The following is a 57,671-nucleotide window of genomic DNA, read 5'->3' on the forward strand; positions in this document are numbered from 1 at the left end:
TTTAGTCAATTATATTGTATTTAACATAAAACTCTAGTATAATCTTTCGTATCATCATGAAATTCTGGTAATCGCTGCGGCGCTAGACGTCGTAGAGGAAAGTCCATGCTCGCACGGTTCTGAGATGACCGTAGTGTTCGTGCTTACTGAAAAAATAAGGTAAGGCAGCTATTAAGGCTGACGGCGGAAGGAAAACCTAAGTCCTCTGGATATGGTTGACACTTCCTGAAAGTGCCACAGTGACGAAGCTTGCTTGGAAACTTGCAAGGTGGAACGAGGTAAACCCCACGAGTGAGAAACCCAAATTATGGTAGGGGCACTCTCTAGAAGGAATTGAACGGATAGAGGGACAGAGTTTGCTCTGTAGATAGATGATTACCACCTGATCGTACGAGGCGCAAGCTGTTTGAGTACTCGGGAACAAAACATGGCTTATGGAATTTTTTGATGCTTATCTACGAAATAACAAGCGCTCTCCAATTCGGTGGAGAGCTTTTATTTTGAATTCATGAGGAAAAAGTAACCTTGTTAATCAAGTCTTGGTATGCGCTATACGTTTGAGAAGTATCGCTACCGCTTCTAAGTCACAACATCTGAAAACGGTTATAGCATCAATGTGATGTATTGATCTTGACTGCTCACATACTTGTATTGTAAGCAAACGCCAGGTATAACAACCACCTCTATAAATGGTTTATCAGTTTAGGTGTATGGTTACCTGTTTATCAAGAGAATGCCTTCGGCGATTGTCATAGATTTACTTGAGGCGCTTTTCGAGCAAATTCGAAAAATCTGGACGCATTCATTGCACGAAAGAGAAGCGTCAGTGACAATTACACCGAGCGTAATAGATTACATAGTGGTTGGCCTGACGTAAATGCCCTTCTGAGAGGGAGTATAGAGAGATAGGATGGAGCGGAAACATGAACGGAGTAAACAATTGGGAAAGTACGGATAAACTGAAACTGATATCTAAATATCCGACTTCCTTAATACTTAAAATCTTCGAAAATGTATCTGAAGGTATCATGATTACTGATGAATACAAAAAAATAGTAATGGTTAATCCTGCCTTTGAATTTGTGACAGGCTATACATGTGATGATGTGGTTGGAAAAACGCCAGCCGTTTTACAATCTGGTGTACATGAATTGCCGTTCTATTTAGAGATGTGGGAGCAGATACGACAAGAAGGCATTTGGCAAGGTGAGATATGGAATCGTCGTAAAACTGGAGACGTATATCCTGAATGGTTAACAATTGTTTGTGTAACCAACGATGAGGGTGAGGTTACAAATTACTGTGGTATTTTCACAGATTTGTCTGAAAGAAAAATAGTAGAAAATGAATTAGAAAAGCGTTTGCTCACGGATTCATTAACAGATGTATCCAATCGTTTTGCCTATATCGAAAGAATGGATAATCTCTTGGAATCGACTTCTGCTATTTCTCATTCAGTGCAGCATGCGATCTATTTCTTAGATTTGGATCGATTTAAGCAAATTAATGATACATTAGGCCATGCTGTTGGAGATTCAATTTTAATAGAAGTAGCAAATCGACTAAAAAAATTACTGAAAAATAAAGATATTATTGCAAGATATGGCGGAGATGAATTCGTCATTACATTAACCAATGTGAAAAATGTGAAAGAGGCTGCAAAATTTGCTGAACAAATTATTAGTAGTATTGAACAGCCAATGATGATAAATGATCAGGAAGTTTTTATTTCTACAAGTATTGGTATTAGCGTTTATCCAGTTGATAGTAAAAACACAGAAGAACTGATCAATTGTGCAGATAGAGCGATGACTTATTCAAAAAAGAATGAATTAAACGGCTATTCCTTCTATTTTGATGAACTGCAAACCGACGCACAACGAGTGCTATTGCTAGATTCTGAGTTAAGAAGAGCAATAGAAAACCGTGAATTTGAGCTACATTTTCAGCCAAAGATTTCTATGGAAAATGAGCAGATTCAAGGTTTAGAAGCACTAGTCCGCTGGAATAGCGAGAGGCTAGGCTTTGTTTCGCCTGCTGAGTTTATCACTTATGCGGAGGATACAGGTCTAATCATTCCATTAAGTGAGCTTATTATCGAAAAAGCATGTGAGGCAGTCATTCAAATGCAACAATATGGTTGGAAAACACCTGTCGCCATTAATATCTCGAGCATTCACTTTAAACAGCAGAATTTTTTGGAGTCGATACAAACAATATTAGAGCGCTATAATATGCCAGCTAACAATTTTGAAATAGAAGTGACAGAGCGAACGGTGATGAACAGTGCCAATGAGACAGTTAGTAAATTGGTTCGTTTAAAACAATTAGGCTTTAAAATCTCAATCGATGATTTTGGGACTGGCTATTCATCCTTAAGCTATTTGGTTCGCTTCCCATTAGATTGTTTAAAAATTGATCGTAGCTTTATCCAGCATATTGGATCACTCGATGAAAAACAGGCAGTTGTAGATGCGATTATTCAAATGTCCCATCGCTTAAAAATGAAAGTTGTTGCTGAAGGTGTAGAACAAGCACAACAAGTGGATATACTACGTAAAATGAACTGTGATATTATCCAAGGCTATTATTACAGCAAACCACTCCCGTTAAACGAATTGATGGAGTTTATGGAGTATTGGGAAATTGAGCATCAAGGAAGGAAATAATCTATGGCAAACTATCAATTAGTAGCTACGTCAGCAATGGGCTTAGAAGCTATTGTGGCACAAGAAGTAAAAGCACTTGGCTATGAAACAACCGTTGACAATGGCAAAGTATATTTTGAAGGCGATGAAACGGCGATTGCGCGTACCAATCTATGGCTACGTGTAGCGGATCGTGTAAAGATTGTCGTTGGGCAATTCCCAGCAAAATCGTTCGAACAATTATTTGAAAGTGTAAAGGCACTCCCTTGGGAGAAGTATTTACCAGTGGACGCTGCTTTTCCTGTTTCAGGAAAGTCCGTAAAATCGAAATTATTTAGTGTACCTGATTGTCAAGCCATTACCAAAAAAGCAATCGTTGAGCGAATGAAACAGCATTATAAGCGACTTGGCTTTTTAGATGAATCTGGAGCGACTTACAAAATTGAGGTTTCAATTTTAAAAGATGTGGCGACACTAACGATTGATACATCTGGTGCTGGCCTACATAAGCGTGGCTATCGTCAGGCTCAAGGTGAGGCACCATTAAAAGAAACATTAGCAGCTGCACTTGTACAAATTTCAAAATGGAATCCAAATCGCCCGTTTGTTGACCCATTCTGTGGCTCTGGTACTATTGCATTGGAAGCGGCGATGTTTGGACAAAATATAGCTCCAGGCTATAACCGAGAATTTATTTCTGAGGAATGGCCATGGATGAAAGCTGCAATCTGGGATACGGTTCGTGATGAAGCAGATAGTTTAGCGAACTATGATCAGCCTTTAGAAATTATTGGTTCCGATATTGATCACCGTATGGTCAGCATTGCGCAAGAAAACGCAATGGAAGCAGGCTTTGGAGAGTTAATCACGTTTAAGCAAATGCAAGCACGTGATTTTACAACACAGTTAACGGATGGTGTCATGATTGGGAACCCGCCGTACGGAGAGCGTATTGGTGATGTGGAAGTCGTGGAACAGGTGATTCGCGATGTTGGGAAGGTCATGAAAAACTATCCAACTTGGTCTGTATATATGCTATCCTCCATGAAAAATTTTGAAGAATTATATGGACGCCAAGCGACGAAAAAACGTAAATTATTTAATGGTTTTATTGAAACAAATTATTATCAGTTCTGGGGTCAAAAGTCTAAAAGAGATTAACGAATAGTAACGGAAGATAAGATTTTTTCTTATCTTCCGTTTCGTCGCGTATAATAGCACCAGATAGTTAGAGGGGGAACATTAATTGCGTAAATCTTTACCATTTGCATTATCAAAGGACCGTTCATTTTTTGATTCATTAGGTGACTGGATGGGCGATGTTCTTTATGATGAATTACCAGAAAAGGGCTTTGAATGCCGTGATGAGCAAATCTTTATGGCTTATCAAATAGAACAAGCACTAAAAGAAAAAAATGTTCTCTTTGCAGAGGCAGGAGTGGGAACTGGCAAAACGATCGCTTATTTGCTTCCAGCTATTTCCTACGCACGTTACACAGGGAAACCTGCGTTGATTGCTTGTGCAGATGAAACATTAATCGACCAACTTGTAAAAGAGGGGGGCGATATTTATAAACTCCAAAAAACGTTAGGACTTGATATTGATGTTCGACTAGCAAAATCGAGAGATCAGTATTTATGCTTAAAACGCTTTGAGGAAGCAGAGAAAGTGGAGTCGGATGAATGGATTGATGATATTTCCTTTTCTATCCCTGATGGTGTTTATGCACAAGGTTCGATGATTGCTGTTCATCCATATGGGGAACGCAGTGATTATCCAACAGTCAGTGATGAGGATTGGCAAAAAGTTAATTACAATTCGATTATGCAATGTTCGGTTTGTGACCTTCGTAATCGCTGTGGGCAAACATTGCATCGCTCTCATTATCGAAAATCAACCGATCTTGTTATTTGTTCACAAGATTTTCTAATGGAGCATTTAGCTACAAAGGAATCTCGTGAGCGTGAAGGTCAGTTAGCATTACTGCCTGAGGTATCAATGATGGTGCTGGATGAAGGACATTTATTGGAGTATGCTGCGCAAAAAGCGATGACCTATAAAGTACAGGCGACGACTATCGTGCAATTATTGGAGCGCTTGATGGTAGATGGTGTACGCGAGCGCACACTGTATGCAATGGAGAAATTACAGGATGATCATGAACTATTTTTTGATCAGCTTCGTGATGATATCGTTGCTTCTAATGAAGATCGCAAACGCATAAACAAATCAAAAACATTGCTTGCTTATGGGAAGCAATTAATAGATGATGTAGAAACATTGATGGAAGAATTCGTTTTTGAATCAGAAATGTACATGATTCCTGAATATGAGCTAAATATGGCGGAAGAATATTTAGAACAATATGAGGCTTCGTTGCGTATTTTCATCGCACAGGGAGATGCAGTAGATTGGTTAGAGGAAACAGATGGTGAAGAAACGCTCGTCATTATGCCTCGTTTAATCACAGAAGTTTTAGCAGAAAAATTATTCTCTAAAAAGCTTCCAATCGTCTTTTCTTCTGCCACTCTATCGGTCAATAAAGACTTTTCTTATATTGCCTATAGTTTAGGAATTCGAGATTACCAATCATTTTCTGTACCATCCCCATTCGACTATGAAGAGGTTATGAAAATCTATTTACATGAGCTTACACAACGAGACAAAACAGCGCGTGTTCAGCAGTTGCTGCGTGATGGTGAGCAAACGTTGATTTTGTTTAAATCGAAGCAAGCCATGCTAAACTTCAAGGCAGAATTACCGCTAATGGAACGTATGTATGTAGCATTTGAGGGAGATCGAGAGCTTTCAGCCATTGTTCGAGACTTCCAGCAAGGAACAGTTAAAACATTATGTTCATATCATTTATGGGAAGGGTTAGATTTGCCTGAGGAAGCATTAACTCGTGTGATTATTTATGATTTACCGTTTCCTCCACAGGACCCATTATTTGATGCGAAACGTACATTTGCCGAAAACCCATTTGAGGAAGTGGAATTACCTTTCATGCAATTACGCTTGCAGCAAGGGATGGGGCGCTTAATTCGTACATCGAATGACCATGGTGATATTCACATTTTATTAAATGAAGATGAACAAAAGCAGCGCGCAGCCTTTGAAAATATAGTAGCAGTTGTACCAGAAATAAAATAGAAAGAAGCGAGTTTACCCAAACGGTAAGCTCGTTTTTTGTTATATCGAAATAACATTATGTGTGTAGTTAAATTATGGATCTTTAAAAAACTGTTGAATATTTCTCTTTTAAGCTATATAGTTCTTTGTAATGCAACGAAATCTTGTGAAAGAATATATTTTTTATATTGAAAATAATTTCACAAAAGGTTTATAATAATGACAAAGATTTTTAAGAATAGTCAAATTGCTTGCTGACTATTCCTTGATAGGGGGCTTAAACCTGTCGAACATTCAATCATTGTGTAGAAAATATACAAATCTATCGGCAACGGATATTGACAAGTTAATAGAAATAGAGGCTACGCTAACGTATTATGCTGAGTTGACTGATTGTTACATGTTCATAGATTGCCTGTTGGAGAATTTACCGCATGCAATTGTTGTGGCAGAGGCATTCCCGAAGAAAGAGATTGGTTTATACGAAAAATCAGTTATCGGAAAATTCGTATTTGAAAGTTTTGAACCAGCCGTATTTGCTGCGTTTAAACATAAAGAAAAATCATCCATTTCCAGAGCAATTACGCAGGAAGGCATAACGGTGGAGCAAAATGTCATTCCCATTTTTAATGAGCAGCAGCAAGTAATTGCTGTGTTGATTCAGGAAAAAATGGTGAAGATGCAAACGACACCGAAGGATGATTTTCAAAATATGCCGTTTGCATTAATTGAGCATATTGTCGAACCTAATTCTCAACCAATTCCAGTTGTTTCTGATTTACTCGTAGAGTCGATTATTCTCACAAATCACGAAAATAAAGTGATTTATAGTAATCCAGCAGGCTATCATTTTATTTCGGAGCTATCTGGATTAGAAAATTTTGACAATATAGCGTTGGATAAAATCTTACCTTTTTTACAGGAGGTCTATGATAAAGGCGACGATGTCTTTTTCCTAGAAATTACGATTGATCGTAAGTCCTTTATTGTGAAGAAGATTCCTATTCGCAGTCATAACGAGAAAGTCACGCTACTCATTATTCATGATCTAACAGAGCTTAAGCTGAAAGAAAATGAGCTAATGATGAAAACATTTGCGATACGAGAAATTCACCACCGCGTGAAAAACAATCTTCAGACAGTGACAAGTCTATTACGTTTACAAATGCGAAATGATCTGTCTGCTTCAAATGCAAGTGCGTTTCAAGAGGCATTAAATCGAATCTATAGTATTTCATCGGTGTATGAGCTGATTTTAGAAAATGAAGATAACGCTGAAGAAAGAGTAGACGTTATCGCATTAGCTAAAAAAATTGGTCATAAAATGATTGGTACGTCTAATACAGCAACTATTCAACTAGCCTTTCATCATGAAAATTTGCAGCTGTTCTGTCATTCAAAAAAGGCAGTCTCTTTAGCACTCATTATTTGTGAGCTACTGCAAAATGCATTAAAGTATGCGTTTATCGGACGTGATGAAGGAGTTATCGATATTCAATTCATTCAGGAAGATTCTACAATTTCGCTTCATATTTCTGACAACGGCGTTGGAATGCAAGAGGTGAAGGCATCTTTTGGTATGGAGATTATCACAAGGCTTGTAGAATATGATTTAGCTGGCTCATTTTCAATTATCCCTAGTAATGAAGGTACACATACTCAAATTCAGTTCCCTGTAAGTGAGGAGGTATTTATCGTAAATGACTAGGAAAGTTATGATTGTCGAAGATGAATCACTGATTGCGATTGATTTGAAGTTTATGTTAGAAGATAACGGCTACGAAGTTGTAGCACAAGCGAACAATGGGGAAACAGCCATTGAATTAGCCTTTTTACACAAACCTCAGTTAATCTTAATGGACATTAAAATGCCTAAACTTGACGGTTTAAAGGCAAGTAAAATTATTGAACAACAGCTTGGTATACCCGTTCTTTTCATCTCGGCCTATAGTGAAAAAGAATTGTTGCTATACATGAAGCAGGATAATATATTAGGATATGTAATGAAACCGTTTTCTGAAAAAAATGTGTTGCCTGTGCTTGAGGTTGCTTTTCATCAAATTGATAAGTTCAACCGTCTCAATGGGGAGATCTTACATAAGCAAACACAATTAGATAAGCGAAAAGTCATTGAACGAGCGAAGGGCTTGCTGATGCAGGCTGAAAATATAAGCGAGGACGAGGCTTACCGTAAGATTCGCAATGAAAGCATGCAAACACAACAGGAAATGGTGCATATTGCACAGCAAATTATTAACAACTTACAAGTCAATAGTTGAAGCAAAGGCGCTTTAAAGAGATTTCTTCTTTAAAGTGCCTTTTTTTATATAAATTTATAAATAAAAAAGGGGTGATGAGTAAGATGGCAATGATAGGAACGGTTATCGTTTATATTATTATGATTTGTGCTGTTTTAGGGGCAATCGGAGCTATCCGAGATGCTGAGTATGGAATTGGGAAAGAATTTATGAATGGGATCCATACGGTTGGTCATATTTTTGTCCCAGCAGCAGGGATCATGGCAGCTATACCTTACTTAACATGGTTTATTAGTCATTTTATTAGTCCGATTTTTGAGTTAATTGGTGCAGATCCTGCGATTGCAGCGACTACGATTTTAGCCTCGGACATGGGTGGTTATCAATTAGCCAATGCATTAAAGGAGTCTTATGAGGGATGGGTAATGGCTCTTGTTGTTGGTTTTATGTCAGGTGCTACTATCGTATTCTCAATTCCAATGGGCCTTGCGATGTTGGATAAGCGTGATCATAAATACATGGCGCTAGGAATTATGGCTGGCGTTTTAACAATTCCGATTGGTGCATTTATTTCTTCTATCATGATTGTGCTATTCAACACAGAAGTACGTGAAGTCATTAGTACAACAGAGGCTCCTACATATGTATTTGCCATTTCTGTTTTACAAATATTAATTAACTTACTACCTTTATTCATTTTCGTTATCTTAATCGCACTAGGCTTAAAGCTTATTCCAAACGGCATGATTACTGGCTTCATGGTATTCGGTCGTGTAATGGATGCGGGAATTAAATTGGTGTTAGTGTTCTCTATTGTTGAGATTTTTACAGGTATTTTTACAAAGATTTTTGGCGCGTGGGGCTTCGATCCAATCATGGCTGATGAAATCGATCAGTTCCGAGCATTAGAAACAGCCGGTTATATCGGGATTATGCTAGCGGGTGCCTTCCCAATGGTGTATCTAATTCGAAAGTATGCTTCCAAGCCACTTGAAGCAGCTGGTAAAAAATTAGGCTTATCCTCTGTAGGAAGTGCTGGGATTTTAGCAACGATTGCGAATATTTTAGCGATGTTTACACTAATTCGCCATATGCCACCAAAAGACAAAGTAATTAACATTGCATTTGGTGTATGTTCCGCCTTTTTATTAGGTGATCACTTATCATTCACGGCGAACTTCCAGCCAACCATTATTTTACCTGTTATTGCAGGGAAGTTTTTAGCGGGTGTTATTGCGATTATTTTAGCCTATAAGCTTTCAGTACCAACTGCATTAAGGTTGGAAATTGAAGATCGCAAGGCTGGCATTATCAAAGAAGGCGAGTATTTAACAGATCAAAAATCTTAATTGATTAAAAAGTGAGGTGATGACGTGTGAGTGAAGAGAAAAAACGATTTATTCAGGAGTTTGTGCCGGGTAAACAGCTAACATTGAGTCACCTTATTGCCAATCCTGATCCAGAAATGTTTCAAAAGCTAGGTATTCAAGAAGCAGGTGCCCTTGGCATTATGACTTGTACGCCAAGTGAAACGGTAATTATTGCAGGAGACTTAGCAACAAAGGCTGCCAATGTCAAACTAGGATTTTTAGATCGTTTTACAGGTAGTCTCGTTATTGTTGGTAGTGTGTCAGAGGTAGAAATGGCGATGTTAGAAATCAATCGTTTTTTATCCGAGGTATTAGGTTATACACCATCAAAAATAACAAAATCATAGGATGTGTCATATGAAAAATCGAGTAATGATAATAGGCGGTGTGCAAGCAGGAAAGTCAACATTGATGAATACATTGTTGGGCAAAGAAAGCAGTGCCAACAAAACACAAGCACTCGTTTATGATGACTGGATTGTTGATACACCAGGTGAATATGTTGAAAATCCAATGTATTACAGAAATATTATGGCAACATCTTTGGAAGTAACCCATGTGATTTACTTGCAGGATGCCACATCAGCAAGGAGTGTATTCCCTCCGCAATTCAGCTTAGGGATTCCCAAAATACAAATAGGGGTTATTACCAAGATTGATGCCCCTGATGCAGATGTAGAAAGGGCTACCGCCTTATTAAAAAATGTTATGACGCAGGGCCCTATCGTGAAAACCTCTTCATGGCAAAAGCTTGGCATTGAATTGATTGAACCATTGATTCAACTCAAGACAAATGAAGAAATTCAACAATTTGTTAAGGAAAGCGATAGTCCGTATCTCATGTATTGCTCACAGTAGCGAGAGGGAGGTGTAGGGTGAAAACTGAAAAAATATTTAGTGCAGGCATTGATATTGGGACAAGTACCACAAAAATGGTTGTCAGTAGTTTTCTGTTAAAGAATGTGGCTGGCGTAACACATGTGCCAAGGATTGAAATTATTGAGAAAACGGTGTTGCATCAAAGTCCAATTATTAGAACCCCTTTTATCAATAAAGACATCATTGATATGAAAAAGATAGAGGAATTTATTTCTCAACAGTATCAATTGGCACAAATTGCTCCATCTGATATTGCAACAGGGGCCATCATCATTACTGGTGAATCAGCCACGAAGGAAAATGCAAGTGAGGTTGTCCATACCATTGCAGATGGCGCAGGTCATTTTTTAGTTGCTACCGCAGGTCCTGATTTAGAGGGCATCATTGCTGCCAAAGGGGCAGGTACTTTACAGCAATCAAAGAATTCATCCAAAGTCATCGCCAATATCGATATTGGTGGAGGGACAGCGAATATTGCTGTTATGCAGTTTGGAGAGGTCATTGGTACATGTACCTTACATGTTGGTGGTAGATTGATTGAGTTTAAGGATGGCAAGATTCAATCAATTTCTCCGCCACTCATGCGATTGATGGAACGATGGGCTAATCCGTTAGCGGTCGGTGATGCGGCCGAAGATATTCGAGTGACACATTGTCTTGAAGAAATGGTGCAAACACTTGCCATGATTCTTCATGGGCAATGCAGAGATGAAAAGCATCCATTATTACTAGGGCATTTACCAAACTGGCATAAACCTGTGGATGCCATCGTTTTTACGGGTGGTGTGGCCTCTTGTATTTATGAAAATGAATGTACCCAGCGTCAATATGATGATATTGGTGAAAAATTAGCGAAAATGCTAATTCAGCATGAACAGCTACAATCATTTTTATGGTTACGACCAGAGGAAACAGCACGTGCAACAGTGACTGGTGCTGGTACACAAACCACTGAAATCAGTGGGGCAACCATTCAGGTGGATGCACAGGTATTACCACTAAAAAATGTACCTGTCTTCAATTGTCATATAGATCCTTCAACAGACTTCAACTCGACGGTGAAGACAGCAGTAGAGAGAGCAAATGATCTATTTTCTATACAGGACAATCGTTCGCCATTTGCCCTCTATTTTAGTGAATTGCCCTATTTAAGCTTTCAGGATGTACATGCATTGTGTCAGGCCATTTTGCTACATTTGGCGACAAGATGCTCTAAGGACATACCAATTATCATAGTCATTCAATCAGATTATGCAAAGATTATTGGACAGACCATACAAGCCATAAATGCGACAGTACCAATTATTTGCATTGATCAAATTAAAGTGGAAACGGGCGATTACATCGACATTGGAGAGGTTCTGCCATCTGGCGTCGTTCCTGTTGTGGTGAAGACCCTTGCCTTCCATTCAAAGTAAGGAGGATGAATGTGAACTTATCGGTGATATTTGGTGGAGAAAAATATAATTTTAAATCATTAAAAGATGTTATGGCTAAGGCCAATGAAGAAAAATCAGGCGATCAGCTAGCAGGTATTGCCGCTGAGACGGTTCAACAACGGATCGCAGCAAAGGCAGTATTAAGTGAGCTTTTAGTTAAAGATATCCGCGAAAACCCATTAGTGCCACAAGAAAATGATGAGGTTTCACGCATTATTGAGGGCGATATTAATGAGCAAATATATGGAGAAATCAAAAACTGGAGCATCGAGCAGCTGCGTGAATACATTTTATCAAATGACACGGGTGATCGTGAATTAAAGCGTTTAAGTAAAGGGATGAATTCCGAGATTATTGCCGCTGTTACAAAACTAATGTCCAATTTAGATCTTGTACATGCAGCCAATAAAGTTGAAATACTTTCAACGTGTAATATTACGATTGGTCAAAAAGGGACGCTGTCATCTCGTCTACAGCCAAATCATCCGACAGATAATATTGATGGCATCATCGCCTCTCTAAAAGAAGGACTGTCCTATGGTATTGGGGATGCTGTTATCGGCATTAATCCTGTAGATGATTCAGTTGAAAGTGTCAAAAAAGTGCTTACAGCTACAAAGGAATTCATCAATGATTGGTCCATTCCTACGCAAAACTGTGTATTAGCTCATATTACAACACAGATGAAGGCAATTAAACAAGGCGCCCCAGCAGATATGATTTTCCAAAGTATCGCAGGGACAGAAATTGCTAACCGTTCGTTCGGTATTTCTGCTGATTTAATACGAGAAGCAGAGGAGCTCATTAAAAAACAAGGAACAGGTACTGGTCCAAATTTATTCTACTTTGAAACAGGTCAAGGCTCAGAGCTATCGGCAGAGGCACATATGGGTATTGACCAAGTAACACTGGAATCGCGCAATTATGGATTTGCTAGACATTTTAATCCTTATATTGTGAACACTGTAGTTGGCTTTATTGGCCCAGAGTATTTATACAACAATAAACAAGTAATTCGAGCAGGTCTCGAAGATCATTTCATGGGCAAAATGCATGGTATTCCTATGGGGGTAGATATTTGCTATACCAACCATATTAAGGCAGACCAAAATGATGTGGAAGATTTGAGTGTATTGCTGACAGCTGCTGGTGTTAACTTTATTATTGCTGCGCCAATGGGCGATGACGTGATGCTCAACTATCAATCGATGAGCTTCCATGATGTGGCTACATTACTCCAAACATTTGGTAAAAAACCAGCACCAGAGTATTTAGCATGGTTAGAGAAAATGGGCATTTATGAAAATGGTCGACTGTCAGCAAGAGCTGGCGATTTATCCATTTTTGAAAGGTAGGTGAGTCAAGTGAATGATCAATTAGTTTCTATGATTACACAGCTTGTCATGGAGAAGATGGAGAAAAGTACAGGTAGCCAAACACCTGAAATAGCAGCTACTCCAACAGAACAACCACTTATTAAATTTTATGATACAGTAGAAAATCGTTCTTCAGGAACAACAGAAGCTATAGCAACATCACAGGAGCCATTAATTCAGCTGTATCAGCATGGAGCTCCACAGCAAGTAACGACGGTTACTTCTGCTACTTTCGAACAACCAGTAAATGACGCTGTGCCAATCAAGCCCTTTCAGTTTGAGGCGGGCTCGTTAAGTGAAAGTGTGCAGGCTGCTAAGAAACATACACCTGCTCGTATTGGTGTAGGAAGAGCAGGGACAAGACCGAAAACGAAAACCTGGTTAAAATTCCGACTTGATCATGCTGCTGCGGTAGATGCTGTATATGGCGAAGTGACAGAAGATCTTTTACAAAAGCTTGATGTCTTTCAGGTCACAACGAAAGTCACAGATAAAGAGGAATACATTACAAGACCTGACTTAGGGCGTCGTTTATCAGAAGAATCAAAGGCATTGATTCAGCAAAAATGTAAACCACAGCCAAAGGTACAGATTATTATCTCGAATGGCTTGAGTGCAAGTGCGATTGAGGAGAATGTTCAAGATGTTTACTTAGCCCTTCAGCAAAGTCTTAGCAATTTAAATATTGACATTGGTACTACGTTCTATATCGATAAAGGGCGTGTTGCTTTAATGGATGAGATTGGTGAGCTGCTACAGGCAGAGGTTATTGTTTATCTAATTGGTGAGCGTCCAGGGCTCGTATCAGCAGAATCGATGAGTGCATATTTATGCTACAAGCCAAGAATTGGGACAGTGGAAGCGGAACGTATGGTAATTTCAAATATCCATAAGGGTGGTATCCCACCATTAGAAGCGGGAGCTTATCTTGGCACAGTCGTAGAAAAAATCCTGCGTTATCAGGCAAGTGGCGTAGAGCTTGTCGCAAAAGAAGGTTAGGAGGCTGAAATATGTATCCTCAAAAAATTATGGCGCAAATCTTGGCGATGCAAACCATTCCAAGAGTCAACAGTGAACTAGCAGAGCAGTTAGATTTAAAGCCACATCATCATAGCATTGGGCTTGTCACACTGACAATCGACGATGTTGGCTATGTTGCCTTAGATGAGGCGACGAAAAAGGCAGATGTCGATGTTGTTTATGCAAAAAGCTTTTATGCTGGAGCGGCACATGCGTCTGGTCCATTGTCAGGTGAAGTAATTGGCATTATTGCTGGAAGCTCACCTGATGAAATTCGTAGTGGTCTTGATGCCATTCAACAAAAAATTGAATTTGATACGTATTTTGAAGCCATTAATAATAATGACAATCATGCCTTGTTTGCCCATACCGTGGCAAGCTGTGGGACGTATCTTGCTGAGCTTGCAGATGTAAAGGTTGGCACCCCACTTGCTTATTTAATTGCTCCGCCGCTTGAAGCGGTTGTTGGATTAGATGCAGCATTAAAGGCTGCAGATGTTGAGCTAAAGGTTTTCTTTGGTCCTCCATCTGAAACCAATTTTGGGGGCGGCTTATTAACTGGCAGTCAATCTTCATGCGAGGCTGCGGCACATGCATTCAGAGAAGCTATTGAAAATATAGCTAGAAACCCAGTGATTTAGAAGGGAGGCGGCTTTATGGCCACATTAGACAAAGACTTATTAGCGATTCAGGAAATGAGAGATGCCGTTAAACATGCTAATACAGCACAGGCTGCCTATATGCAATTTTCTCAGCAACAAGTAGACAACATTGTAAAGGCTGTCGCGGATGCTGCCTTTAAGGAAGCAGAGCGTTTAGCAAAAATGGCTGTGCAAGAAACAGGAATGGGTATTCCTAACCATAAAAAGATGAAAAATGAAGTAGCTTCACGAGATGTCTATGAAGATATTAAAGAATTAAAAACAGTTGGTATTGTGGGCTATGATCGGATGAAAAAAGTAGCCGAAATTGCAAGTCCTTTTGGTGTCATTGCTGGTATCGTACCAACAACAAATCCAACCTCTACAGCGATCTTTAAGACACTTATTTCTTTAAAAACGAGAAATGGTTTAGTGCTTAGTCCACACCCATATGCAGTGAAATGTACAAAAGAGGCTTTAGATATTTGTCGAGTAGCTGCTGAGAAAGCAGGCGCGCCAGAAGGATTACTACAATGTTTAACAATGTCCTCCATGGAAGCAACACAGCAGCTAATGAAGCATCCAAACATCCATTTAATTTTAGCTACGGGTGGTGGTGCATTGGTCAAGGCAGCCTATAGCTCTGGCAAACCTGCCTATGGGGTTGGACCAGGAAATGTACCAGCTTACATTGAAAAATCGGCTAATATTCAAAAATCTGTACGTCAATTGGTGCAAAGTAAATCGTTCGATAATGGCACAATCTGTGCAACAGAGCAAGCCATTATTGTGGATAAGGTGATTGCAGAGCAAGTGCAAACAGAATTAAAGAAAAATGGTGCCTATCTATTAAATGCCGAAGAAAAAGCTAAAATGGAAAAATTGATCTCGCCAGTTCCTGGGAAAGTAAATCCCCAGATTGTCGGTAAATCAGCTACTTGCCTAGCAGATTCTGTCGGTATTACGGTACCAGACGATACAAAAGTTCTTGTGGGCTTCGAAACAATGATTGGTAAAAATATTCCATTTTCTCTTGAAAAACTATCACCAATCTTTGCGCTTTATGTTGTTGAAAACAGTACAGAAGCCAAGCAGGTGATGATTGACCTATTAAATATTGGAGGACGCGGACATACATGCTCAATTCACACTGAAAATGCAGCATTAGCAGAGCAATTTTCTGTCGAATTACCAGTATCACGAATTGTGGTTAATACATTATCCTCAATTGGTGCAGTAGGTGGCACAACGGGCTTAGCACCATCCTTTACATTAGGCTGTGGGACATTTGGCGGCAATATTACGTCAGACAACATTACAGCAAGACATTTATTAAATATCAAACGTATGGCGTATGGCATTAAAGATGTCGAAGTGCCAAAACCAGAATTCGAAGTACAGTCCGTTGTTGAATCGGTAGTTTCACAAGAACCTACTCTTGATACAACGATGGTTCAACAAATTGTCGATCAAGTATTAAAACAAATCACATTACAAAATAAATAAATTATTTGGAGGAATGACAAATGAGTACAGCATTAGGAATGGTAGAAACAAAAGGTTTAGTAGGAGCAATTGAAGCAGCAGACGCAATGGTAAAGGCAGCAAGCGTTAATTTAGTAGGCAAAGTACATGTAGGTGGCGGGATCGTAACAGTTCTTGTACGTGGTGATGTAGGTGCAGTAAAAGCAGCAACAGATGCAGGGGCAGCAGCAGCACAACGTGTAGGAGAGCTATTATCTGTCCATGTAATTCCACGTCCACACCACGAATTAGAAATGATTTTACCAAAAGCAGAAGCATAATTTCATGTTCTTTCAAACGCTATAGATGGAAAAATAACTACCATTTATAGAAGAGAGCTGGATCTAACTTTAGAACAGCTCTCACCTTGTCCTGATAAAATAATCAACAAAATAAAGAGGTGGCTAACATGACAACAGCAACAAAAACTTTTCCAGTGGCCATTTCGGCTCGTCATATCCATCTAAGTGAAGCGGATTTACAAGCACTTTTTGGTCCAAATGCAACCCTAACGAAAGATTTCGACTTATCACAGCCAGGGCAATTTGCTGCAAAAGAGCGCGTCTCTATTGAGGGACCTAAAGGCGTTATTCATAATGTCCGTGTCCTTGGACCTGTAAGACCAGCAACCCAAGTAGAGGTAAGCCGCACTGATGCCATGAAGCTAGGAGTGACACCACCTTTACGCCAATCAGGTGATATAGACAATTCTGCGGGCATTAAAATACTTTCTCAAGACAAAGAAATAGAGATCCAGCAGGGAGTCATCATTGCGCAAGCGCATATTCATATGACTGAGGAAGATGCCAAAGCATTGGAAGTACGCAATAATGAAATAGTTTCAGTAGAAGTTGTAAGTGATCGACCTGTCACTTTCCGAGGTGTCGTTGTACGTGTTTCCAATGATTTTAGTCTGGAAATGCACATTGATACAGATGAAGCAAATGCTGGTTTTATCGAACAGCAGGCACAGGGTAAATTAATAAAAGTATCATCGTAAGGAGGAGGCAAGATGCAAGAAAATTTAGTGCAAAAAATTGTGGAAGAAGTTCTGCAACAGGTCTTAAAAAATCAATCTTCCCCTCCACATGACGGTAAAATTCCGATTGGTGTATCTGCCCGCCATGTCCATCTTGCACAAGCAGAAGTGGAACAGCTCTTTGGTGAAAATTACCAGCTCACACCGAAATTCGAGCTTTCACAGCCAGGGCAATTTGCTGCGGAGGAAACTGTAGTAATTGCAGGTCCAAAAGGGTCAATTGAGCGCGTGCGTATTCTTGGTCCCGCTCGTTCCTTATCGCAAGTGGAAGTAAGCTGGACAGATGCTATGAAATTAGGTCTGAAGCCACCATTAAGAATTTCTGGTGATATTCAAGGTTCCAGTCCTGTTACATTAATTGGTCCAAAGGGAAGTGTTGTGTTAAATGAAGGCCTCATTATTGCACAGGCACATATTCATATGTCCCCAGCGGATAGTGCGAGATTCCAAGTCGTAGATGGGCAATCTGTCCAAATTAAGGTAGAAGGTATTCGCCCGATTATTTTATCGAATGTGGTTATCCGTGTTTCAGAGCGCTATCGCTTAGAAATGCATATTGATACAGATGAAGCAAATGCAGGGTTAATTCAACAAGGAACGCTTGCAGAAATCGTGCATCATCAAGTAAGTGAACCTATGATCACTGTGAAAGAGCAGTCGCCAGTCGTACAGAAACTAGAGCAACCGTCCGTCTATCATTATGACAAAAAGCTACTTTCACAAATAGAAGTGCTCGATATCGATGCACAAGAAATTGTCGTTCCAAAGAAAACCATTGTGACAGCATTGGCTTATGATAAGCTGCGAGAGTTAAATAAAACATTAACGATTCGTTCAGATTAGTTAGACAATGTGTGTCGCATAAAGAGGGTGAAGTTCATGCAAATGGGAAGAGTGATAGGCAGTGTATGGGCAACACGCAAGGAAGAGGGACTGAATGGTTTAAAGCTACTAATCATTCAACCTATTGATTCCAATCAACAGCCGATTCGCACAGAAATGGTTGCAGCTGATCGTATAGGAGCGGGTATTGGTGATGATGTCCTGATTACAAGTGGTGGGTCATCTCGCTATATCATGAAAGATAATCCGTTACCGATTGATGCAGTTGTCATTGGTATTATTGATTCTACGGAAGTAATGAGAGGTGAGGGCAATGAGTAGCGCAATTGGAATGATCGAAACAAAAGGATTAGTAGGCTCTTATGAAGCTGCTGATGCGATGATTAAAGCGTCAGACGTCACAATCGTCAAACAAGAGTTTGTGGATGGTGGCATCGTGACGATTGTCGTGAAGGGTGACGTAGGTTCTGTACAAGCCGCAGTAGAGGCTGGAAAAGCAGCCGCTATGCGTGTTGGTGAATTATTAGGCGCTCACGTCATTCCGAGACCTGATGAAGATGTCTTTAAAATGATTAAAGGACCAGAGGCACCAAAGAAAAAGGCTGTCTCTGCACCAGCAGCAACGCGTGCTAAAAAAACAACAGAAACAACATCAGCGACAGATAATCGAGGTGAAGCATAATGGCATTTCGTAAAAATAAAATCGCTGTTATTGGAGCAGGCCACACCGGTTCCACACTGAGTTTATTTTTAGCACAGAAAGAATTAGGCGATGTAGTGCTTGTTGATATTCCAGAGGCCGAGAACCCGACAAAAGGGAAAGCTTTGGATTTGCTACAAACAGGCCCAATCGAAAAATTCAATGTGTCCATTAAAGGCACGAGTCAATATGAAGATATCGCAGGTGCGGATATTGTTGTCATTACAGCAGGTATTCCACGTAAACCAGGGATGAGTCGTGATGACTTAGTCACAACAAATGCTAAAATTATTCAACAGGTTTCAAGACAAATAAAACACTATGCTCCAAATAGTATTGTTGTTGTGTTGAGTAATCCTGTTGATGCCATGACGTATGTGTGTCATAAGGAAACAGGCTTTGCCAAAAATCGTATCATCGGTCAATCTGGTGTGTTAGATACAGCTCGCTTCAACACGTTTGTGGCGCAGGAGCTTCACATTGCACCAGAGGATGTATCAGGCTTCGTCCTAGGAGGACATGGCGATGAAATGGTTCCATTAATCCGTTATTCCTATGCAGGCGGCATTCCATTAGAGAAACTAATTCCTCAGGAACGACTACAGCAAATCGTGGAGCGTACGCGTAAAGGCGGCGGTGAAATTGTTGGCTTACTAGGTAATGGTAGTGCCTACTATGCTCCAGCCGCAGCGTGTGCCCAAATGGTTGAAATTATTATCAAAGATCAACGAAAAATTATCCCTTCTATTGCCCTATTAGAAGGAGAATATGGGTACCACGATCTCTTTTTAGGGGTACCAACTATTTTAGGTGGCAATGGCATCGAATCTGTCATCGAATTGCACCTAACAAATGAAGAACAAACAGCCCTTCAGCACTCTGCAGAGGCTGTGAAACAGGTAATTGCTATTTGCCAAAACATTGAATAGAGTATACAGACTCTATTTTTCAATGGATCGAAAGGATCCCCAACTTTCTTTCCAATAAAACTTCATGATAGCTCAAAAAATGTTTGATTGGAAACCGAACATGACTTGAAGGCTAGTATAAATCCCCAATTATATAGAAAGCTCTCCTCTAGTTATGGGAGCAGAAACTGTAGCAGACTTAAAGTTTGCTACAGTTTTTTTATTCACAACTTATATCATAAAAAAAATTATCGCCTCTACTATAATGAAATTAGGAGGGATGTGGATGAACAACATTGTACAGGAGATGATTGATTGGATTGAGCGTCATCTATTAGAAGGATTTTCATTAGAGCAATTAGGAAAGGATATAGGTTATTCTCCTTATTACTGTTCTTTTAAATTCCATCAGTGACAGGGATGACGATTAAAAAATATAGATCACTACGTAAAATTTATCTTTCTACTATTGCATTAAAAGATCCCCAAAAGAAAATAATCGACATCGCCTTTCACTACGGCTTTTCATCGCAGGAATCCTTTTCTAGAGCTTTTAAAAGGTATTTTGGTATAAGTCCGAATGATTACAGAAAGTCTCCTCAACCTTTACAAACCTTTGTAAAGTTGAGATTACAGGATGATGGAGGATGGTTGACGATGGATATTTCTCAGAAATTAAAAATTGAAGCATTACAAGAGAAGATGAATGTGCAATACGATCAAGAGCTATTGAATGTATTAAATGGTCAAATGATGTATGAGGAGTTCGCAAAACAACAATTAATGGGCAACAGTGATTACGTTCCTTTCAATGAAGCGATGTGTGCGAATCCAACGATTAGTCCGATTTTCAGTGAAGAATTTAATAAACTGCGTGCTATAGGGCATGAGGTGTCTTTACAGCAATATGAGCAGGTGACATTGAAGCCGTTGAAGCCATTGTTAACAAATGACTATAAATGTATTGTTTTATGGTTTGGAGATGATATGTTTTGTCAGATGAATTTATTGACCGTCCTTGCTTTCCTAGAGCAACAAAGGTATCAAGGCAAAGTCTATTATTATATGGTCAAGGAAATGACCTATGATGTGGAAGAAACAGAGATAGAACTTGGACCGTATGGGGAGGTCTATCAAAAGGTCTTAATGCACCATCGTCTACCCAAGACAACGCTTATACCTGTCATGTATCAGGGCATTCAATTATTTTTCAGCTATTTAAATGAAGAGAATGAGATCACTACGTATATAAAAAAACACCTCAATCTATCTCAAAATGACCTGTTAAAGCAATTGTTTTCCCTATTTCCACACTATGGATTAGGGGATAGACAATACATCAAAATAATAGAGAAGATAAAAAAGGAATATTCTGAATAATTATCCTAGAAAGTCCGCAATATACAAAATTTTCGAAAATATGATAAACTTATAACGAGAAAAGGAGGATGAATGCATGACTGTTCAACAATTTACAGACTATGTGAAGAAAATGCAGCATTATGAGGAAGCGCTCAATGTGATTTATTGGGATATGCGGACGGGTGCACCGAAAAAGGGGTTAGCACAACGTTCTGAGGTAATTGGTACATTATCAGCCTCCTTATTTGATATGCAGACGAGTGAAGAACTAGGAGAGCTTTTAGCAGCATTAGAGGCACAAAAAGCTGATCTTGACTATGTAACACTACGTTTAGTAGAAGAAGTAAGAAAGAATTACGATCAAAATAAAAAAATCCCTGCGAATGAATACAAAGAATTCGTCATTCTTCAATCGAAGGCAGAAACGGCTTGGGAAGAAGCGAAGGCGACGAATAATTTTGCTCTATTCCTACCATACCTAGAAGAAATCATACAATGGCAGAAAAAATTCATTCAATATTGGGGCATTAAAAATGGGTCTCCATACAATACATTACTAGATTTGTATGAGCCAGATATGACAACAGATGTCGTAGATCAAGTATTTGGTGAATTACGAGAGTCTATTGTAATGCTTGTTCAAAAAATTGCTCATTCATCGAATAAACCCGATACTACTATGTTATTTAAGCATTTCCCGCGTGAGGCACAGCGTGAATTATCGTTAGAATTGCTTGCTCAGCTCGGCTATGACTTCGATGCTGGTCGCTTGGATGAAAGTGTCCATCCATTCATGATTGGCTTAAACTATGGTGATGTGCGTATTACGACGAAATATGATGAAAATGATTTCCGTTCAGCTATTTTTGGCACAATTCATGAATGCGGACATGCGATGTATGAGCAAAACATTGATGAAAAACTTGCTGGTCTACCATTAGCGACTGGTACATCGATGGGGATTCATGAATCACAATCATTATTTTATGAAAACTTTGTCGGCAGAAATGAAAAGTTCTGGGAGCATAACTATGAGCGCCTTCAACACTTCTCACCAGTTCAATTTGGTGATGTAGCGTTAGCCGATTTTTTACGTGCCATTAATATGGTAGAACCATCATTGATTCGCATTGAAGCAGATGAACTAACATATCCATTACATATCATGATTCGCTATGAAATTGAACGTGACCTGTTCAATGGCGATTTACAGGCGAAGGATCTCCCACAAGTATGGAATGATAAGTACGAAGAATATTTAGGCATTCGCCCTGAGACAGATGCACAGGGTGTACTCCAAGATATGCATTGGTCAGGCGGCATGTTTGGCTATTTCCCATCCTATGCGTTAGGAATGATCTATGCAGCACAGTGGAAACATGCAATGGACAAGGATATTCCTAATTTTGATGAATTACTAGAAAAGGGAGAGCTACTGCCAATTCGAGAGTGGCTAACTGAAAAAGTTCATCAATATGGAGCATTGAAAAAGCCATTTGAATTGCTGAAAGAAGCGACAGGGGAAGGCTTAAATGCCAAGTATCTGGCAGACTACTTACAAGAAAAATATACAAAGCTATATCAGTTATAAAAAACAAGCGATTTCTCTACTAATGAGAAATCGCTTGTTGCTTTGAAAATATTCTTACCAAAGCTTAAAGCCTTTGAGCCCGCTGGTGAATTTGAAATAATTTCGAAGATTGGAATTGTGTAAGCTAATATAAATAAGGCTACTAAAATTACAAGTCAAGATTTAAAGTAAGCTACATTTCATGTTACATCAATATTTTTTATATAATGTTCAACATTATAAAGAGTCATTTTTAAATTGAACTATTGTGTTAAACAATCTGGCCAGATTGTTGAGTAAATATTTATTTGTGTAGCTTATGTATGATGAACCGTATATAGTTTTTACTTTTTGACCAATTAAAAATTTAGGGGTGATTATGGTGACACTTAAATGGTTGTGGATATTGGTTATTGCATTTTGCGTACTAGAATGGATTTCAATCCCATTCATAAGTGCATTTACAGGAAAATTGTATCAAGTAGTTGATGGTGTATTAATAATTACTTTTATTATTTATCCATTATTTTTCTTGACTACTCTTTTACTATTACAAAAGGGGAATAAAAAAATTGGTGCAGTAATTTTGCTTATTCCACTAATTGTGTATGCCCCCGTGTTAATAAGTCTTCAAACGTTGGTTAAATAATGTATTACTAATTGAGTTAACGAGGTGCTTTGTAAAACAAGAGTTTCAAAAATTATCGAACTTTAAAAATTTAATCGATGCCATTCAATAAGAGCAAGCTTTGATTATAAAGTGAAAAAAGCGATTTCTCGTTACAGAGAAATCGCTTTTTTATAGGAAGATGCGTTTGGATGCTTACCACAATTGATAGCCTTTAGAGCCGGCTGGTGAGTTTGAAATAATATCGATAATTGGTACTGTGTAAGCGAATAAAATTAAGGCTACTAAAATAACAAGCCATATTTTAAAGTTTTCTAAAATAGCTGGTGTTGGACCGCTAAGCTCATGTACATCACCTACAGGGAATTCTTCGTCACCTTTAGGTGCGAACCAAGCTAATTTCACGACGATATAAATGATCACTAGGATGGCGATAAAGAGGATTGTTCCACCCACAGCTTGCGCGATTTGATAAGGAATCCAATCGTAAGCCTGCTGAGCGCCACCATATTCTGAGTAATCTGAGCGACGAGGCGCACCAATTAGACCAGCAATATGCATTGCAGAAGACATAATCGTCATACCAGTAGCCCATAAGATACCAGCGAAATTACTAAGATTATTTAAAGACTTCGAAAGTGTACGACCTGTTAAATGTGGAATTAACCAGAACGCCGCACCGAAGTAAGTTAAAACAACAGCTGTTGCAATCGTTAAATGGAAATGCCCTGTAACCCAAATGGTATTATGAATTAATTGGTTCATTTGATAAGAGGCATTGACAATACCGCCTGCACCCCCTGGAATAAATGACACCATACCGATAAATGGTACGAAGAAACGAGCATCCTTCCAAGGTAATTTTTTAAACCAACCAAATAGTCCTTTGCCACCTAATTCACGTCCGCGTAACTCGAACATGGCAAACATCGAGAAGGCTGTCATGAGAGAAGGTACGATAACAGCAAATGTTAAAACAACTTGAATGAACTTCCATGTACCATCAATACCAGGCTCTGTTAACTGATGGTGAATCCCAACAGGAATAGAGAAGAGTAAGAATAGCATAAACGAAAGTCTTGCTAAAGAATCGGAGAAAATTTTCCCGCCAATTACTTTTGGAATAATCACGTACCAAACCATATAGGCAGGTAATAACCAGAAGTATACAAGTGCATGACCAAAATACCAGAAAAGGGTACGCGATAATGCCACATCGACACGTTCAATTAAACCTAAGGACCATGGTAACAATTGAATTAAAACAGAAGCTGCAACACCAAGCGTTGCCACGAACCACATTAAATTATTAACAACTACCATAAATGATAGTAACGGGCTGCGTTGTCCACTCGCTTTATTTTCTTTGCGCCATTGGACATAACGTAAAATTTGACCTGCTCCGCCAACCCAAGAACCAACTACGACTAATGTAAGGCCTAAATAGAAAATCCAATGTGCCTTTAATGGTGCATAGAAGGTATAAAGAACAGTTGCTTTATTCAATAACACCATCGTTGCGGCAGCAGCTGTACCAATCGTCATTAACCAGAAACCAACCCAGCCAAGTCTTCTCTGAGTATCAGTGAACGTACCAGATGTTCGACTTACACTTGCAATTTGGAAGCCGTAAATAAAGAATGTAGTTAATATAAGACCGAGTAATACACCATGAACTGTTAATACTTGATAATAACCAATGCCTGCTGGTAATGTAAATTGACCAGAACGTACAAAAACCTGTAATAAACCTGCAAGACCACCTAATAACAATGCGATAAATGCCACGTAAATATGTGCCATTGCTAGCTTTGCATCTCGACGATCCACTTTTGTCATTGAATTAGTGTGACTCATTTGAATCCACCACCTTTAGCATAGAGTGCATCATCGTATGTCCTGTACCACAATACTCATTACATACGATTAAAAACTCGCCGACCTTATTGACTTCTGTTACATATTCCGAAATATAGCCAGGCTCAAGCATCATATTGATATTCGTACCTGCAACCTCAAAACCATGCATAACATCCTCGCTTGTCGCGATAAATTTCACTTTTGCACCAAGTGGAACCTCAATTTGTGGAGGATTATAATTGAATGCAGAAGCAACTACTACCACTTCGTAATCCCAATCTTTACCTTCAACCTTATGGACACCTGGATTATCAAAAGGCGCTGTCTCTTTCACTTTCTCGTAATCTAGTGTTTTTTTACCATTGTTTGGATGGGAGCCTTGATGAAATGCTCCGATACCGAGAATGATCAGGAATGCCACTAAAGTGGTAACTCCAAACACAAGCCAGTATTTCTCATACTTATGTATGTGCATATATTTCTGTCCCTTCTTCGTAGATTAAAACCGTCCAATGAACAAATCGAAGCAGTACACCCAAAGTAAAATGATGATAATACCTACTCCAAAAACTGCATAGAGTGAACCTTTTAAATTTTCATCTGACTTCTTTTTATTTGCCATTTTTGCTCCTCCTACGCTTTTTATTGTTGTGTTTCTTACAGTCATCATATAAAAATCCCCTGCATTTTGATGTGAAAAAAATCACACTTCTAGAGGAATTATGTGAAAAAAGTGTGAAGAATTACGAAGAAAAAAAAACAAGCTATCTCAAAAGTCATTGAGATAGCTTGTCACCGTACTATATTTTGCTTAATTTTAGTAAAAATAAAAGATTGGTAGGAAAGTACATTCTTTTTTGTGCGAATGATAAATCTTTTGCATGTGTGCTGTCTGTTTGAGCATACAATGTCTTATTTGGAACATTCCTCAAATCTTGTTTTCTATTCTTCTTCCTCAATCGTTAATAGAACTGTTAGGGCACCGACGCTTGGGACCGAAACTGGGAGAGCAAATGCCTTTTCAAAGCCATATAATTTTGTATTGCCCACCATCACCGTTGGCGGAGTGATATCAATTTCTAAGCTTTCTTGCCCAACAGCTGTACATAAATTTCCTGCAATCATGTTACCAAATTCCCCTGTAAAGGATTCTAGCATTTCTCCTTCAAGCGGCATACCGAACATGGTACTACCGATCCCGCTGAACACTTCGGGAGAGGAGTCAATGATGACGCGTCCCTTTAAATCTCCGATTAAGCCAATTAATACGCCCATTTGTTGTTGTTGAAAGGGTTCAGAAATAATACTAGGCGACTTTACTTCTATATCCATAGGAAGAATGGTTTTTAAAGCGTGAATTGTCCCGTTTAAAATAGTTTGAAAGTACTTCGAATTACTCATCATTACCGCATCCTTTTTCCGACTTTTCTACATCTTACCATGTAAAAAGGGTAAGATGAAAGTATGTCTTGACGAATTCACATGAAATTTATAATATATTAATGAGAATGATTTTCAAATTCAATGTAAACGTCTGAAAACTTAACGAAAAATAACTAAGAAGGAGCGGTTCGCAATGACATTCGTATTGATTGGAGCAGCTGTAGTGATCTATATTGGAGTTGGAAAATACGTCATGAACCAGGCAACTGCACATTTGAAATAAGAGCTAAACAAAAGGGTATGAAGCTGCTATGCTTCATACCCTTTTTCATGTTGTTAAAAAAGAAAATAGCACGTGCAGAAAAGGGCTTTAGCAAGGCGAGAGGTGATTCCTGTTACGCCAGTGTCCATTTTAACTTACCCTCTAGAATCTGATCAGTAACACTAATCTCCTAGGAATGACGCTGTCTCCGCTTCAATTAATTAGGCTACAAAATTTTCTTCCATATTACCAATAGTGTAGGGAAAGAATCTCCTCTTTTTTACATGTTTTTGTTCGCAGGAAATATTTGTTTTTTCAGAAATCTATTGTAAAATGAAGCAAACCTTTAAGGTTATTTAAAGAAATCAGGTGACAAATATGACAAAAATATTAGTAACAGGGTTTGAGCCATTTCTTGATTATAAAATAAATCCAACGATGCAAATTGTGGAAGAATTAAACGGAAAGAAAATAGATTGCTATGATATCGTCGGACGAATTCTATCTGTAGATTTTCAGCAATCAGCGGAGCAATTAAAACAACATATAGAAGAAGTGAAACCACAAATCATTATTTCATTAGGATTGGCTGGAGGACGTTTTAAAGTAACACCAGAGCGCATTGCTATTAATGTGAAAGACGGAGAGCCTGATAATAATGGCTATACACCAGTTGATGAGCGTATCCATGAGGAGGGGGCAGATGCTTATCTAACAAACTTACCAATTCGCAGTATGGTAAATCGTTTGCAGGCAGAAGGATATCCAGCGGAAATCTCTAATACAGCGGGTACATACTTATGTAATAACATTATGTATGAGGGGCTTGCTTATGCACAGCAACATGAAGGGGTTCGTGCTGGCTTTATTCATATTCCAGCATCATTTGAGCTGGCAATCCAACATGGCAAAATTCCCGGCTGGAGTATTAGAGATTTAGTAGCTGCGGTACAGCTTTGTATTGAGGAGACGGCGCGTGCAACCAATCATTGATTTTCCGCATTCAATGTGGATTAGTCAACATACTATTCGTTTTGCATTCAAAGAGGAAATTTCCCACTCAAACTTTCACGCGGTCCAAGCGTTTAATCGGTTTCTGAAACAGCAGCTACAGCATCACCTAATTGAAAGTGTTGCAAGCTACCATACAGTAACAGCTTATATTAAACAAAAAATAGATATTGAACGTTTAAGGTCGCAGTGGCTTGAGATGCAAGCCTCCACAACAATTGATAAAGGAACGAATCGACTTTTAAAAATACCCGTCTGCTATGATGAGGAATTTGCTTTAGATCAAAAGCGTGTCATGGATTTCACAGGTTTACCTTTTGAGGATATTAAAACTTTGCATATGTCCAAAAGCTATTATGTTTATTTAATCGGCTTTTTACCAGGCTTTCCTTACTTAGGTGAGCTTGATGCTAAATTATTTGTGCCCCGCTTACAGAAACCAAGGGCATCTGTATCAGCGAGTTCAGTTGGGGTTGGTGGTGGACAAACAGGCATCTATCCTGTTGATTCACCTGGAGGCTGGAATATTATAGGGAAAACACCTTTGGATTTATTTCATGTTCATGGCAAAGAGCCATTTTTATTTGAACTTGGTGATGAAGTTCAATTTTATGAAATAACCAAACAGCAATTTTGGGAAGTAAAAAGCAAAGGAGTGTAGCAATTGGAGCCACTTCTGCTCGTAACAAAACTAGGGGTGTATGGTAGCTTACAAGACAAAGGAAGGTTCGGCTATCGGGCATTTGGTATTCCGCTATCTGGACCAATGGATTACCGTTCGTATCAAGCAGCTCAAAGAATCTTACAGCATCACCATGATCAAACGTCTTTTGAAATGTTTGTGGGTGGTTTTGAATTTGAGGCGCTTGCTGATGGTGTTTATGTATTAACAGGGGGGCATAGTACATGCTTGGTTAATCATGTACCAATCGAAATGTGGAAAACATTCTATTTAACAAAGGGAGATAGATTATCTATCAAGAGTGTTCATCAGGGCTCTATTGTTTACTTAACTCCATTAGGAGGTTTTCGTACAAATGATGAGCTTGGTAGCCAATCCTATCTTCCACTTGGGAATTTGGGAACATGCATTACAAAAGGAAGTATTTTATATGGGCAGGTATCATCATCTTTAAAATATAATAGAGGGCTATATGTACCCTATCGTCCGCGTTTTGACAGTTCGATTACGGTTCGACTGTTTAAAGGGCCGCATTTCTATTTATTTGCTGAGGAGAGTCAGCGACAATTTTTACAAGATCCTTTTCAATTTATCGGCGGCAATCGTATGGGCTACTACATCAAAGGACCTACCTTACAACTTCAGGAGATGAAGGATATTCTATCAGAAGCTACACAGTTCGGAACAATCCAAGTGCCTCAAAGTGGTAATCCCATTATCCTAATGGCTGATGCTCAAACAGTAGGAGGCTATCCTATTATTGCAACAGTTCATGAAGAAGATTTACATAAAGTAGCGCAAATGCGTATGTTTAACACAATTCACTTTGTACTGGAGGAACCATGATGTCAATTGATATCAATTGTGATCTGGGTGAAAGCTATGATGCTTTTATCGCGGGTAAGGACGAAGAACTATTAGACTATGTAACTTCCATCAACATTGCCTGTGGCTATCATGCGGGTCATCATTCAATCATGCATCAAATTGTACGCAGCGCCATTCGTAAAAATGTTCACATTGGTGCACATCCAAGCTATCCCGATCGAGAGGGATTTGGTCGCCGTAACATGGAATGTAGCCCAGCTGAAATTTACGATATGATGGTTTATCAAATTGGTGCTTTACAGGCATTTGTACAGATTGAAAATGGTATGCTTCATCATGTTAAACCACATGGCGCACTCTATAATCAATGTGCGAATGACCGTGAAAAAGCGTTAGCTGTAGTCAATGCAGTGTATGATCTTAATCCGCAGCTTATTTTATATGGCTTATCTGGTAGCCTCATCGTAGAGATTGCTAGAGACCAGGGGCTTCAAGTATATGAGGAGGTTTTTTCGGATCGACGCTATAACGAAGATGGCACATTAGTGAACAGACAGGTGCCAAATGCCTTCATACAATCGGAAGAGGAAATGCTAGTGCATGTAAAAGGAATTTTGACTGCGAATGAAGTGATGTCGGTCCAGTCCAAAAAAATTAAAGTGGCAGTCCAAACCTTATGTATACATGGAGATGGCCCACATGCGCTAGACTATGCGAAAAAAATTGCAGGTCTTAGAAAGCAATTACAATAAAATGTAAGAATGGATGCCCTAAATAAGGCATCCATTTTATTTAGATTGTTGTCACTAGCTCCACAGCTTCTAGCACAATTGGCGTACCAGCAGAAAGTGTACCTGTGACAGTATTGAACGTTATTTCAGTTGTAGAAACTGTATAGGCACCACCCTCCTGAAGAACACCATTGATATATAAGTTATAGTAACCATTTGCGACTTCTGGGAATGCTGTTGCGGCTGTACCGCTATCATTTAAAAACGTTGTTGCAGCGACTGTCGTGCCATCTGCAATGACAAGGGGTGCAGCTAAGACGTTAAAAAACCTTGTAGAACTACCTGTAACATTGACGTGAATATTAATAATGGAAAGTGCCACCCAATTCACCTCCTTTCATTTCCTTTATTTCGTTGTAAAGCCTAGCGATTCAATAATAATGGGTGTTCCTCTATACAATGTCGCATTATAAGGTACGATTGTCAGGGAGGCTGGCGTTACCGAATAAATACCGCCTTCCTGCATTACTGCATTAATATAAAGGTTAACGTAACCATTAGGTGAAAAAATTGTAAACTCAGTAACAGAATTTGCTTCATCATTCCAAAAGAGATTGGCTGGAAGAGTTGCCCCATTCGATAGATCAAGATCAGCTGTAACGATATAAAAATATCGCTGGATCGTTGGTATAATCATACCTTCAGGGACTACTTCAGGAGGAACCATGGGTATTCCGTTTGTTGCTTTTATACGGGGCCAGATAAATCGATCCTCACAGTTACATGAACAATATTTTTCAATGATTTGATGAGACTTAGGATTTATCATATGGCATCACACTCCCTTCATAAAAAATATAACTTTGCCCCGAATATGCTTACTATAAAATATGAAGTAAATATAAAAAGAACTAGTTGACCATCTATCATTTGGCATAGATTTTTTGTATAAACATGTTTTTGTAAGGATGGAAACGTTGGCATATATGCTTTAAATTAGTGTTATACTTTGCTAGTTGAATAAGGTAGAATACTAATTATGAATAATTAATGAAAAAGGGGTTACTGGTTTCATGAAAGATTTTGAACAACAATTGGAGGGGCTATTAAAGCAAGCCTCTTTGCAATACATAATTTATCAGCATAATGGTGATACAGAGCGCATGGATAAAACATCACTTTTTGCTCGAAAAATTCAGCAAAAAGAGTATGTGATTGGCTTTGCAGGCCATTTCTCTGCAGGAAAGTCCAGTATGATTAATGCGCTGTCTGGTGAAAATCTGCTGGCATCTAGTCCTATTCCAACAAGTGCAAACATCGTAAAAGTTCATAAATCAGAGGAAGACTATGCGATTGTTTATATGCACAATGAAAAGCCTGTAAAATTTGAGGCTGGCTATGATTTTAAAACAGTAAAAGAGCTAAGTAAAAATGGGGATTTAGTGTCACAAATTGAGATTGGACACAGTGCCTCTACACTACCACTAGGTGTCACTGTAATGGATACGCCAGGGGTAGACTCCACAGATGATGCACACCGCATGTCAACGGAATCAGCATTACATATTGCCGATATCGTATTTTATACAATGGACTACAACCATGTGCAGTCGGAATTAAATTTCCAATTCACAAAGCAATTAATGAAATATAATCCAAATGTTTATTTAATTGTCAATATGATTGATAAGCATAAGGATAATGAATTGAGCTTCGAAGAATTTAAAGCAACTGTTCATCAGTCCTTTGCAGCATGGGGTGTTGTACCGAAGGGTGTTTTCTTTACATCATTAAGAGAGCCAGAGCATCCACATAATGATTTTGAGGCAGTAAAGAAAATCGTGATGGACAGTATGAATGACTCGCAGGAGCAGCTTGTACAAACAGCTACGAATACATTGCGTTTATTGCAAAGCGAGCATGACAATTATTTAATGGAAGAAAGACAGGATCGTTTAGCAATTGATGAAGAAATTTTAAGTGCGGATGACTGGGCACACCATCAAGATATATTAGAGCAATACAATAAATTAAATCGTCAGGTTGAATTATTTTCAGTAGAAGCTTGGAACGAAACGTTTGAGGAGCAACGTAAGGATTTGCTCGCGAATGCTGCAATTATGCCAGCTGATTTACGCGATCACTTACGCCTTTATTTAGAAAGCATGCAGGAAGGCTTTAAAGTTGGAGGGCTCTTTACTGCAAAGAAAAAAACAGAGGAAGAGCGAAACAGACGTAAAGAAAATGCGTATAGTGCCTATCAAAATGTGGTCCATGCACAAATCACGGGGCATTTAAAAGGTCTTATGAAAAAGGCATTGAAGGACGTTGGTGCATTAAATGAGGAACGTGCCTCTGCTATTGATGCCTATGTATTTGACTTACCTTTTTCATTGATTGAGCAGCAAGTTCAAACAGGCGCTATTTTAACAGGTGATGCTGTGTTAAACTTCGCTAACCGTATCGCAGAAGCAACAAAGCGCTACTTCATTCAGGAGACAGATAGCTGGAAAAATGCGCAAGCGACAACTCTTGAAGCTGTAGCAACAGAAACTGCCGCACCATCAAAATTAAAAATGGCGGGTATGCAGGACAAAGTAGATGCCATTAATGCGGTCCTTGAAATTGAAGGCTATCAGCAATATAGTGCAAGCACTATGCATCAAGCGAGCAATGAAATTCGTAAAGTTGCCAATCAACAGCTTACAAATTGGGAACAATCATTTAAGCAAGATTTAGCAGAAATTCGTCTATTTGACGAGTCCATGTTGCAGCCAAAAGAGCAAATCATCCAACAAGAGGAAGCTCAGCAAGCTACTAGTGCAACGACTCTACCAATCGATGGTGTGATTAACCGTGCACTCCATACTGCCAATGCAGTCAAAGAGGTGCAAGGCTTTGCCGAAGTAGCCCAATACCTTGAAAATAAAGTAGAACGACTACAGAAAAAGGATTTTACCATTGCATTGTTTGGCGCATTTAGTGCTGGGAAATCTTCCTTCTCAAACGCTTTAATGGGAGCCAAGGTGTTACCTGTATCACCAAACCCAACAACTGCGGCCATCAATAAAATTCGTCCAGTTACACCTGAACACCCACATGAAACAGCGGATGTACAGCTTAAAACTGCGGAACAAATGCTAGAGGATATTCAAGGCTCCTATGCGGCGATTGGTTTGTCTGTATCGACATTGGAGGAAGCCTATAATCGTGCTGATGAAGGGCTTGCAGTGCAGTTAACGGACGAACGCTTAAATGTTCATAAATCATTTATTCGTGCCTATAAAGAAGGCTATCCAACCTTTAAGTCTGAGTTTGGTTCTATCCTCCGCGTAGACCGTGAAGAGTTTGAAAAATTTGTAGCACAAGAAAATAAATCTTGCTTTGTTGACAATATCGACTTCTATTATGATAGTCCATTAACACGTATGGGCGTGACACTTGTTGACACGCCAGGAGCGGACTCTATTAATGCTCGCCATACAGGCGTAGCATTTGAATATATTCGTAATGCTGATGCCATCCTATTTATTACGTACTATAACCATGCCTTTGCCAAAGCTGACCGAGAGTTTTTAATTCAACTTGGTCGTGTGAAGGATGCATTTGAGCTAGATAAAATGTTCTTTATTGTCAATGCAATTGATTTGGCAACAACGGATGAAGAACAGGAAGATGTAAAAGGCTATGTACGCTCAGAGTTACAACGCTTTGGCATTCGCTTCCCAAGACTATATGGGGTATCTAGTCTTTTAGCGTTGAAGGAAAAGGTAGAAGGTGCCGATTTAACATCAGGTATGCCACCGTTTGAAAGCGACTTCCATACATTCTTAAATGATGAATTGAGTGCATTAGCCGTTCAAGCTCTTGCAGAGGAAGTTGATAAAACAGAGCAACGTTTGGCGGATTTAATTGCCCAAACAGAGGAAAACTTAAAACGTAAAGATGAGCGACTAGAGGAATTAACAACACTTGAACAACATATTCAATCGAAGTTCAGTGTACTGAATACGAGCATGTTAGAGAGTGAAACAAAGCAGGAGCTTGATGAGCTACTCTATTATGTTCTTCAGCGTGTTTATTATCGTTACCCTGAGTTCTTTAAGGAAGGCTACAATCCTTCTACCTTTGCTGCAATGCCCGCACAACAAGCATTGGAGCATGCATTAAAAGAAGTGATGCAAAGCTTGCGTTTTGATTTTACTCAAGAAATGCGTGTAACAAACTTCCGTTTATCGCAATTCATTAGCAAAAAGATGCAACAACGTTTTAAAGATGAAGTGCGCGAATTGAAAGAGTTAAATCGAAGCTTCTCATTCCTAGCCTTTGAATCCTCTGAGCCAAATTTATTGGATTTTGAAGGACCGTTTGCGGATATTTCCAAATATGCTAGCGTAAAATCTCATTTCCGCAATCAAAAAGCTTTCTTTGAAAAGAATGAAAAAGTGAAGCTAAGTGAGGCACTAGAAGCTGTAACAAAGCCAGATGCACAAGACTATTTAGATGCACAGAAAGTTTCTCTCATGACATGGGCGATTACGTTTATAGCAGAGGAAGCCGAAAAATTACGTTACTATATTTATCATCAAGCGCTTGAACAAATTGACACAGAAAGATTAGCCTTACAAGAAGAGAGTCGTTTAGCTTCTTGGAAAGCGATTTACGCACAATTACAATACGCATGAGGTGATTCTAATGGGAAAAGTATTCAAATCAGTGGATGAAATTCAGTTTGATGGCGTCCGTTTTATCGATGCTCGTTTCGATCTTCAGGACAAAGAGGCTGGCAAAAAAGCATTTGAGGAAGGTCATGCTACTGGTGCTATCTATATTGATTTAGAACAGCAGTTATCGGATATGGACAGCAAAGAAGGTCGTCATCCAATGCCAAGCAAAGAAAAATTGGCATCCGTTTTTCAAGAACTAGGATTACGGTATGAAGATCAGATTGTAGTTTATGACCAAGGAGCAGCTCCATTTGCCCCACGCGCCTGGTGGATGCTAACATATGCTGGTTTCCCAAATGTAGTGATTGTCAACGGAGGTGCCCCTGAGCTAGAGGCAAAAATTCCATTTACCAAGGATATTATTAAATATCCTCCAACTATCATTGAGTTTGATTGGAAAGATGAGCTTTATGCACCACGCCAAGCCGTAAAAGCCATTGTAGATGGAGAGGTAAAAGCTACTTTACTCGATGCGCGCGCTGCTGAAAGGTATCGAGGAGAAGTAGAGCCTTTGGATAAAGTAGCAGGTCATATCCCAACTGCGAAAAACTTTGACTGGGAGCAATTGAAGTCAAATGGTCAACTAAAGGCAAACGATGCATTACGTCAAAAAGTTACAGCTGATGAACCGGTTGTGGTTTACTGTGGCAGCGGCGTAACTGCCTCTCCACTTTATGCCGTATTAGCAGATGAAGGCTATGAAAACATCCAATTATATGTAGGTAGCTTCAGTGATTGGATTACAGAATATGACGTGGAAAAAGGCACAAACGAATAAAAAGAAACGCTCACTTCGGTGGGCGTTTTTTTATAGTGCGGTGGATAGAGCGTAAAGTAGAGGTTAGAATTTGATGTAGCGGATAACCTGTTCAAAGTTGCGGATAAGAAAGAAAAAGTGGAGGATAGAACGTTCAAAGTGACGGATAAAATCTAATGTAGCGGATAACCTGTTCAAAGTGACGGATAAAAATGAAAAAGTGAAGGATACCCCTTTTAAAGTAGGGGATAGAATTTTATACTTGATCAAAAGGTAGATGCACTCGATGTCGTACAGGAAGTCGCTTACCGTAGCTTTAAATACATACATTCTCTTCAAAATTCATCCTATTTAAAAACATGGTTAATAAGGATGGTCATAAACTGTGCAATAAATTTACTAAATAAGCGTGAACCGATCGTCGAGTTTGAGCTGGAGTCAGAACTAGGTGAAGAACCGCATGAAGAACTTCCTGAGAGGTGGGCGTTGGAAGATGTGATGACAAAGCTCACAAAGGAGGAAAAGGATATTATTTTGTTAGATTCTATCATGATTATACATTGTCTCAGGTGGCTCAGGTATTGCAGCTTAAATTAGGGACGACGAAAACCATTTTGTATCGTGCATTAAAAAAATTAAAGCAGGCACTGGAACAGGAGGGGCAAGGGTGAACGATCTAAAAAAGCAGATGGATCAAATAGACATTCCAGAATCGTTACATCAGCGTAGTCTACAAGGTATTGAACAAGCAACAAAAGAGCAGCATAAGCCTTTGAACTGGGTACCTAAAGGCTTGACTGTTGCTGTAGCACTTGCAACGGGTGGATTTGTGGCATTCATGGTGGGGGAACAACACGTAGATAATGATCGGGCTAGTGCGTTAATGTCACAATCTTCGCCAATGTACTGGATTTTGGCTATTTTGTGCGTATGCATCATACTGTACATCTCTAGGAAAAAGCTTAAAGTTGGCGCTGATCAGAAAAAGACGATTGGTGTTGCCATAGTTTTGATTTTACTGATCGGTAACAGTACGATTTTTTTACAACATCAATTCATAAAACCGATAGTGGTTCCTGCTGCAATTGAAGTTACAGATAGCTTACAGAATGCTTTAGAGCTACGCTATATTACAAACAAAGATGACCATCGATATGTGAAATATTTACAGGCAGAAGACGTGCAATTACTAATAGTATATGATCAAACAGAGCAAGCAAATCTAGTCAATGGCTTTTATTATCCATTGGATACTTCTCAAGATTTACGCTATCAAAATATTCGATTAGCTTTTTTTCAGTTTGATTTAAACACGATGAAAAAAGTGATGGCAAGTAAAACTATTTATCTTGTATTAAATGACGGGGTGAAATTACCTGCCCCAATTCATTTTACGAGGGAAACCTTCATTGATGAAAATCAGATCATGAATAATAGCTATAGTCAGTCACAAAATGATTCGGAACAAATCATATCATTTACCCTTCAGCAGGATGCAGTTTTTGATGCATTTTATGTTCCAGCTACATTAGAGGATAAAATACTGTTGAAAGAATGGCGATTAAACGATCAGCGCTATACAGCAAGTGATTTTCCTTTTTCAGTGACGAAAGGTCAACGCTTGGAGCTGACTATTCAATTGAAGGAAGCCCCTTTAGATATCAATACGTCCATAGGTTTTAGTGGCCCCGATGGTTATTTAACTAAAAGAGTATATTCGCAAGCGTATTTTACGTCGAATTTGGTGAAAAAGGTGCGTGAAAACAATGAGTGAATCTAAACAACAGGTAAAACTTTTACAATGGTTTGCAGTGGCGCTCTTTTTTCAATTTATCTATTTAAATGTTTTTAAATACGCTAATCTTCTACAAGATATCCTTGTTTATGGGGCCTATTTAAAAAGTCTTTCATTCTATAAAGAAAAAACACCTATCAGCAAATATATGGCTTGCGCTATGATTCTTGCCTTGATGAGTACTTTCTTTTCTTCATATCCTCTCTTCTATTGGAGTACGGTTTTAATTCAAGGAATTAAATTGCTGATCATAATGGAATTTGGAAAAATTTTATTAAGCATTGAACAAAAACACGATATACAGGGTTCCACTACAAGAGTGATGAAAAAATATATAGCGATTGCCTTTGCTGTCATTATAAGTTGGACGCTGTTAATGAATGTTACAAATGATTGGCAGATGGGATTATTGTTCCTAGGCGCATTGCTTTTATTGGCTGTAAATATCCGATTATTTCTTCATGTGTTAGCACTTCGTAAACATGTAAAAAACAAATCCTTTGTTGTTACCTACTTACAAAAATGACTCACCATTCATTTTATGCTACACTTTTTGTACAAGGGGCAAAGGGGGAGCAGGATGTTTAAACGGGAGAAAAGTATCGAGATTCAGCATCATCGCGGTGTACAATGTGCGCATGGGAAAGTTGCGGTGCAGGGGGTTGGTATGAGTGTGTACAGCTTTTTTGTGGATGGGTTACTGATTGATACAGGTTCCTACTCACTATCGCAGGAATTTCAATCCTTTTTTAAGGGTATACCGATAGAGCAATTGGCATTAACGCATTCACATGAGGATCATGCAGGAAATGCAGCGTGGATTCAACATCATAAGAATGTACCTATTTATATTCATCGTGATTCAGTCAATCTTTGTGCTGAAGATGGAGACTATCCACTCTATCGTCAGGCATTGTGGGGGGAACGACCCGCGTTTGTTGCCCAACCATTTGGTCAAACCTTACAAACGAACGCAGCAACATGGGATGTTATTGAAACACCTGGGCATACTACAGATCATCTTTCTTTTTACAATCGGGAAACAGGCGCTATGTTTACAGGTGATTTGTTTATCCAGCCAAAGACAAAGGTTGTGCTTGATGAAGAAAACATTGTTCATACTTTGGCGTCTTTAAGGAAAATAGTAAACTATGATTTCGATGTCGTCTATTGCTGTCATGCAGGCTTTATAGTGGATGGTCGAACGAAAATACAAGAAAAAATTGCTTATTTGGAAGACATGCAAGGAAAAGTGAAGCAATTATTTATGCAAGGTTATTCTGTTGAGGAAATCACCAAAACAATTTTTCCTCGTGATTATCCGATTACAAAAGTTTCGGGAGAGCAATGGTCTTCCAAGCATATCATCACGGCCTTTATTAATCATTTTACCGAAGAGTCCTTTATATAGGGCTCTTTTTTATCTTGTTAAGAATTTCACAAATACTTTGATCTGTATAATAAAAAACTTTGTGAAAAAATGTGAATAAATTGTGACGAAGTCAATCAGGGCAATGGATGCGCTTACAAAAGTTTGTGAAAAAATTCTCATTTACATAAGAAAAATACTATGTGAAAAGTTGAACAGGCTAAATGGCTCTATGTGTACACTTTTTAATGTGTTAACAATCGCATTAATTATCTTAAAATAATTGATTGTGAAATGTTTAATTTGACAGAAAAATGTAATGAAAGTCATTAAACATTGAATTTTTGAAGTTTAAAATAAATTGACAGAAAATTCGTTGACTATATTTTCACAAAGTATTATGATTCTGAAATATAATAAAAAATCAAAGGGAAAAGGATGGGATGGAATGGACGTAATGAAAAAGGCTTTAGAAATGCATGCACACTATAGCGGGAAATTAGAGGTGAGCTCAAAGGTACCTGTACAAGATTCCTATGATCTTAGCTTGGCTTATTCACCGGGGGTAGCAGCGCCATGTGTGGAGATTGAGAAAAATCCTTCGCTTGTGTACGACTATACAATGAAGGGTAATATGGTAGCTGTTGTGTCGGATGGGACAGCGGTTTTAGGGTTAGGAGATATCGGACCGAAAGCGGCATTACCTGTAATGGAAGGGAAGGCGATTTTACTAAAGCGTTTTGCCAATGTTGATGCTTTTCCAATATGCTTAGATACAAAAAATACGGATGAAATCGTCAGCATTGTGAAGGCGCTTGCCCCGACATTTGGTGCGGTAAACTTAGAGGATATTTCAGCACCAAGATGCTTTGAAATTGAAGATCGCCTACGTCAAGAATGTGATATTCCAGTTTTTCATGATGATCAACATGGAACAGCAATTGTTGTAGGAGCAGCGATGATTAATGCCAATCGTATTGTGAAAAAGGATATTGCAACGATGAAGGTTGTGATTAACGGTGCTGGTGCTGCAGGCATTGCGATCTTACGTATACTTGTACAAATGGGCTATAAGAATATTTATATGTGCGATACAAAGGGTATTATTTATGAGGGTCGTACAGAGGGGATGAATCCGATTAAAGAAGCGGTTGCTCATTTGACGAATCCAGAGAAGCAACATGGTACACTAGAGGATGCACTAACAGGTGCAGATGTCTTTATTGGAGTTTCTGTAGCCAATCTATTAACAGAGGCACATATTGCGTCCATGAATGAAAATCCAGTTGTCTTTGCCTTAGCCAATCCAAATCCAGAGATCACGTATGAAAATGCCAAAGCATGGGGGGTACGTGTTATGGGAACTGGCCGTTCAGATTATCCAAATCAAATTAATAATGTTCTTGCATTCCCTGGTATTTTCCGGGGAGCTTTAGATGTGCGTGCTACGGATATTAATGAGTCGATGAAGCTAGCTGCTGTAGAAGCCATTGCCTCCCTTGTGAGTGATAAAGAACTAAAGGAAGAATATATTGTGCCTAAATCTTTGGACGAACGCGTTGTGGCAATCGTCTCACGCGCAGTAAGTGGGGCAGCTGTAGAATCTGGCGTATCTGAGCTATTCCAGCAAAGTACAGCACTATCTGTTTAATAAAATTGAATAGGGAATTAGAACAGATAGGGAAAAGTGTATTGCTTTTTCTCTATCTGTTTTTTATCAAATATGCTCGAAATTTGTTGTTTTTTGGTGTTTTATGTAATAAAATGATTAAGTAAAATGGAATGTTTTACATAGTTGATTGAAGAGAAGAAATACTTATTGATGACAGATTTAGGTTAAAAAATAAGTCTTAAGTCCATTTAAAATTGAAAGAAGTGATGATGAAAAATGACATCAATCGTACAATTTCGATCTATTAAAACGAAGCTAATTGCTTTTTCATTGCTGCTTTTAATGATTCCGTTACTTATCTTAGGTTTTATAAGCTATCAGCAAAGTAAATCAAACCTAGAAACAGTAGGGAAAGAAAATCTAAAAAATAGTGTCGAAATGACGATTGCTATGATTGAGCAATTCAATCAAGAGGTAGAAGCAGGCAATTTATCATTAGAGGAAGCTCAGGAAAAAGTAAAGATTGCTATTTTAGGAGAAAAGGATAGTGAAGGAAAGCGACCGATTAATAAGGACATTAAACTTGGCGACAATGGTTATATTTTTGTCGTTGACCAAAAAGGGATGTCCGTTGCCCATCCAAATATAGAGGGTACGAGTGTTTGGGATGAAGAGGATGATAAAGGCGTTAAGTACATACAAGAAATCATTGCTAAAGGGAATGAAGGTGGTGGATTTGTTTCATATTCGTGGCCGTTACCCAATTCAGGTCAATTAGAGGACAAAGGGGTTTATGCAGAAATAGATCCATATTGGGGTTGGGTCATTGGTGCGAGCACCTATTTAATGGACTTCAATAAACCAGCACAAAGTATTCTTAAATTAACGCTTCTAGTAATTGGCTTGGCCATTATGGTGGGGATATTGATCATTTGGCAATATGCGAGTAGTATGACAAAGCCTATTAACCAAGCGGCTCAAGCGATGGAGCGTTTTGCAGAGGGAGATTTATCTCAAGAAAGTATGGCTATACGTTCAAAAGATGAAATTGGAAAACTGGCAAACGCCATGAATCAAATGCAAATAAGGTTGAAGGATATGATTCATAATATTGCCCAAGCATCAGACTTAATTAATACATCTAGTAAAGAGCTAACGCATTCAGCAAATGAAGTCAATATGGGAGCGGAGCAAGTTGCGATTACGATGCATGAATTAGCATCGGGTGCTGAGGGACAAGCTCACCATTCTAGTGCATTAACTTCATTAATGGAGCGCTTTACAGCAGATTTACAGGAAACGAATCAGCATGGTGCACATATTCATCAATCTTCAGTAGAAGTTTTAACATTAACGAATGAAGGAAGTCAGCTAATGACATCCTCTAATTCTCAAATGGAAAAGATTGATAGCATCGTGCAAAATGCCGTTGAGAAAGTGAAAAAATTAGATGCTCAAGCACAGGAAATTTCTAAATTAGTCGTGGTCATTAAGGATATTGCAGATCAAACGAACCTGCTGGCTTTAAATGCTGCGATTGAAGCGGCAAGAGCGGGAGAGCATGGCAAAGGATTTGCTGTAGTGGCAGATGAAGTACGTAAGCTTGCAGAACAAGTAGCCTTTTCAGTAAACGATATTACATCCATCGTCACGAATATTCAGCAAGATTTTGATGTGGTCACGAACTCTTTAGAGGATGGTTACCAAGAAGTAAAAGAAGGAACGAATCAAATAAAAGCTACTACTGAAACATTTAACACGATTAGCCACTCCATTAATGATGTAGTGGAGAGTGTCCAATTAATTTCAACGAATTTATCGAAAGTTACAGAAGATGGCCATAAAATGAACAACTCTATTCAAGAAATTGCTGCGGTGGCAGAGGAATCTGCTGCAGGGGTCGAGCAAACAACAGCTACGACAGAAGAGACAAGTAGCTCAATGGAGAATATGGCTGGAAAGTCTGCTCAACTATCGGAATTAGCATTACAATTGAAAGCTCTCATTGCTCAATTCAAACTATAAAAAACATCTCCCACTCTCTTAAATGAGAGGGGAGATGTTTTTACATCATGCCAACACCAATAATTCCGATGAGTATGACAAAGAAAAGAACAAATAACACGATGAAGATAATAATGGCTGGAATAAAGATGGTGAAAAAAGCCATCCAGTTCGAAATTTGATGTGCCTCAGCGACTACACCTACAGAAATAACAAATGACCAAATCGTCACAATGATGCTTACTAAAATTGTTGGCCAAAAAATCCACGGTAATGAACCCATAAAATTAGGATCTAATAATGAATCGGGTGAAGTCACTAACCAAATAATATAAAGTGGAATCAGTACGATATATGGGATTGCTGTTAAGCTTAACCCCTTAAATAAGTCCGAGTAAGTCCCAGTACCTTTAAATAATTTCCCGAATAGCCAAGAGATGAGTGCAGAAATAGCTGTGCCAATCATACCTGCGATAGGAGCAAAAATGACACATAATAGGACTAAAAGCCATGGCGAAAAATCAGGAAGAAATTCTGAATCAATTAATCCAGACATAAGGGAGCCAATATAACCAATAGACAAAACCAAAATTGCAAAGCCGATAGATTTTTCATTAATCATATAACGAGTCGTTTGCTTTGGATGCATCCAAACCGATAAAAATGGATTTAGTTTTGACCTTTCTTCTTTTGATGTCTCATTCAAGTTTTCCATCAAACTACCTCCAAAATAATAGAATAATTGCTTGTTACATATAGTTAATATACGAGTGAAGTAAAGAAAAGTTTCATGGAAAATAAAAATAAGCCCACACATAAAAAAAGAGTCGTAATTGTCGACTCTTTTTAGGGTTGTTTCTATTATTCAGCTAACATAATTTTCTCAAGTTCTAACGGCTCAATATACTGATCACCTTTGTAAGCACGCATATTACCGCCTGAAATTTCATCGATTAATAAAATTTCATTCGTTTTCGCATCGCGGCCGAATTCTAATTTAATGTCATAAAGCGTTAAGCCTTTTTTAGCAAGCTCTGCCGCTACAAATTTGGAAATTTCAATTGTACGTTGTTTTAAAATGGCGTATTCTTCATGAGTTAACAGGTTTAACATCGCTAAAGCATCTTCAGAAATTGGAGGATCTAAACGATCATCATCTTTGATTGTTACTTCTACAAAGGAGTCTAAATCTTGTCCTTCCTTTACATAGGCACCATAACGGCGTAGGAATGAACCAACTGCCTTAAAGCGGCAAATCACTTCTAAACCGTTACCGAAAACAGTTGCCGGTTTTACTGTCATTGTTGCATCTTCAAAGTTAGCATCAACGAAATGAGTAGGAACCCCTTGTTCGTTTAATTTTGAATAAAAATAAGAAGTTAAACGTAAACCAGCCAAGCCAGCCCCATCAATTGTTAAACCAACAGTATTTGCACCTGGATCAAACACGCCGTTTTCTCCTGTAACATCGTCTTTAAATTTTAATAAATAATGACCATCTTCTAATTTGAACACATTTTTTGTTTTACCTGTATACAATAATTCCACAAAAAACCCTCCAATATTTTTCATAGTACTCTAAAATTATAACACGAATGTTCTAAATATTTAATGATAAAAATGTTCGTTTAAAACGTTTATTTTGATGTTTTATAACGGAATTGCAGATAAAAAATAAGGTGATAACGAATGTTCGTTACCACCTTGGTTGAAATTAAGAATATTCCGAAATCAAATCCTAGGAAACTTTGAAAATAGAAGGTTATTAATAGACGCCTTCAGTAAGCATTCCATCTGCTACTTTGATAAAGCCAGCAATGTTTGCACCAACTACTAGGTTACCTGGGAAGCCATATTTTTCTGCTGCCGCTTTGCTGTCTGTATAAATATTTTTCATAATTTGATGAAGTTTCGCATCTACTTCTTCAAATGACCAAAATACGCGACTAGAATCTTGTGCCATTTCAAGAGCAGATACCGCAACTCCACCAGCATTCGCTGCTTTTGCTGGACCAAATAATACGCCTGCCTCTAGGAATTCATTGATTGCTTCAAGGTCTGATGGCATATTAGCACCTTCACCGATTGCTTTCACACCATTCGAAATTAATGTACGAGCTGACTCACCGTTAATTTCATTTTGCGTAGCACATGGTAGGGCAATATCACAAGGAATCGTCCAAATTCCTGTACAACCTTCTGTAAAAGTAGCATTTGGTCGGTAATTAACGTAAGTTGAGATACGGTCACCTTTTACTTCTTTAATTTCTTTGATAGCATCTAAATCTAAGCCCTCTGGATCGTAGATATAGCCTGAAGAGTCCGAGCAAGCAACCACTTTGGCACCATACTGTTGCGCTTTTTCAATCGCATACGTAGACACATTACCAGATCCAGAAACAACTACTGTTTTTCCTTCGAATGAGTCATTTGCATCCTTTAGCATTTCGTTCACAAAATAAACAGTACCGTAACCAGTTGCTTCTTTACGTGCTAAAGAGCCACCGTAGCCAGGAGTCTTACCAGTTAATACACCTGATTCATTTGCTTTTGTTAAACGCTTATATTGACCCCATAAATAACCTACTTCACGAGCACCTACGCCAATATCACCAGCAGGAACATCGACATCTGGACCAATATGACGGTATAATTCAGTCATGAATGCTTGGCAGAAACGCATAATTTCTGAATCTGATTTACCTTTCGGGTCAAAGTTTGAACCACCTTTACCACCACCGATAGGTTGCCCTGTTAAAGCATTTTTAAAGATTTGCTCAAAGCCTAGGAACTTAATGATGGATTCATTTACGGAAGGATGGAAGCGAAGACCGCCTTTATATGGGCCCATGACATTGCTGTATTGTACACGATAGCCACGATTCACTTGCACTTGATTGTTATCATCTTGCCATGCTACACGGAAAGAAATAATACGATCTGGCTCCACAATACGAGATAAAATATTGGCCTTAATATATTCGGGATGTTGCGCGAATACAGGTACTAATGAGATGAAAATTTCTTCAGCTGCTTGTAAAAATTCCGCTTGATGACTATTCTGTTGTTTAAGTTGCTCAAATACGCCATCTACGTATTCTTTTGCTAATTGTTCATTGCTAACAGTTGTAATTGTCATAAATAAAACCCCCATTTAGTTGATAGATGTATCGTATATCTATTTTTCAAACTATTCAATAAAATACTTTTAAAGTTTGTGAAAAATTGAGCAAGAGAGGTTGCTTTAAAATTATATTAAAATAATTTAGTTCTAAGTGATTCATCTAATTACGAGAAAGGAATGATGCCTTATTGTGAAGGTTCTTATAGACGCTGATGCCTGTCCAGTAGTGGATTTAGCGCTATCTATATCATCTGAGTTTGAGATAGAAACTATCTTGTTTTGCGATACATCACATCGTGTTGAACGTGATAATGTAATAACAATTATTGTACCCAAAGGTCCAGATTCGGTTGATTTTACGCTAGTGAACGCGCTTTCAAAACACGATATTGTTATTACACAGGATTACGGATTAGCAGCCATGGTTTTAGCACGAGGAGGGTATCCGATTGATCAAAATGGACGAGAAATGTCTAATGAAAACATCGAACGTTTGCTCGATATGCGGCATGTTGGTCAAAAAATTAGAAGGGCAGGTGGACGAACAAAGGGACCTAAAAAAAGAACACAAGAAAACAATATTTCGTTTGAAATGAAATTTCGACAAATTTGTGAACGAGCAATTTTAGCCCATAAACTGGAGGAATCTACAGGTGAAAAATGAACATAAACACGAACTATTCGAACAATATCCGCAGTTGAACGAACTAGCAAAAAAGGCTACTGTATTGTGGGAAAATACAAATTGGATGGAAAATCCTGAAACAACGCTCTTTACTATGGCTGAAGTGGATGATGCGGAAGCAACATTACAACGTTTTTCTTCTTATTTAAAAGTAGCATTTCCAGAGCTTCTAGAAAGTGATGGTTTAATTGAATCAACGATCAAGGAAATTCCTGCAATGAAAAGTGCTATTGAACAAGCATATGGTGTGGCGATTCCCGGCCAATTGCTTTTAAAATGTGATCATGCATTACCGATCTCTGGCTCGATCAAAGCACGTGGAGGAATTTATGAGGTATTAAAACATGCAGAAAGGCTAGCTTTGGCAAGTGGAAGACTTAAAGAAGTGGATGATTATGCAATTTTAGCAACAGAAGAATTTCAGTCGTTCTTCCAACAATATACGATTGCAGTAGGCTCTACGGGGAATTTAGGATTAAGTATCGGCATTATGGGCAAGAAGCTCGGCTTTAATGTCGTTGTACATATGTCGAGTGATGCCAAGGAGTGGAAAAAAGCCTTACTGCGTGAAAAGGGTGCGACAGTGATTGAATATGAAGCTGATTACAGTGTAGCTGTTGAGCAGGGGCGACAGGAAGCTGAGCAAGATCCAAAATGTCATTTTATTGATGATGAAAATTCTAAGGATTTATTTGCTGGCTATGCCGTAGCTGCCAAGCGTTTAAAGGAACAGCTAGAAAGGACGAATATTTCAGTGGATGAAGCACATCCATTGTTCGTCTATTTACCATGTGGCGTAGGTGGAGGACCAGGTGGTGTTGCCTATGGATTAAAAGAAATTTATGGTGAGCATGTGCATATTTTCTTTGCAGAACCTGTCGCTTCTCCTTGTATGACGATCGGGCTGATGACAGGCTTACATGACGCAATTAGTGTAGAAGATATTGGCCTTGACAATCGAACAGAAGCGGATGGGTTAGCTGTTGGTCGTGCCTCCAAATTTGTAGGAAAAGTGATGGAGACGTATATAAGTGGTTGCTATACTGTATCAGATGAAGAGCTGTTTACATCTCTGGGATTAGCGATGGAAAGTGAAGGTTTATTTTTAGAGCCATCTGCACACGCAGGAATGTATGGAGCCATTCGTTTATTACAACAAGGTCAATCCTATCTAGAAAAGAACGCATTAGTAAACCATCTACCACAAGCAACACATCTTGTATGGGCAACTGGCGGTAGTATGGTCCCACCTACGATGCGAGCTGCTTATTTAGCAAAGGCCAAGGAATTTAATTAAAGACGATGTGAAGCTATGTTTGGATGGAAGCTCGACCTCTATTAGTGATATCCCGCTCGAGCATGCAGTAAAGCATTCGAATAGTGAGATGACCCGCTCCAATAGGAGTCCAAAGCGCTCGCAAAATGTGTGGACCTGCTCAAGCAGGAGTCTCAAGCGCTCACAATATGTATGGACCCGCTCAAACTGGGGTCTTAAGCTCTCAAAAAGTGAAGCAACCCGCTTAGATTAGCGTCCACAAACGCGTAACGCAATTTCAAGTTTAGTAGAAACAAAATCAAATTAAAAAACAGGTGGATTCATTTTTCTCCACCTGTTTTTGCTGTTTAACGTTGTAGTGCTTTACGTTGTGCGACTAAGTATACTTCTTGTGCGGCAAGGACGCCTGCTCCTGGTTCGAAATCATAGGAGAAATCTTGTAGGGCAGCCTCAAGTAGGGAAACGGCTTGTAAAATGTCACTTGGGAAACAATAGCCCATATGGCCGAATCTAAAAATTTTACCCTGTAGTTGACCTAGACCGCCTGCGAAATCTAAATGATAGTGTTGCTTAAGATGCGTCAAAAATTCACCAAGATCAATTCCTTGAGGTGTTTTAATTGCTGTAATTGTTGGAGAAGCGTATTGATCTTCAGTTAATAGCTCAATGTGTAATGCTTTCATTGCATTTCGCACCATGTTTTTCATGAGGTCATGTCGGGCAACTGTTTGCGTAAAGCCACCTTCCTGTTCGATTAACTTACACACCTCATGCAGTCCATAAATCAGTGTGATAGCAGGTGTATTAGGAGTCATGCCCTTTTCCGCCCAGCTACGATAGCTTTGAAGATTTAAGTAATAAGCAGGTGTTTGATTTTCTTCAATGACTTCCCAAGCTCTTTCGCTTACGCTGACAAGAGAGAGTCCAGGTGGGAGCATCATGGCTTTTTGAGAGCCTGTCACCAGAATATCAATGCCCCAAGCATCCATTTCAGCAGGAACGCCACCAATACAGCTTACACCATCAACGATAACGAGGGCATCTGTTTCTTCACGGATCACCTGAGCTAGTTCAGCAACAGGGTTTAAAATACCTGTGGATGTTTCATTGTACGTCACAAAAACGGCTTTAATAGTTTGTAATGGCTGTAAAAATGCTCGAAGCTCTTCGGCTGTACAAGCCTGTCCCCATTCTTTTTCGAGCTTATGTACATGGAAGCCATATTGCTCACAGATTGAAACGAAATAGTCGCCAAAAGCTCCAACTGTGATGACGACAACCTCTTCACCAGCAGATACAGTATTAACAGCTGCAGCCTCAAGCGCGGCTGTCCCACCCGAAGGTAAAAGTAAGATGTCCTGTGTCGTACCGAAAACAGGCTTTACTAATTCAATTGTTTCTCGGTATAATTCTACAAATTCCTGACTACGATGACTAAAAATATCCCGATTCATCGCAAGCTGTACCTTTTTTGGAATCGGTGTTGGCCCCGGATGTCTTAAAATATTTTCATACATATTCATTTATCCCCTTTGCTAGAAATTCAAAATTTTCTAACTATAATAATAGCATATTTATGGTGCTAGCTAACTACTTTTTTGAAAAATGATGGAAGAGATTGTCATTGTGGTACAATTTTTAAAAAGGAGGCAGTGCGAATGGAAACATCCATGCATTATCCATTTATCTATTTCTTCTACGACACAAACCAGGTGCTAGTATATAGAATTCAAGCGTTAGAGTATATCACAATAGCAGAGGTGATGAGGGAGGGGGAATGGCAGGGGTATGAGCTTGAGCCATCTGAATCTTTTACAGCATTTCATCATGAACAAAGCACACCTCAGCAGGGATGGTCTTTCTTTATGGGGCAGGAAGAGCTCTATCAGTTGGTAGAAATTATTAATGATTATATTCAGCAGGTCATAACTACTGCTTCAGCACAGATGGTACATATTGTTTGCTCGGAATCTGCAGCAGGCTCCTTACGAGCGACACTTGCTCCACCGAAATATGTGATCGGGTTTCCAGAGGATTTGTCGATTGGACCTTTGTGGAAACTCGATGAAAAAAGAGGACAGGCATTCCGTGATGAGTGGCTAAGAGAAAATATTAATGATGGAATGGATGATTTTGTAAACCGAAATAAATTAATGAACACAATCAGAGAGATACAGGATATTCCAAGCAACCTGCAGATTTACATTTGGTGTGGGTACAATGCAGAAGAACAGTGTGGTATTAGATTTCTACTCTATTTATTACGTGATAAAGCCAATGAAGTTGTTCTTATCAACACAGGTGAACAGCGGGCTATCAACCATCAATGGAACATGGAAATGTATGATATAAAGCGAATGTCCGCAAAGGAGCGTCTAATTTTTCAGCAACAGTGGGAAAGTTTAGCACAGACAAAGGATGTTTGTCGTCTATGGCTACATCGACAAATTGAAGCAGTCCAAGAGAACTATTATGATAATTTGATTATGTCAACGATTGAACAACTTCATAAGGAGCAAGGGGGTACTGATTTTATACAAACAGGTGAATTCATCTCAGAGCTATTAACAAGAATGGATGCCCCCCCAAATATCTTCTTTTTAGAATATAGAATTCGCTATTTAGTATATAGCGGGGTTTTTGAATTAAAGGGAATTCCTAAATCCATGCACCATTACTCTGTGAAATTACGTAAAAAACCTCTTTAGCCTAAGGGCATAAAGAGGTTTTAAACAATTAAGCAACGAAAGGTCTGTTCATACGCATTAAGCCGTAGATGGCAAAGAACAATCCACCTGTTATTACCATTAAGATTGTGTATAATACTGCCTTACCTGTTTCGCCACACCAGCGGTAGAATAGGCGATACGTGAAATACAGTGTAAAGCCTGCCGCTCCTAAAGAAGCCAGAATACCGATAAATGGAATAAACGAAACAATGATCAATCCTGCATAAATAAGGGTATTTTTTAAAGCTGTTGCACGTATTGTTTCTCGAGTATCCCCACCAGCTGTCAGCAGGAAGAGACTATATACATTAATAATGGGAATCCAAGCAATATAGGCTACATCTCCAAAACCATTTGTTTTAGATGTCATAAAATAAATAAGTGCACTAATAATGTAGGCAATTAAACCAATAGCAAGAGCGGCTAGTATAAAGATAAAAAATAAACCACCCATGGCTGCATCTAAATCTGAGTAATAATAAGAATCATTATAGTCATAATTCATCAGAAAAACCTCCCTTCATATGAAAATACCTCCTAATCATAACAATCCTCAAATGTTAAAGCTACAACAATTTAGATGTAATATTTAGTAGAAATCGCACAAATGTACTAGAATGAAGTTGATTATTTAAGACTTTAATGATGATTTTTTGAGTGCCTTGTGATAAAAATGCAAAAAATATCCTCGGGAACATTATTATGCTAGTTTTTGAGAATCATTTTCCGTTTTATTAATTTCAAAAATTACGTACAAAAACATTACTATCCTATGATGGTAGTTGCACAAGAAATGCCACAAAAAATAAAAATAGCCATCTTAACTACATTGTAAGATGACTATTTTCACGTGTATTAAATGAATTTGGCGATGTGCTCAAGTTCAATGCGGGAAGAATTGTAAGCAGGTGCGGCTGCCTTACCAATGGCAATTAAAATAACTGGGACGATATGGTCAGCTAATTCAAAGCGTTGAGCAAAGGCTTCTTTATTAAATCCACCCATTGGCACTGTATCATAGCCCATGTCTTTAGCTAGTAGCATGATTTGCATGGAAATTAGACCAGCATCAAATGTAACGATATTTTTTAACACTTCTTGGGGAAGTTGAGAATATAGATTGATTGAGTTGTTAATCATTAAATCTTTTGTTGCCTCATTGATATAGCCAAGCTCGAAGTTCTTTGTATAGATGGCCTCGGCATTTTCGTACATCTTTGTATCACCTAAAACGGCAATAATTGCTGAGGAAGTTTCTACTTGTTCTTGGTTATTGGCAATAGCACGTAGCTCTTTTTTGACCGCTTCATCCTGAATTACTAAAAAGCGCCAAGGCTGTAGGTTACTAGACGATGGAGCAGACGTTGCTTCTACAAGTAATTCTTCTAATTGTTGCTGCGGTATTTTAAAATTTTCATCGTATTTACGAACGGATTTACGCTCGTGCATAACTTTAGTTAAAGAACTTTTTGTCACTGTCATTATTTTGTCTCCTTCATGGTATGATGCGTTTTTTACTATACGATAAATGAATTCATTTTCCAAGTAAATTGCTCGAATTAAAGAGTCTTGAAACTAGGATTTAAAAGTTACAAAAAAAACATATTTTTGTACGTATAATCCATTTATACTAGAGATGGAATAGAGCAATAATAATAGATATGGAGTGAAGGTGAATGAAAAAGCTATTAGGAAATTTAAATATTATGGCAAAAATCGCAATGCTTATTCCTGTCATCACTGTTTTTTTAGGTGGTATGACCTTCCTTAACTATTTGAACGTATCCAATGAACTTGAAAGCTCTATTGAAAATGAAATGTCTATACTAGCGGATGATGTTGCAGGTTCCGTTGAGAGCAAATTGCATGCACACATTCAGCTCATAAATAGTGCAAAGACAACAATAGAATCGGCTGACAGTATGATGACCAGAGAGCAATTTATTCGCTACGTACAGCAGCTATTGCCTTTCAATAAGGAAACGTATGGTATGGGATTATGGCTAGAGGAGGATGTGGCAAAAGGAGAGATTTTCGGGCCTTATGCCTATAAGGAAGAAGAAAAAATTGTCTCTACGGATGCTTATGAAGATCCTGCCTATCATTTTCACGAGCAAGAATGGTATCGCAATAGTATCCAATCTAATAAGGTAGTTCATACTGCACCTTATTTTGATGAAGCTCTTGGGGAAATGTTTATCTCATTTGGTACACAAATTGTCAAAGATTCTAAGCCCATTGGCGTTATTACAGGGGATTATGTATTAGATTCAATTCAATCCATTGTTTCTGACGTGAAAATTCGAGAGAGTGGTTATGCATTTATAATTGATGATAGTGGCAAAATTTTAACGCACCCTGATGTAAATAAAGTGAATAAAGAAACGATCCAGCAGTTGTTGAACATGCCTGTGGAGCAGATTTCTGATCAAAAAAAGTTAATACATACAAACAGTCAGGGTAGTGATTTTACCTTACAATTTATGCAAATACAAGATATGCCGTGGAAGTTAGTTTTACTGGTTCCGACAACTGAGCTTTACGGCGAAATACAGGCAATGCTTCAACAGCAAATCGTGATCAGTGTCGTTCTAATTTTACTTATCGCAATTAGTATTTATTTCCTTGCTCGTTATATCCGTGGGGAAGTGAAAACTATGAATAATCATTTGGGCTATCTTGCTACAGGTGATTTAACGCAACAAATGGCCGTCCATACGAAGGACGAATTTGGTGAAATGGCGCAGTATTATAATGACTCTGTGGAAGCATTAGGTTCGATGATGCAGCGCATTGTAGCTGAAACCGAGACAGTTGCTTCTACTGCAGAGGAATTAACGGCAAGTGTGCAAGAGGTCAATAAAACTGTCACAGAAGTTGCGATTTCTATGCAAGAGGTGGCAGAAAATACGAGTTCACAACAACAGGTGAGTGGGGAGTTAGAGGGTGTAACAACACAACTAGGTGGGGATATGAAGACCGCCATGGACGATTTACATAAAGCAGTCCAACAATCACAAAAAACCTCTGAACTCGCTACTGGCGGATCACAAAAAATACATGGTTTCGTGAATGATATTGTCCACCTACATGCACAGGTTGACAGTAGTGCCAATCTGGTGAATGGCTTGAAGGAGCATTCGATTCAAATAGAGCAGATGAGTCAGCTCATTTCGGCTATTACCGACCAAACTAATTTACTATCACTTAATGCTGCCATTGAGGCAGCACGAGCAGGGGAAGCAGGGAAAGGCTTTGCCGTTGTTGCAGGAGAGGTTAAAGCACTAGCTGAACAAACTAGCCGTGCTTCGTTAGATATTGCAAAGGTTGTGCAGACGATTCAGGAACAAATGAATGACGCAGTAGAGATGATGGAGCAAAGTCGAAAAATAGCTCATCAAGGCATTGGCTCTGTTCAACAGGCAGGCATGACCTTCGATACAATTGCCAGTGCAACTGAAGGTCTCCAAAACACCATGCAAAAGACAAGCAAAACGACATCTGATGCTTTTGAAAAGTTGCAGGCAGTAACCGAAAAAGTACAGGCAATTAGCAAACAGGCACTTGCAACAAATGATCATACATTAAATGTATCGGCCATCACGGAGGAGCAGGCATCGACAATGAATGAGATGTCTGTAGCCTCAGAGCAATTAGCGCAACTTGCTCAAAATCTGCAAGAAGAAGCAACTAAATTCACGATTTAGTGCTAAGGTGTACATCTAGATTTAGGTGTACACCTTTTTAAGATCTAAATGAAAAAGCTTCCCATTTTACATTTTTCTTAGGTGCAGCCGATTTGAAATGCTTGATCATTTTTTCTGGTCCACATATATAAATACTAGTTTGTGGAGAAAAGGATAACTCATCAACAGAGAGTCTATTGCGCTGTGTTGTATCAATAAATGTGACAGTAAAATGGTCATTTGCTTGTGCATAATCCTCTAAAAAATCTTTGTAGATGACATTGTCTTGCCCGTGAAAAGAATAATATAAGTCAATTTTTTTATCAGGCTGTGTGTGTAAATAGGCAAGAAATGGGGTGATGCCCATACCACCTGCAATCCATAGCTGCTGTGCATTCCCGTTGCCGAAGTCAAAATGACCATAGGGTCCATCTACAGCAACCTCTGTATGAACCTGAATAAGGTTGTAGACCTGTTTGGTATAATCTCCAATAGCTTTCATTGTAAGATTGATTTGTTGTCCACACCCTCCAGAAATAGAGAAGGGATGTGGTGCTTTTTCGATACCCTCTTGAAAGACTTTCAGAAAGAGAAATTGTCCTGGTCGATAATCCAGCTGTTTTGTAAGCTTCAACTTAATTTCCAATATCTCAGGAGTCAGCCTTTGAATGGATGAAATCTGACCTTTATAGGGAAAGAACATATCCTGATACATTGTCAGCATATAAAGGGCTGACATAAATCCAATTGTAGTTGTTAATGCTGTAAAAATCCCTAAAGCTGAGGGTTGTAATAAATCATAGTGGCTAGAAAAATAAGCATGATAAATACCCAATGTATAGGGTACAAGTAATAAGCGATGAAGCCAGCGCCAATGCTCGTACTTCAGGAATTTTGAAATAAAGGCAAGAATGATTAGGAAGATAAAGCCGTATTGAGCAAGCTCGCCAAGATCTTTTGCGAATTCGTTGAGTGGTGTTTGTTGCGTTAGCTCTTCATCAGGAATCATTTTTTGTAATTGCCCGTGAATAAGAATCAATACAAGTGAAAGGATTGCTAGTAATTTATGATAAAAATAGACATGCTCAAGACCACTAAACCATCGCTCTAACATTTTTATTCGTGTAGCTAATAAGAATACAAGAAATAAACAAGTTATGGCTAAGCCACCAATGACATGACTAAGTGTGTTCAACGGATGAATCGGTGCCATCGGTTTGCTAAAATACCAAAGCAAAGCACTACCACACAAAATGATGAAAATAAAAAGTATTCCTTTATAGGCTCTCATATTTAACCTCCATCACTATGTTTATCCATAATTTAACTAGCTATACAATCAGAGTGGAAAAAGTTTCGAGCGTACGTTCGGAATGTATGTTCCCTTTTGTCTCGAATTATGTTACATTAAGAAGGAAAAATAAGAGAAAAGGAGTGGAAGTAATTTATGCAAGGGAATACCCATATCGTTGGGGGCATTACAGCAAGTCTTGCCTTTGCGCAGTTTTCAAATGATAACCCACTTGTCTTAGTTGGTGCGGGAGTTATTGGTGCATTACTTCCAGATATTTGTCATAGAGGTAGTAAAATAGGTCGAACATTTCCCCTCATAGCGAAGCTAGTGACTACAGTATTTGGACATCGTTCCTTTACACATAGTTTGTTGTTTTTAATAAGCATGATGGTTTTATTACATATGTTGATTCCCTATCGAGCGATATCTATTGGAATAATTATCGGGATGGCTAGTCATATCATACTTGATATGTGTACAAAAAAAGGGGTTAAACTATTTTTCCCTGCGACTGTCTCCATTCGTTTTCCACTTACAACGAAAACTGGTAGCAAGGTAGAAGGTATCGTACTGATGTTGTTATCGATGCTATCCATCTATTTCAGCTATGAATTAATTGTAAGATTTATTGATGCGATATAAATAAGAAAAGCCCCAGTAATCGTTTACTGGGGCTTTTCATGTTAGTCTGCCTGTACCTCTTCAACAGTTTGCTCTACCTCAGCACGAGTCATTTTTTCTCGTCCTTCTTGCATTGCCTTTAGTGTTTTGTGCGCTAAGGCAAGTGGTAGGCGACAGAATAGCAGAATAGTACGTTTATTGATATCCTTCATATATAAATCTGCTTTGGCTAAATTTTCTTCTGCATACGCAAATAAATCCTCGCGTGTCCATCCCTCTGGTACGAAACTTACACCACGTTCATCTAAATCCTCATGCTGATTACGTAAGATGTTGACAGCCTGCAATCCACGGCCATAGCCTATTGCTAGCTCGCGATCCGTTTGAACGCCTGCACCCCATGCCCAAAGCTCAGACAGCATCGTCCCTACAAGCCCAGCCACGTAGTATGTATAATCGTCTAAATCCTCACGTGTGCGGACCTGCCAATTCGCCTTTGCCCATTTTGCCATCCCAAAAGCCATTTCACTTGTGGAAGCCTGTACAATTTTTCTAGATTCCTCAGGGCAAAATGTCAGCCAATCTGCTAAACGAAGGGATACTTCAGGTAATAGCTCTGCATAAGGTGCAAGTAATGACTGATAGGCTTCGTTATTGAAATTGTCCTTTAGTAATTCACTCGTAGCTGACAGTAAATCAAATTTTACATCATTAGAAAGTTCTTCATGGTCTTCAATTTCATCAATAGCACGCATTGCTAAATAGGCTGCAGCCACTGATATCTTTAAATCATTTTTTAAAAATGTAATAGGTATATAAAACGTGCGGCTTGTATCTTTCAAAACCTGCATCGCTTCTTTGTAAAGTCTTTTTTGCTCGTTCACTTGTACTCCTCCGTTCAAATGGTTCCACATCTATAGTATATCGTATCGTAAAAATAGGGAAAGATAAAACAGATTGTTCATATTTAGAGAGATATTCTTTGAAAACGTTTCCTAAAAGTGATATAGTTTAATAGTAAACTATTTAAACCTATACTTTCATTGTGGACGAAAGTATAAGTTAAACCACATTACAAAAGAGAGGAAGTTTAGAAAAATGGGACGTTTAGATAACAAAATTGCGATGATTACTGGTGGCGCATCTGGTATGGGTGCAGCAATGGCGAAATTGTTTGCCCAAGAGGGTGCTACGGTAATTGCAGCTGATATTAATGAAGATAACCTAGCAAAAATTTCTGAGCTTGACCATGTAGAGGGGATGAAATTAGATGTTTCCTCTGACGAAAACTGGGCAGAAGTGACGAAAGCCATTGTGGAGAAATATGGTCGCATTGATATTTTAATTAACAATGCTGGTATTTCTTCCGAAAAAGGACCAGATCAAATTACACAAGCGGATTGGTCAATCATGCATAATATCAATGCCTTTGGACCTTTCCTGGGCATTAAACATGCCTCTAACTATATGAAAGAAGCTGGGAAAGGCTCTATCGTTAATACATCCTCTTACACAGCAATTATTGGCGCTGGCTTTAATGCCTATACAGCCTCTAAAGGATCTTTACGTGCGATTGCTCGTGCAGCGGCATCAGAGCTTGGTGCTTTCAATGTTCGTGTCAATACAGTATTCCCTGGTGTCATTGAAACACCAATGACTGCTAAATTATCAGAAGCAAAAGAAGCAATGGATATGTTAGTAAGAGCAACACCAATGGGTCGCCTTGGCCAACCAGAAGAAGTAGCGAATGCTATTTTATTTTTAGCATCTGATGAAGCTTCTTACATTACAGGTGCCGAGCTTGTCATTGATGGTGGCTATTCAGCACGCTAATTAATCGTTTTAGGAAAGTGAAAGTGCCTGTTCAAGCAGTGCATTTTCACTTTTTTTTACATTT

General features: G+C 38.7%; 53 protein-coding genes, 1 other RNA gene and 2 pseudogenes. 42 read left to right on the plus strand and 14 right to left on the minus strand.

The genetic code is table 11. The features are described 5' to 3' along the window. Positions 1-59: 59 nt before the first annotated feature. From rnpB to B3D98_RS09480, 23 genes and pseudogenes are all read left to right on the plus strand, one after another. Positions 60-440, plus strand: an RNA gene (gene rnpB / locus B3D98_RS09370) — RNase P RNA component class B. A gap of 483 nt (positions 441-923) precedes the next feature. Continuing rightward, a complete protein-coding gene (locus tag B3D98_RS09375) occupies positions 924-2,669 on the plus strand; it encodes a GGDEF domain-containing phosphodiesterase (protein WP_054550770.1) in 1,746 nt (581 codons plus the stop codon). A gap of 3 nt (positions 2,670-2,672) precedes the next feature. Then, a complete protein-coding gene (locus tag B3D98_RS09380; RefSeq protein ID WP_048389991.1) occupies positions 2,673-3,809 on the plus strand; it encodes a THUMP domain-containing class I SAM-dependent RNA methyltransferase in 1,137 nt (378 codons plus the stop codon). An 85-nt stretch (positions 3,810-3,894) separates the two neighbouring features. Beyond that, positions 3,895-5,802, plus strand: a complete 1,908-nt coding sequence (locus tag B3D98_RS09385) for an ATP-dependent DNA helicase (protein WP_048389992.1) — start codon at positions 3,895-3,897, stop codon at positions 5,800-5,802. Between the two features lie 226 nt (positions 5,803-6,028). Then, on the plus strand, positions 6,029-7,489 hold the full coding sequence (locus tag B3D98_RS09390) for a sensor histidine kinase (protein WP_026023345.1): 1,461 nt from the start codon (positions 6,029-6,031) through the stop codon (positions 7,487-7,489). Beyond that, positions 7,482-8,060, plus strand: coding sequence for an ANTAR domain-containing response regulator (locus B3D98_RS09395; RefSeq protein ID WP_004269312.1), 579 nt, complete (start codon positions 7,482-7,484; stop codon positions 8,058-8,060). Before B3D98_RS09390 ends, B3D98_RS09395 begins: the two co-directional genes overlap by 8 nt. An 83-nt stretch (positions 8,061-8,143) precedes the next feature. Then, positions 8,144-9,388 (plus strand): ethanolamine utilization protein EutH, encoded by a 1,245-nt coding sequence (eutH, locus tag B3D98_RS09400; protein WP_016991938.1) that lies wholly within the window; start codon positions 8,144-8,146, stop codon positions 9,386-9,388. Between the two features lie 26 nt (positions 9,389-9,414). After that, entirely contained in the window at positions 9,415-9,756 is a 342-nt protein-coding gene (gene eutS / locus B3D98_RS09405; protein ID WP_004269314.1) for an ethanolamine utilization microcompartment protein EutS, read from the plus strand. A gap of 10 nt (positions 9,757-9,766) precedes the next feature. Further along, the gene (locus B3D98_RS09410) at positions 9,767-10,267 is read left to right on the plus strand and encodes a EutP/PduV family microcompartment system protein (protein ID WP_048389997.1); all 501 of its coding nucleotides are present in this window, start codon (positions 9,767-9,769) and stop codon (positions 10,265-10,267) included. Between the two features lie 17 nt (positions 10,268-10,284). Next, entirely contained in the window at positions 10,285-11,706 is a 1,422-nt protein-coding gene (locus tag B3D98_RS09415; protein WP_112117723.1) for an ethanolamine ammonia-lyase reactivating factor EutA, read from the plus strand. Between the two features lie 5 nt (positions 11,707-11,711). Beyond that, positions 11,712-13,082, plus strand: coding sequence for an ethanolamine ammonia-lyase subunit EutB (locus B3D98_RS09420; RefSeq protein WP_008176446.1), 1,371 nt, complete (start codon positions 11,712-11,714; stop codon positions 13,080-13,082). A 9-nt stretch (positions 13,083-13,091) separates the two neighbouring features. Next, on the plus strand, positions 13,092-14,102 hold the full coding sequence (eutC, locus tag B3D98_RS09425; protein WP_054550777.1) for an ethanolamine ammonia-lyase subunit EutC: 1,011 nt from the start codon (positions 13,092-13,094) through the stop codon (positions 14,100-14,102). A gap of 11 nt (positions 14,103-14,113) precedes the next feature. Then, complete coding sequence (gene eutL, locus B3D98_RS09430) at positions 14,114-14,764, plus strand: ethanolamine utilization microcompartment protein EutL (RefSeq protein WP_036077522.1); 651 nt, start codon at positions 14,114-14,116, stop codon at positions 14,762-14,764. A gap of 15 nt (positions 14,765-14,779) precedes the next feature. Beyond that, a complete protein-coding gene (locus tag B3D98_RS09435) occupies positions 14,780-16,270 on the plus strand; it encodes an aldehyde dehydrogenase family protein (protein ID WP_009370494.1) in 1,491 nt (496 codons plus the stop codon). A gap of 20 nt (positions 16,271-16,290) precedes the next feature. Continuing rightward, positions 16,291-16,569, plus strand: coding sequence for a BMC domain-containing protein (locus B3D98_RS09440; protein ID WP_004269321.1), 279 nt, complete (start codon positions 16,291-16,293; stop codon positions 16,567-16,569). A 128-nt stretch (positions 16,570-16,697) separates the two neighbouring features. Continuing rightward, positions 16,698-17,288, plus strand: coding sequence for a phosphate propanoyltransferase (locus B3D98_RS09445; RefSeq protein WP_112117727.1), 591 nt, complete (start codon positions 16,698-16,700; stop codon positions 17,286-17,288). 12 nt (positions 17,289-17,300) lie between these two features. Further along, positions 17,301-18,170 carry a phosphate propanoyltransferase gene (locus B3D98_RS09450; protein WP_131519737.1) on the plus strand — a complete coding sequence of 290 codons (870 nt, stop codon included), beginning with the start codon at positions 17,301-17,303 and terminating at the stop codon, positions 18,168-18,170. A 36-nt stretch (positions 18,171-18,206) separates the two neighbouring features. After that, positions 18,207-18,491: a EutN/CcmL family microcompartment protein gene (locus tag B3D98_RS09455; RefSeq protein ID WP_054550780.1), complete on the plus strand. Its 285-nt coding sequence runs from the start codon at positions 18,207-18,209 to the stop codon at positions 18,489-18,491. Then, complete coding sequence (locus B3D98_RS09460) at positions 18,484-18,852, plus strand: BMC domain-containing protein (RefSeq protein ID WP_016991930.1); 369 nt, start codon at positions 18,484-18,486, stop codon at positions 18,850-18,852. Before B3D98_RS09455 ends, B3D98_RS09460 begins: the two co-directional genes overlap by 8 nt. Continuing rightward, positions 18,852-19,799: a malate dehydrogenase gene (gene mdh, locus B3D98_RS09465; protein WP_016991928.1), complete on the plus strand. Its 948-nt coding sequence runs from the start codon at positions 18,852-18,854 to the stop codon at positions 19,797-19,799. The genes B3D98_RS09460 and mdh overlap by 1 nt, the downstream gene beginning before the upstream one ends. 265 nt (positions 19,800-20,064) lie before the next feature. After that, positions 20,065-21,158 (plus strand): annotated as a pseudogene (locus B3D98_RS09470) (helix-turn-helix domain-containing protein). Between the two features lie 76 nt (positions 21,159-21,234). Further along, the gene (locus tag B3D98_RS09475) at positions 21,235-22,731 is read left to right on the plus strand and encodes a carboxypeptidase M32 (protein ID WP_288582648.1); all 1,497 of its coding nucleotides are present in this window, start codon (positions 21,235-21,237) and stop codon (positions 22,729-22,731) included. A gap of 361 nt (positions 22,732-23,092) precedes the next feature. Continuing rightward, on the plus strand, positions 23,093-23,359 hold the full coding sequence (locus B3D98_RS09480) for a hypothetical protein (RefSeq protein ID WP_054550783.1): 267 nt from the start codon (positions 23,093-23,095) through the stop codon (positions 23,357-23,359). Between the two features lie 174 nt (positions 23,360-23,533). Here the strand turns inward: B3D98_RS09480 and B3D98_RS09485 are convergent, their stop codons facing one another. The 4 genes from B3D98_RS09485 to B3D98_RS09500 form a co-directional block, all read right to left on the minus strand. Beyond that, positions 23,534-25,195: a b(o/a)3-type cytochrome-c oxidase subunit 1 gene (locus B3D98_RS09485; protein WP_288582649.1), complete on the minus strand. Its 1,662-nt coding sequence runs from the start codon at positions 25,193-25,195 to the stop codon at positions 23,534-23,536. After that, positions 25,182-25,673, minus strand: coding sequence for a cytochrome b5 (locus B3D98_RS09490; protein WP_004269330.1), 492 nt, complete (start codon positions 25,671-25,673; stop codon positions 25,182-25,184). Before B3D98_RS09490 ends, B3D98_RS09485 begins: the two co-directional genes overlap by 14 nt. Before the next feature lie 24 nt (positions 25,674-25,697). Continuing rightward, complete coding sequence (locus B3D98_RS09495) at positions 25,698-25,820, minus strand: hypothetical protein (protein ID WP_009370491.1); 123 nt, start codon at positions 25,818-25,820, stop codon at positions 25,698-25,700. 320 nt (positions 25,821-26,140) lie between these two features. Beyond that, positions 26,141-26,599, minus strand: a complete 459-nt coding sequence (locus B3D98_RS09500; RefSeq protein ID WP_048390015.1) for a chemotaxis protein CheX — start codon at positions 26,597-26,599, stop codon at positions 26,141-26,143. A gap of 622 nt (positions 26,600-27,221) precedes the next feature. On the opposite strand from B3D98_RS09500, the gene pcp reads away from it, so the two are divergent. The 4 genes from pcp to B3D98_RS09520 are packed head-to-tail and all read left to right on the plus strand — an operon-like array spanning position 27,222 to position 30,116. Further along, positions 27,222-27,836 carry a pyroglutamyl-peptidase I gene (gene pcp, locus B3D98_RS09505; RefSeq protein WP_103117767.1) on the plus strand — a complete coding sequence of 205 codons (615 nt, stop codon included), beginning with the start codon at positions 27,222-27,224 and terminating at the stop codon, positions 27,834-27,836. Continuing rightward, positions 27,820-28,515 carry a 5-oxoprolinase subunit PxpB gene (gene pxpB, locus B3D98_RS09510; RefSeq protein ID WP_288582658.1) on the plus strand — a complete coding sequence of 232 codons (696 nt, stop codon included), beginning with the start codon at positions 27,820-27,822 and terminating at the stop codon, positions 28,513-28,515. Before pcp ends, pxpB begins: the two co-directional genes overlap by 17 nt. 3 nt (positions 28,516-28,518) lie before the next feature. Beyond that, entirely contained in the window at positions 28,519-29,382 is an 864-nt protein-coding gene (locus B3D98_RS09515; RefSeq protein ID WP_288582660.1) for a biotin-dependent carboxyltransferase family protein, read from the plus strand. After that, positions 29,382-30,116, plus strand: a complete 735-nt coding sequence (locus B3D98_RS09520; RefSeq protein ID WP_288582662.1) for a 5-oxoprolinase subunit PxpA — start codon at positions 29,382-29,384, stop codon at positions 30,114-30,116. Before B3D98_RS09515 ends, B3D98_RS09520 begins: the two co-directional genes overlap by 1 nt. Before the next feature lie 40 nt (positions 30,117-30,156). Here the strand turns inward: B3D98_RS09520 and B3D98_RS09525 are convergent, their stop codons facing one another. Next, positions 30,157-30,477 carry a DUF4183 domain-containing protein gene (locus tag B3D98_RS09525; RefSeq protein ID WP_048390025.1) on the minus strand — a complete coding sequence of 107 codons (321 nt, stop codon included), beginning with the start codon at positions 30,475-30,477 and terminating at the stop codon, positions 30,157-30,159. A gap of 24 nt (positions 30,478-30,501) precedes the next feature. Further along, positions 30,502-30,924: a DUF4183 domain-containing protein gene (locus tag B3D98_RS09530; RefSeq protein ID WP_066037690.1), complete on the minus strand. Its 423-nt coding sequence runs from the start codon at positions 30,922-30,924 to the stop codon at positions 30,502-30,504. A gap of 244 nt (positions 30,925-31,168) precedes the next feature. Here B3D98_RS09530 and B3D98_RS09535 point away from each other — a divergent pair, with 244 nt between their 5' ends. The 9 genes and pseudogenes from B3D98_RS09535 to B3D98_RS09570 all read left to right on the plus strand — a co-directional run bounded on the left by B3D98_RS09535 (position 31,169) and on the right by B3D98_RS09570 (position 42,380). After that, positions 31,169-34,780 (plus strand): dynamin family protein, encoded by a 3,612-nt coding sequence (locus B3D98_RS09535; RefSeq protein WP_288582664.1) that lies wholly within the window; start codon positions 31,169-31,171, stop codon positions 34,778-34,780. A gap of 10 nt (positions 34,781-34,790) precedes the next feature. Continuing rightward, positions 34,791-35,600: a sulfurtransferase gene (locus B3D98_RS09540; protein ID WP_288582666.1), complete on the plus strand. Its 810-nt coding sequence runs from the start codon at positions 34,791-34,793 to the stop codon at positions 35,598-35,600. Between the two features lie 237 nt (positions 35,601-35,837). Continuing rightward, positions 35,838-35,978: pseudogene (locus B3D98_RS21670) on the plus strand (sigma factor); the annotation flags it as partial. 80 nt (positions 35,979-36,058) lie between these two features. After that, positions 36,059-36,250, plus strand: a complete 192-nt coding sequence (locus B3D98_RS09545; protein ID WP_288582667.1) for a sigma factor-like helix-turn-helix DNA-binding protein — start codon at positions 36,059-36,061, stop codon at positions 36,248-36,250. Then, positions 36,247-37,353 carry a hypothetical protein gene (locus tag B3D98_RS09550; RefSeq protein WP_288582668.1) on the plus strand — a complete coding sequence of 369 codons (1,107 nt, stop codon included), beginning with the start codon at positions 36,247-36,249 and terminating at the stop codon, positions 37,351-37,353. The genes B3D98_RS09545 and B3D98_RS09550 overlap by 4 nt, the downstream gene beginning before the upstream one ends. Beyond that, on the plus strand, positions 37,346-37,900 hold the full coding sequence (locus tag B3D98_RS09555) for a hypothetical protein (RefSeq protein WP_288582669.1): 555 nt from the start codon (positions 37,346-37,348) through the stop codon (positions 37,898-37,900). The genes B3D98_RS09550 and B3D98_RS09555 overlap by 8 nt, the downstream gene beginning before the upstream one ends. Positions 37,901-37,954: 54 nt before the next feature. After that, positions 37,955-38,785, plus strand: a complete 831-nt coding sequence (locus B3D98_RS09560; protein ID WP_048390035.1) for an MBL fold metallo-hydrolase — start codon at positions 37,955-37,957, stop codon at positions 38,783-38,785. Between the two features lie 406 nt (positions 38,786-39,191). Next, positions 39,192-40,394, plus strand: coding sequence for an NAD(P)-dependent malic enzyme (locus B3D98_RS09565; protein WP_048390037.1), 1,203 nt, complete (start codon positions 39,192-39,194; stop codon positions 40,392-40,394). 237 nt (positions 40,395-40,631) lie between these two features. Then, positions 40,632-42,380, plus strand: a complete 1,749-nt coding sequence (locus tag B3D98_RS09570; protein ID WP_288582672.1) for a methyl-accepting chemotaxis protein — start codon at positions 40,632-40,634, stop codon at positions 42,378-42,380. Between the two features lie 40 nt (positions 42,381-42,420). On the opposite strand, the gene B3D98_RS09575 is transcribed toward B3D98_RS09570, so the two are convergent. The 3 genes from B3D98_RS09575 to gdhA all read right to left on the minus strand — a co-directional run bounded on the left by B3D98_RS09575 (position 42,421) and on the right by gdhA (position 45,498). Then, the gene (locus B3D98_RS09575) at positions 42,421-43,074 is read right to left on the minus strand and encodes a Yip1 family protein (RefSeq protein ID WP_288582674.1); all 654 of its coding nucleotides are present in this window, start codon (positions 43,072-43,074) and stop codon (positions 42,421-42,423) included. A 146-nt stretch (positions 43,075-43,220) separates the two neighbouring features. Beyond that, complete coding sequence (locus B3D98_RS09580) at positions 43,221-43,907, minus strand: phosphoribosylaminoimidazolesuccinocarboxamide synthase (protein WP_004269355.1); 687 nt, start codon at positions 43,905-43,907, stop codon at positions 43,221-43,223. A gap of 217 nt (positions 43,908-44,124) precedes the next feature. Then, entirely contained in the window at positions 44,125-45,498 is a 1,374-nt protein-coding gene (gene gdhA, locus B3D98_RS09585) for an NADP-specific glutamate dehydrogenase (RefSeq protein WP_004269356.1), read from the minus strand. Positions 45,499-45,673: 175 nt separating this feature from the next. Between gdhA and B3D98_RS09590 the strand changes: the two genes are divergently transcribed. Further along, positions 45,674-46,147 carry a YaiI/YqxD family protein gene (locus B3D98_RS09590; RefSeq protein ID WP_004269357.1) on the plus strand — a complete coding sequence of 158 codons (474 nt, stop codon included), beginning with the start codon at positions 45,674-45,676 and terminating at the stop codon, positions 46,145-46,147. Continuing rightward, the gene (locus B3D98_RS09595) at positions 46,137-47,465 is read left to right on the plus strand and encodes a D-serine ammonia-lyase (protein WP_288582677.1); all 1,329 of its coding nucleotides are present in this window, start codon (positions 46,137-46,139) and stop codon (positions 47,463-47,465) included. The genes B3D98_RS09590 and B3D98_RS09595 overlap by 11 nt, the downstream gene beginning before the upstream one ends. Before the next feature lie 326 nt (positions 47,466-47,791). Here B3D98_RS09595 and B3D98_RS09600 read toward each other — a convergent pair whose 3' ends face one another. Beyond that, positions 47,792-48,961 carry a pyridoxal-phosphate-dependent aminotransferase family protein gene (locus B3D98_RS09600; RefSeq protein WP_288582679.1) on the minus strand — a complete coding sequence of 390 codons (1,170 nt, stop codon included), beginning with the start codon at positions 48,959-48,961 and terminating at the stop codon, positions 47,792-47,794. Between the two features lie 141 nt (positions 48,962-49,102). Here B3D98_RS09600 and B3D98_RS09605 point away from each other — a divergent pair, with 141 nt between their 5' ends. After that, on the plus strand, positions 49,103-50,152 hold the full coding sequence (locus B3D98_RS09605) for a DUF1835 domain-containing protein (RefSeq protein ID WP_288582681.1): 1,050 nt from the start codon (positions 49,103-49,105) through the stop codon (positions 50,150-50,152). A 28-nt stretch (positions 50,153-50,180) separates the two neighbouring features. Here B3D98_RS09605 and B3D98_RS09610 read toward each other — a convergent pair whose 3' ends face one another. Together B3D98_RS09610 and B3D98_RS09615 are read right to left on the minus strand one after the other, a co-directional pair. Continuing rightward, the gene (locus B3D98_RS09610; protein WP_004269361.1) at positions 50,181-50,678 is read right to left on the minus strand and encodes a hypothetical protein; all 498 of its coding nucleotides are present in this window, start codon (positions 50,676-50,678) and stop codon (positions 50,181-50,183) included. A 350-nt stretch (positions 50,679-51,028) separates the two neighbouring features. Continuing rightward, positions 51,029-51,655, minus strand: a complete 627-nt coding sequence (locus B3D98_RS09615) for a nitroreductase family protein (protein ID WP_054550798.1) — start codon at positions 51,653-51,655, stop codon at positions 51,029-51,031. Positions 51,656-51,849: 194 nt separating this feature from the next. On the opposite strand from B3D98_RS09615, the gene B3D98_RS09620 reads away from it, so the two are divergent. Continuing rightward, the gene (locus B3D98_RS09620; protein WP_288582685.1) at positions 51,850-53,880 is read left to right on the plus strand and encodes a methyl-accepting chemotaxis protein; all 2,031 of its coding nucleotides are present in this window, start codon (positions 51,850-51,852) and stop codon (positions 53,878-53,880) included. 37 nt (positions 53,881-53,917) lie between these two features. Here B3D98_RS09620 and B3D98_RS09625 read toward each other — a convergent pair whose 3' ends face one another. Further along, positions 53,918-55,150, minus strand: a complete 1,233-nt coding sequence (locus B3D98_RS09625) for a ferredoxin reductase family protein (RefSeq protein WP_288582687.1) — start codon at positions 55,148-55,150, stop codon at positions 53,918-53,920. A 156-nt stretch (positions 55,151-55,306) separates the two neighbouring features. Between B3D98_RS09625 and B3D98_RS09630 the strand changes: the two genes are divergently transcribed. Further along, positions 55,307-55,795: a metal-dependent hydrolase gene (locus B3D98_RS09630; RefSeq protein ID WP_259948631.1), complete on the plus strand. Its 489-nt coding sequence runs from the start codon at positions 55,307-55,309 to the stop codon at positions 55,793-55,795. 41 nt (positions 55,796-55,836) lie between these two features. On the opposite strand, the gene B3D98_RS09635 is transcribed toward B3D98_RS09630, so the two are convergent. Continuing rightward, complete coding sequence (locus tag B3D98_RS09635; protein ID WP_082148098.1) at positions 55,837-56,658, minus strand: squalene/phytoene synthase family protein; 822 nt, start codon at positions 56,656-56,658, stop codon at positions 55,837-55,839. Between the two features lie 214 nt (positions 56,659-56,872). Here B3D98_RS09635 and B3D98_RS09640 point away from each other — a divergent pair, with 214 nt between their 5' ends. Beyond that, positions 56,873-57,607 carry an SDR family NAD(P)-dependent oxidoreductase gene (locus B3D98_RS09640; protein ID WP_004269367.1) on the plus strand — a complete coding sequence of 245 codons (735 nt, stop codon included), beginning with the start codon at positions 56,873-56,875 and terminating at the stop codon, positions 57,605-57,607. Positions 57,608-57,671: the final 64 nt, after the last annotated feature.

Source organism: Lysinibacillus sp. UBA5994 (genome assembly GCF_002429725.1).
In the GTDB taxonomy this organism is placed as follows: Bacteria; Bacillota; Bacilli; order Bacillales_A; family Planococcaceae; genus Lysinibacillus; species Lysinibacillus capsici.

Coding starts and splice junctions, on each gene's coding strand:
- B3D98_RS09565 (WP_048390037.1), top strand. CDS start 39,192: ATGGACGTAATGAAAAAGGCTTTAGAAATGCATGCACACTATAGCGGG.
- B3D98_RS09560 (WP_048390035.1), top strand. CDS start 37,955: ATGTTTAAACGGGAGAAAAGTATCGAGATTCAGCATCATCGCGGTGTA.
- B3D98_RS09640 (WP_004269367.1), top strand. CDS start 56,873: ATGGGACGTTTAGATAACAAAATTGCGATGATTACTGGTGGCGCATCT.
- pcp (WP_103117767.1), top strand. CDS start 27,222: ATGACAAAAATATTAGTAACAGGGTTTGAGCCATTTCTTGATTATAAA.
- B3D98_RS09495 (WP_009370491.1), bottom strand. CDS start 25,820: ATGGCAAATAAAAAGAAGTCAGATGAAAATTTAAAAGGTTCACTCTAT.
- eutH (WP_016991938.1), top strand. CDS start 8,144: ATGGCAATGATAGGAACGGTTATCGTTTATATTATTATGATTTGTGCT.
- B3D98_RS09410 (WP_048389997.1), top strand. CDS start 9,767: ATGAAAAATCGAGTAATGATAATAGGCGGTGTGCAAGCAGGAAAGTCA.
- B3D98_RS09600 (WP_288582679.1), bottom strand. CDS start 48,961: ATGTATGAAAATATTTTAAGACATCCGGGGCCAACACCGATTCCAAAA.
- B3D98_RS09625 (WP_288582687.1), bottom strand. CDS start 55,150: ATGAGAGCCTATAAAGGAATACTTTTTATTTTCATCATTTTGTGTGGT.
- B3D98_RS09570 (WP_288582672.1), top strand. CDS start 40,632: ATGACATCAATCGTACAATTTCGATCTATTAAAACGAAGCTAATTGCT.
- B3D98_RS09460 (WP_016991930.1), top strand. CDS start 18,484: ATGAGTAGCGCAATTGGAATGATCGAAACAAAAGGATTAGTAGGCTCT.
- B3D98_RS09610 (WP_004269361.1), bottom strand. CDS start 50,678: ATGAATTATGACTATAATGATTCTTATTATTACTCAGATTTAGATGCA.
- gdhA (WP_004269356.1), bottom strand. CDS start 45,498: ATGACAATTACAACTGTTAGCAATGAACAATTAGCAAAAGAATACGTA.
- B3D98_RS09555 (WP_288582669.1), top strand. CDS start 37,346: ATGAGTGAATCTAAACAACAGGTAAAACTTTTACAATGGTTTGCAGTG.
- B3D98_RS09475 (WP_288582648.1), top strand. CDS start 21,235: ATGACTGTTCAACAATTTACAGACTATGTGAAGAAAATGCAGCATTAT.
- B3D98_RS09450 (WP_131519737.1), top strand. CDS start 17,301: ATGCAAGAAAATTTAGTGCAAAAAATTGTGGAAGAAGTTCTGCAACAG.
- B3D98_RS09420 (WP_008176446.1), top strand. CDS start 11,712: ATGAATGTGAACTTATCGGTGATATTTGGTGGAGAAAAATATAATTTT.
- B3D98_RS09455 (WP_054550780.1), top strand. CDS start 18,207: ATGCAAATGGGAAGAGTGATAGGCAGTGTATGGGCAACACGCAAGGAA.
- B3D98_RS09615 (WP_054550798.1), bottom strand. CDS start 51,655: ATGACAGTGACAAAAAGTTCTTTAACTAAAGTTATGCACGAGCGTAAA.
- B3D98_RS09490 (WP_004269330.1), bottom strand. CDS start 25,673: ATGCACATACATAAGTATGAGAAATACTGGCTTGTGTTTGGAGTTACC.
- B3D98_RS09440 (WP_004269321.1), top strand. CDS start 16,291: ATGAGTACAGCATTAGGAATGGTAGAAACAAAAGGTTTAGTAGGAGCA.
- B3D98_RS09530 (WP_066037690.1), bottom strand. CDS start 30,924: ATGATAAATCCTAAGTCTCATCAAATCATTGAAAAATATTGTTCATGT.
- B3D98_RS09395 (WP_004269312.1), top strand. CDS start 7,482: ATGACTAGGAAAGTTATGATTGTCGAAGATGAATCACTGATTGCGATT.
- B3D98_RS09500 (WP_048390015.1), bottom strand. CDS start 26,599: ATGAGTAATTCGAAGTACTTTCAAACTATTTTAAACGGGACAATTCAC.
- B3D98_RS09605 (WP_288582681.1), top strand. CDS start 49,103: ATGGAAACATCCATGCATTATCCATTTATCTATTTCTTCTACGACACA.
- mdh (WP_016991928.1), top strand. CDS start 18,852: ATGGCATTTCGTAAAAATAAAATCGCTGTTATTGGAGCAGGCCACACC.
- B3D98_RS09380 (WP_048389991.1), top strand. CDS start 2,673: ATGGCAAACTATCAATTAGTAGCTACGTCAGCAATGGGCTTAGAAGCT.
- B3D98_RS09575 (WP_288582674.1), bottom strand. CDS start 43,074: ATGGAAAACTTGAATGAGACATCAAAAGAAGAAAGGTCAAAACTAAAT.
- B3D98_RS09485 (WP_288582649.1), bottom strand. CDS start 25,195: ATGAGTCACACTAATTCAATGACAAAAGTGGATCGTCGAGATGCAAAG.
- B3D98_RS09620 (WP_288582685.1), top strand. CDS start 51,850: ATGAAAAAGCTATTAGGAAATTTAAATATTATGGCAAAAATCGCAATG.
- B3D98_RS09520 (WP_288582662.1), top strand. CDS start 29,382: ATGTCAATTGATATCAATTGTGATCTGGGTGAAAGCTATGATGCTTTT.
- B3D98_RS09445 (WP_112117727.1), top strand. CDS start 16,698: ATGACAACAGCAACAAAAACTTTTCCAGTGGCCATTTCGGCTCGTCAT.
- B3D98_RS09630 (WP_259948631.1), top strand. CDS start 55,307: ATGCAAGGGAATACCCATATCGTTGGGGGCATTACAGCAAGTCTTGCC.
- B3D98_RS09535 (WP_288582664.1), top strand. CDS start 31,169: ATGAAAGATTTTGAACAACAATTGGAGGGGCTATTAAAGCAAGCCTCT.
- B3D98_RS09375 (WP_054550770.1), top strand. CDS start 924: ATGAACGGAGTAAACAATTGGGAAAGTACGGATAAACTGAAACTGATA.
- B3D98_RS09435 (WP_009370494.1), top strand. CDS start 14,780: ATGGCCACATTAGACAAAGACTTATTAGCGATTCAGGAAATGAGAGAT.
- eutL (WP_036077522.1), top strand. CDS start 14,114: ATGTATCCTCAAAAAATTATGGCGCAAATCTTGGCGATGCAAACCATT.
- B3D98_RS09540 (WP_288582666.1), top strand. CDS start 34,791: ATGGGAAAAGTATTCAAATCAGTGGATGAAATTCAGTTTGATGGCGTC.